This window comes from Nocardia sp. NPDC050710 (assembly GCF_040654375.1).
Lineage (GTDB): Bacteria > Actinomycetota > Actinomycetes > Mycobacteriales > Mycobacteriaceae > Nocardia.
Genome location: NZ_JBFAHV010000026.1, coordinates 57,672 through 110,395, shown reverse-complemented (window position 1 = coordinate 110,395; position 52,724 = coordinate 57,672). Strand labels below are relative to the sequence as shown.

46 protein-coding genes and 2 tRNA genes (1 of these 48 only partly in view) are annotated in these 52,724 nt (G+C 66.7%); 11 read left to right on the top strand and 37 right to left on the bottom strand.

What is annotated here, in order from left to right:
- Positions 1-258 precede the first annotated feature (258 nt).
- From murA to argS, 23 genes are all read right to left on the bottom strand, one after another.
- On the bottom strand, positions 259-1,539 hold the full coding sequence (gene murA, locus AB0H61_RS32700; RefSeq protein ID WP_357311605.1) for a UDP-N-acetylglucosamine 1-carboxyvinyltransferase: 1,281 nt from the start codon (positions 1,537-1,539) through the stop codon (positions 259-261).
- Between the two features lie 1,952 nt (positions 1,540-3,491).
- Positions 3,492-4,070: a cob(I)yrinic acid a,c-diamide adenosyltransferase gene (locus AB0H61_RS32695; protein WP_357311604.1), complete on the bottom strand. Its 579-nt coding sequence runs from the start codon at positions 4,068-4,070 to the stop codon at positions 3,492-3,494.
- Positions 4,071-4,215: 145 nt separating this feature from the next.
- A complete protein-coding gene (locus AB0H61_RS32690) occupies positions 4,216-4,638 on the bottom strand; it encodes a DUF2550 domain-containing protein (protein ID WP_357311612.1) in 423 nt (140 codons plus the stop codon).
- 260 nt (positions 4,639-4,898) lie between these two features.
- A complete protein-coding gene (locus AB0H61_RS32685; RefSeq protein ID WP_357311603.1) occupies positions 4,899-5,276 on the bottom strand; it encodes a F0F1 ATP synthase subunit epsilon in 378 nt (125 codons plus the stop codon).
- Positions 5,277-5,282: 6 nt separating this feature from the next.
- Entirely contained in the window at positions 5,283-6,725 is a 1,443-nt protein-coding gene (gene atpD / locus AB0H61_RS32680) for a F0F1 ATP synthase subunit beta (RefSeq protein ID WP_357311602.1), read from the bottom strand.
- Positions 6,726-6,743: 18 nt separating this feature from the next.
- Positions 6,744-7,715 (bottom strand): F0F1 ATP synthase subunit gamma, encoded by a 972-nt coding sequence (locus tag AB0H61_RS32675; RefSeq protein ID WP_357311601.1) that lies wholly within the window; start codon positions 7,713-7,715, stop codon positions 6,744-6,746.
- 58 nt (positions 7,716-7,773) lie between these two features.
- Entirely contained in the window at positions 7,774-9,411 is a 1,638-nt protein-coding gene (gene atpA / locus AB0H61_RS32670; RefSeq protein WP_357311600.1) for a F0F1 ATP synthase subunit alpha, read from the bottom strand.
- Positions 9,412-9,475: 64 nt separating this feature from the next.
- Positions 9,476-10,285, bottom strand: a complete 810-nt coding sequence (locus AB0H61_RS32665) for a F0F1 ATP synthase subunit delta (protein ID WP_357311599.1) — start codon at positions 10,283-10,285, stop codon at positions 9,476-9,478.
- 19 nt (positions 10,286-10,304) lie between these two features.
- Entirely contained in the window at positions 10,305-10,865 is a 561-nt protein-coding gene (locus tag AB0H61_RS32660; RefSeq protein WP_357311598.1) for a F0F1 ATP synthase subunit B, read from the bottom strand.
- Between the two features lie 5 nt (positions 10,866-10,870).
- Positions 10,871-11,119 (bottom strand): ATP synthase F0 subunit C, encoded by a 249-nt coding sequence (locus tag AB0H61_RS32655; RefSeq protein WP_040704792.1) that lies wholly within the window; start codon positions 11,117-11,119, stop codon positions 10,871-10,873.
- Between the two features lie 78 nt (positions 11,120-11,197).
- Positions 11,198-12,046 (bottom strand): F0F1 ATP synthase subunit A, encoded by an 849-nt coding sequence (gene atpB / locus AB0H61_RS32650; protein ID WP_357311597.1) that lies wholly within the window; start codon positions 12,044-12,046, stop codon positions 11,198-11,200.
- A gap of 240 nt (positions 12,047-12,286) precedes the next feature.
- Positions 12,287-12,745 (bottom strand): hypothetical protein, encoded by a 459-nt coding sequence (locus tag AB0H61_RS32645; protein WP_357311596.1) that lies wholly within the window; start codon positions 12,743-12,745, stop codon positions 12,287-12,289.
- A gap of 82 nt (positions 12,746-12,827) precedes the next feature.
- A complete protein-coding gene (locus AB0H61_RS32640) occupies positions 12,828-13,973 on the bottom strand; it encodes an MraY family glycosyltransferase (protein WP_357311595.1) in 1,146 nt (381 codons plus the stop codon).
- A gap of 66 nt (positions 13,974-14,039) precedes the next feature.
- Positions 14,040-14,705 carry an L-threonylcarbamoyladenylate synthase gene (locus AB0H61_RS32635; RefSeq protein WP_357311594.1) on the bottom strand — a complete coding sequence of 222 codons (666 nt, stop codon included), beginning with the start codon at positions 14,703-14,705 and terminating at the stop codon, positions 14,040-14,042.
- 130 nt (positions 14,706-14,835) lie between these two features.
- Positions 14,836-15,708 carry a peptide chain release factor N(5)-glutamine methyltransferase gene (prmC, locus tag AB0H61_RS32630; protein WP_357311593.1) on the bottom strand — a complete coding sequence of 291 codons (873 nt, stop codon included), beginning with the start codon at positions 15,706-15,708 and terminating at the stop codon, positions 14,836-14,838.
- A 161-nt stretch (positions 15,709-15,869) separates the two neighbouring features.
- Positions 15,870-16,940, bottom strand: a complete 1,071-nt coding sequence (prfA, locus tag AB0H61_RS32625) for a peptide chain release factor 1 (RefSeq protein ID WP_357311592.1) — start codon at positions 16,938-16,940, stop codon at positions 15,870-15,872.
- 99 nt (positions 16,941-17,039) lie between these two features.
- Positions 17,040-17,270, bottom strand: coding sequence for a 50S ribosomal protein L31 (gene rpmE / locus AB0H61_RS32620; protein WP_039796334.1), 231 nt, complete (start codon positions 17,268-17,270; stop codon positions 17,040-17,042).
- 626 nt (positions 17,271-17,896) lie between these two features.
- Positions 17,897-19,903 carry a transcription termination factor Rho gene (rho, locus tag AB0H61_RS32615; RefSeq protein WP_357311591.1) on the bottom strand — a complete coding sequence of 669 codons (2,007 nt, stop codon included), beginning with the start codon at positions 19,901-19,903 and terminating at the stop codon, positions 17,897-17,899.
- Positions 19,904-20,289: 386 nt separating this feature from the next.
- On the bottom strand, positions 20,290-21,246 hold the full coding sequence (gene thrB / locus AB0H61_RS32610; protein WP_357311590.1) for a homoserine kinase: 957 nt from the start codon (positions 21,244-21,246) through the stop codon (positions 20,290-20,292).
- A 25-nt stretch (positions 21,247-21,271) separates the two neighbouring features.
- Entirely contained in the window at positions 21,272-22,384 is a 1,113-nt protein-coding gene (gene thrC, locus AB0H61_RS32605; protein WP_357311589.1) for a threonine synthase, read from the bottom strand.
- Entirely contained in the window at positions 22,381-23,736 is a 1,356-nt protein-coding gene (locus AB0H61_RS32600) for a homoserine dehydrogenase (protein WP_357311588.1), read from the bottom strand. The genes thrC and AB0H61_RS32600 overlap by 4 nt, the downstream gene beginning before the upstream one ends.
- A gap of 40 nt (positions 23,737-23,776) precedes the next feature.
- Entirely contained in the window at positions 23,777-25,198 is a 1,422-nt protein-coding gene (lysA, locus tag AB0H61_RS32595; RefSeq protein ID WP_357311587.1) for a diaminopimelate decarboxylase, read from the bottom strand.
- A gap of 67 nt (positions 25,199-25,265) precedes the next feature.
- The gene (argS, locus tag AB0H61_RS32590) at positions 25,266-26,924 is read right to left on the bottom strand and encodes an arginine--tRNA ligase (RefSeq protein ID WP_357311586.1); all 1,659 of its coding nucleotides are present in this window, start codon (positions 26,922-26,924) and stop codon (positions 25,266-25,268) included.
- A gap of 93 nt (positions 26,925-27,017) precedes the next feature.
- On the opposite strand from argS, the gene AB0H61_RS32585 reads away from it, so the two are divergent.
- From AB0H61_RS32585 to AB0H61_RS32575, 3 genes are all read left to right on the top strand, one after another.
- On the top strand, positions 27,018-27,938 hold the full coding sequence (locus AB0H61_RS32585; RefSeq protein WP_357311585.1) for a DUF3105 domain-containing protein: 921 nt from the start codon (positions 27,018-27,020) through the stop codon (positions 27,936-27,938).
- Positions 27,939-28,163: 225 nt separating this feature from the next.
- Positions 28,164-28,838 carry a DUF305 domain-containing protein gene (locus tag AB0H61_RS32580; RefSeq protein ID WP_357311611.1) on the top strand — a complete coding sequence of 225 codons (675 nt, stop codon included), beginning with the start codon at positions 28,164-28,166 and terminating at the stop codon, positions 28,836-28,838.
- 121 nt (positions 28,839-28,959) lie between these two features.
- A tRNA-Arg gene (locus AB0H61_RS32575) sits at positions 28,960-29,032 on the top strand.
- Between the two features lie 492 nt (positions 29,033-29,524).
- On the opposite strand, the gene AB0H61_RS32570 is transcribed toward AB0H61_RS32575, so the two are convergent.
- Together AB0H61_RS32570 and AB0H61_RS32565 are read right to left on the bottom strand one after the other, a co-directional pair.
- Positions 29,525-30,274 carry a nucleotidyl transferase AbiEii/AbiGii toxin family protein gene (locus tag AB0H61_RS32570; RefSeq protein ID WP_357311584.1) on the bottom strand — a complete coding sequence of 250 codons (750 nt, stop codon included), beginning with the start codon at positions 30,272-30,274 and terminating at the stop codon, positions 29,525-29,527.
- On the bottom strand, positions 30,271-30,912 hold the full coding sequence (locus tag AB0H61_RS32565; RefSeq protein WP_357311583.1) for a type IV toxin-antitoxin system AbiEi family antitoxin: 642 nt from the start codon (positions 30,910-30,912) through the stop codon (positions 30,271-30,273). The genes AB0H61_RS32570 and AB0H61_RS32565 overlap by 4 nt, the downstream gene beginning before the upstream one ends.
- A gap of 1,096 nt (positions 30,913-32,008) precedes the next feature.
- Between AB0H61_RS32565 and AB0H61_RS32560 the strand changes: the two genes are divergently transcribed.
- Complete coding sequence (locus tag AB0H61_RS32560) at positions 32,009-32,755, top strand: hypothetical protein (protein WP_357311582.1); 747 nt, start codon at positions 32,009-32,011, stop codon at positions 32,753-32,755.
- 43 nt (positions 32,756-32,798) lie between these two features.
- Here AB0H61_RS32560 and AB0H61_RS32555 read toward each other — a convergent pair whose 3' ends face one another.
- A complete protein-coding gene (locus AB0H61_RS32555) occupies positions 32,799-33,137 on the bottom strand; it encodes a prealbumin-like fold domain-containing protein (RefSeq protein ID WP_357311581.1) in 339 nt (112 codons plus the stop codon).
- Positions 33,138-33,321: 184 nt separating this feature from the next.
- Between AB0H61_RS32555 and AB0H61_RS32550 the strand changes: the two genes are divergently transcribed.
- From AB0H61_RS32550 to AB0H61_RS32535, 4 genes are all read left to right on the top strand, one after another.
- Positions 33,322-34,737 carry a metallophosphoesterase gene (locus AB0H61_RS32550; RefSeq protein ID WP_357311580.1) on the top strand — a complete coding sequence of 472 codons (1,416 nt, stop codon included), beginning with the start codon at positions 33,322-33,324 and terminating at the stop codon, positions 34,735-34,737.
- A gap of 180 nt (positions 34,738-34,917) precedes the next feature.
- Positions 34,918-35,937, top strand: coding sequence for an iron ABC transporter substrate-binding protein (locus AB0H61_RS32545; RefSeq protein ID WP_357311579.1), 1,020 nt, complete (start codon positions 34,918-34,920; stop codon positions 35,935-35,937).
- Between the two features lie 2 nt (positions 35,938-35,939).
- Positions 35,940-37,493, top strand: coding sequence for an iron ABC transporter permease (locus AB0H61_RS32540; RefSeq protein WP_357311578.1), 1,554 nt, complete (start codon positions 35,940-35,942; stop codon positions 37,491-37,493).
- Entirely contained in the window at positions 37,490-38,566 is a 1,077-nt protein-coding gene (locus AB0H61_RS32535) for an ABC transporter ATP-binding protein (RefSeq protein WP_357311577.1), read from the top strand. Before AB0H61_RS32540 ends, AB0H61_RS32535 begins: the two co-directional genes overlap by 4 nt.
- Positions 38,567-38,637: 71 nt before the next feature.
- On the opposite strand, the gene AB0H61_RS32530 is transcribed toward AB0H61_RS32535, so the two are convergent.
- Positions 38,638-38,709: transfer RNA gene (locus tag AB0H61_RS32530), tRNA-Cys, on the bottom strand.
- A gap of 207 nt (positions 38,710-38,916) precedes the next feature.
- Between AB0H61_RS32530 and AB0H61_RS32525 the strand changes: the two genes are divergently transcribed.
- Together AB0H61_RS32525 and AB0H61_RS32520 are read left to right on the top strand one after the other, a co-directional pair.
- A complete protein-coding gene (locus AB0H61_RS32525) occupies positions 38,917-39,465 on the top strand; it encodes a MarR family transcriptional regulator (protein ID WP_357311576.1) in 549 nt (182 codons plus the stop codon).
- A gap of 120 nt (positions 39,466-39,585) precedes the next feature.
- Positions 39,586-40,653 carry a hypothetical protein gene (locus AB0H61_RS32520; protein WP_357311575.1) on the top strand — a complete coding sequence of 356 codons (1,068 nt, stop codon included), beginning with the start codon at positions 39,586-39,588 and terminating at the stop codon, positions 40,651-40,653.
- Between the two features lie 51 nt (positions 40,654-40,704).
- Here the strand turns inward: AB0H61_RS32520 and AB0H61_RS32515 are convergent, their stop codons facing one another.
- From AB0H61_RS32515 to AB0H61_RS32485, 7 genes are all read right to left on the bottom strand, one after another.
- A complete protein-coding gene (locus AB0H61_RS32515) occupies positions 40,705-41,481 on the bottom strand; it encodes an enoyl-CoA hydratase (protein WP_357311574.1) in 777 nt (258 codons plus the stop codon).
- On the bottom strand, positions 41,481-42,377 hold the full coding sequence (gene mmsB / locus AB0H61_RS32510) for a 3-hydroxyisobutyrate dehydrogenase (RefSeq protein WP_357311573.1): 897 nt from the start codon (positions 42,375-42,377) through the stop codon (positions 41,481-41,483). The genes AB0H61_RS32515 and mmsB overlap by 1 nt, the downstream gene beginning before the upstream one ends.
- Entirely contained in the window at positions 42,374-43,468 is a 1,095-nt protein-coding gene (locus AB0H61_RS32505) for an enoyl-CoA hydratase/isomerase family protein (protein WP_357311610.1), read from the bottom strand. The genes mmsB and AB0H61_RS32505 overlap by 4 nt, the downstream gene beginning before the upstream one ends.
- Positions 43,465-44,604 (bottom strand): acyl-CoA dehydrogenase family protein, encoded by a 1,140-nt coding sequence (locus tag AB0H61_RS32500; protein ID WP_357311572.1) that lies wholly within the window; start codon positions 44,602-44,604, stop codon positions 43,465-43,467. The genes AB0H61_RS32505 and AB0H61_RS32500 overlap by 4 nt, the downstream gene beginning before the upstream one ends.
- Before the next feature lie 3 nt (positions 44,605-44,607).
- Positions 44,608-46,107, bottom strand: a complete 1,500-nt coding sequence (locus tag AB0H61_RS32495; protein ID WP_357311609.1) for a CoA-acylating methylmalonate-semialdehyde dehydrogenase — start codon at positions 46,105-46,107, stop codon at positions 44,608-44,610.
- Between the two features lie 233 nt (positions 46,108-46,340).
- A complete protein-coding gene (locus AB0H61_RS32490) occupies positions 46,341-47,633 on the bottom strand; it encodes a hypothetical protein (protein ID WP_357311571.1) in 1,293 nt (430 codons plus the stop codon).
- 20 nt (positions 47,634-47,653) lie between these two features.
- Positions 47,654-48,049 carry a nuclear transport factor 2 family protein gene (locus tag AB0H61_RS32485; RefSeq protein ID WP_357311570.1) on the bottom strand — a complete coding sequence of 132 codons (396 nt, stop codon included), beginning with the start codon at positions 48,047-48,049 and terminating at the stop codon, positions 47,654-47,656.
- Between the two features lie 126 nt (positions 48,050-48,175).
- Between AB0H61_RS32485 and AB0H61_RS32480 the strand changes: the two genes are divergently transcribed.
- A complete protein-coding gene (locus tag AB0H61_RS32480) occupies positions 48,176-48,790 on the top strand; it encodes a TetR/AcrR family transcriptional regulator (RefSeq protein ID WP_357311569.1) in 615 nt (204 codons plus the stop codon).
- Between the two features lie 49 nt (positions 48,791-48,839).
- Here the strand turns inward: AB0H61_RS32480 and AB0H61_RS32475 are convergent, their stop codons facing one another.
- The 3 genes from AB0H61_RS32475 to AB0H61_RS32465 all read right to left on the bottom strand — a co-directional run.
- Positions 48,840-49,694: an alpha/beta hydrolase gene (locus tag AB0H61_RS32475; protein ID WP_357311568.1), complete on the bottom strand. Its 855-nt coding sequence runs from the start codon at positions 49,692-49,694 to the stop codon at positions 48,840-48,842.
- Between the two features lie 172 nt (positions 49,695-49,866).
- Complete coding sequence (locus AB0H61_RS32470) at positions 49,867-51,405, bottom strand: FAD-dependent monooxygenase (RefSeq protein ID WP_357311567.1); 1,539 nt, start codon at positions 51,403-51,405, stop codon at positions 49,867-49,869.
- Between the two features lie 341 nt (positions 51,406-51,746).
- Positions 51,747-52,724: the 3' portion of a hypothetical protein gene (locus AB0H61_RS32465; RefSeq protein WP_357311566.1), read on the bottom strand. It continues 69 nt past the right edge of the window; only the last 978 of its 1,047 coding nucleotides appear in the window; its start codon lies beyond the right edge, outside the window; the stop codon is at positions 51,747-51,749.

The following is a 52,724-nucleotide window of genomic DNA, read 5'->3' as shown; positions in this document are numbered from 1 at the left end:
CAGCTTAGCGCGGCCAGTCACCCGAATACAAATCAGGGTTCCAGTCGAGCTAGTGTGATCGCCAGGCGCTCCTCGTACTACCTCGTTTCCCAGGCTCAGCGTTTCCACTGTGTCGCCCAGCCTTGCGGCTGAGGGCCCCGGGTCGGTGTCCGTGTCGCTCTGACTTGAATAAAGTTACGTGTCGGCGTGCACGATGTCAAATCGCCTGGTCAGGAACGATTTTCATCGAAGCAAGATCGTCGTAACCTCCCGGCAAGATCAATCCGGGGCGCCGACCCGCTCCACCTGACCATCCAATCCCTGGAGCTGCTCCACGAAATTCGGGTAACCGCGGTCGATATGGAATACGTCGTGCACCTCGGTGACCCCGTCGGCAACCAGACCTGCGAGCACCAGCCCGGCGCCCGCGCGGATATCCGAGGACCACACCGGCGCACTCGACAACCGCGGGATACCGCGCACCACCGCGTGGTGACCATCGGTCCGCGCATCGGCGCCGAGCCGAATCATCTCCTCCACAAAGCGGAATCGCGCCTCGAAGATGTTCTCGGTGATCATCGAAGTCCCGTCGGCAATGGCCGCGAGCCCGATCGCCATGGGCTGCAGGTCGGTCGGGAACCCGGGGAAGGGCAGCGTCGAGAAGTTCACCGCGCGCGGCCGGTCCGGCTGCACCACACGGAAGCCGTCCACATCGAAGGAAATGCGCGCACCCGCGGAGCGCAGCTTGTCCAGCACCAGCGACAGGTGCTTCGGGTTGACCCCGGTCACCTTCACATCGCCCATCGTCATCGATGCGGCGATCCCCCACGTTGCCGCGACGATGCGATCGCCGATGACGCGGTGGTCGGTCGGCTCGAGGCGCTCCACGCCCTGAATGGTCAGCACCGACGTGCCCGCGCCACTGATCCGCGCACCCATCCGCACCAGCATGTTGCAGAGATCGACGATGTCGGGTTCACGTGCGGCGTTATCGATGACGGTCTCCCCCTCGGCCAGCACCGCGGCCATGAGGATGTTCTCGGTCGCTCCGACCGACGGGAAGTCCAGGCGAATGCGCGCACCTTGCAGTTCGTCGGCACGCGCGACCACACAGCCGTGCTCGATTTCGCTGGTCGCACCCAGCAGTCGCAGGCCGGCCTGATGCATATCGAGCGGACGGGAGCCGATGGCATCGCCACCGGGCAGCGCGACCACCGCGCGCTTGCACCGCGCCATCAGGGGTCCGAGCACACAGACCGAGGCCCGGAACTGGGTCACCGCCGGGAAGTCCGCGTGGTACTTCGGTTCGGCCGGGGTGGTGATGGTGACGACGGAGCGATCGCCAGGCGCATCGTCGGTGATGGTGACCTCACAGCCGAGCCCGCGCAGCACCTCCGCCATCAGGGGCACGTCGAGGATGTCGGGGCAGTTGGTGATCGTCGACGTCCCCTCCGCCAGGAGGGCAGCAGCCATCAGCTTGAGGACGCTGTTCTTGGCGCCTCCCACCGCGACTTCGCCGACGAGCCGATTGCCCCCGGTGACCAGAAACCGTTCGCTCACACCGGTTAGCTTATCCACCGTCGGCGGGACGCATGCGCGTGTACGCGATCCCGGTGCGCTATCGCGAGGTTCGATGCCGGATTCGCCCCGCACGACCTATCCTGCGAGTCCGCAACCGGTCGTAAAAGCTACCGACCGGTCAGTTAGTCCGATTTACCCGGACCCGGAGTCGCGGAACCTTCGTCGTCGCCCATGGCGAATCGACCTCCGACACCACGGGATTGGGGACGTTTGCGTTGCGCACCCGTCACCCCGGCCCGACGGACCGGCGGGCGAACACCGATCGGGCTACTGATCCTCCATCGATATCCCTCATTCCACGCTGGTCAGCGCGGTGTCGAGAAGGTCCGCAGAAAAGCGCCGCTGTACTTCTACTCACACCTGTTCATGACAAACCTCGAAGTGGATGCGGTATGCCCGGTCTCGCAGGCCGCCCGGTACCGATGCTCGGCGCACGGCGCACGGCGCTCGCTGTTCGACGCTCGATGCTCGGTGCTCGGTGCTCGATGCTCGGCGCTGAGTGCGCAGTCCTCGGTGCTCAGTCCTCGGTCTTGGTGCTCGGTGTCGGTGCTCGGTGCTCGGTGCTCGGTGCTCGGTGCTCGGGACTCGGGACTCGGGACTCGAGGCCTAATGTCTGGTGGCCGGTGCCGCGTGCTCAGTACTCGACGCTCGATGCCCCGCCTTGGCGATAGGTGGCCGGTGCCTGTGCTTGATGATCGGTAGTGATGGTCGGCACTCGATGCTCAACGTACGGTGCCCGACCCGTAGTGGTCAGTGCCGTGTGCTCGCTCGAAGCTCGGTGCCCAGTCCTCGGTGCCCAGTCCTCGGCGCCCAGTCCTCGGCGCCTAATGCTCAATGCTCAATCTCTGGTGGCCGGTGCCGCGTGCTCAGTGCCCGACACTCGGTGCCCCGCCCGTGGTGGCGGGTGGGCGGTGCCCATGCTTGATGGTCGGTGGTCGGCAGTTGATGCGCACCGTCCAGTCCCAGCACGCAGTGGTCGGTGCCGTGAGCTCCGAGCTCAGTCCTCGGGGCCCGGCGCGAAGTGCCCGGCTCTCAGCGCTCAGTCCTCGGTGCTCAGTCCTCGGCGCTCGGCGCTCGGTCCACGGCGCTCGGCGCTCGGTCCACGGCGCTCATGCTCAATGCCTGATGGCCGGTGCCGTGAGCTCAGTGCCCAGCACCCGTTGCCCCGCGTGTGGTGATAGGTGGTCGGCACTCGATGCGCAGCGTCCGGCCCCGACGCGCAGTGGTCGGTGCCGTGAGCTCGGCGCTCGAAACTCGAAACTCGAAACTCAACGCTCAACGCTCAAAGCTCAACGCTCGAAACTCGAAACTCGAAGCTCAGCGCTCAGCGGTCAGGGCTCGGGGCTCGGGGCTCGGGGCTCGGGGCTCGGGGCTCGGGGCTCGGGGCTCGGGGCTCGGGGCTCGGGGCTCGGGGCTCGGGGCTCGGGGCTCGGGGCTCGGACGCATTGTCAACAGCGTGGGCCGCATCGATGCCGATCACGGCTTCGTCCAGCAACTCGGCCGTGACCACCGCGAAGTCGAATGACCACAACCTGAGTGTGTGCCCGACGTCGTTCGGGATCTCATTGAAATCCTCGGGTCTCAGTTGGGTTGACGGTTCCCGAGGCTTATCGCAGTCTCCTGCGTCCTTCATCGGCTCCTGATGCCAAGGCATCCACGCGCTACTTTCTCGGCACGCCCTGGATTTATTTACCGGGGGGTGAATTGGGGCCGGGGACTACGGAATCGCCGCGAAGATCTCCCGCCGCCGAGGAGAACTGAGCCACCGCGGCTCCGGTGGAAAGCGGGTGGTGGATCCGGATCATCGGCTCGCTCCGGACAAGGCCGCCGGGGCCGTCGACATGATGCGCGGCGAACTTGCGGCGATATGGCGGGAACGGCCCGGCTACGCGAAGAGACCGCGCTGCCGGGCGAGATCGGGAGCGCGCGAGCTAGGACTTCGCGCCGCCACCCGGCTTCCAGAGAATGTCGCCCTCGGGGTTGGTGACCCGGCTCAGGATGAAGAGCAGGTCGGAGAGGCGGTTGAGGTATTTCGCGGGTAGGACGCTGGTGTCGTCGGGGTAGGCCGATACCGCCGCCCAGGCCGAACGCTCGGCGCGCCGCGCCACCGTGCGCGCGGTGTGCAGTAACGCGGCCAAGGGGGTGCCGCCGGGGAGAATGAACGAATTCAGCGGTGCCAGTTCGGCATTGAACTCATCGCACCAGCCTTCCAGCCGGTCGATGTAGTCCTGGGTGATGCGAAGCGGCGGGTATTTGGGCTCGGCCACCACCGGGGTCGAGAGATCGGCCCCCGCGTCGAACAGATCGTTCTGCACCTGCCGCAGCACCGCGAGCAGTTCCGGCCCGGGCTGCCCCAGCGCGATCGCGACACCGAGCGCGGCATTCGCCTCATCACAATCGGCGTAGGCGACCAGCCGGGGATCGGTCTTGGCTACCCGAGAGAAGTCGCTGAGCCCGGTGGTCCCGTCATCGCCGGTCCGCGTATAAATCCGCGTCAGATGCACACTCACACACCAACCGTAGTCCGGCTCCATGCAAGCTGTCCGACCGGTTTTGCATGAGCGTGGACTGATTTCGCCCGACCACGGGTAACTCGCCGACCACCAACACTGCTCATGCGGCAGACGAGTCAGGCTCGAATACGCGGAAAGGCGGCTACAGCCCCGGTAAGCGGCGGGTGCGGTCTGACGGGCGCGATTCCACCCAGGAGAGGAAAGCCGCCCGGGCGCCGCGATCGAGGGCCAGCTCGTAATTGCCGTCGGAATCGGCGACCGCGGTGACGATGATTTCGTCGGTCATGATGTCGTACTCATCACCGACCGGTCCGCGCCGCTCACCGACCTCGATGCCGCGCCGCTTGATCGTCGAATCGGGACCGAGTTTCAAACTGGTGAGCTTGTAGAAGACGAGCCGATCCTCGTCGTAGCGGATGAGGCCGTGCCGCCAGCCCTGGCCGCCGCTCGCGGGCAATACCCGCAGGATCGCGGCGGTGCCGCCGCGGCGCAACATGATGAGCCGGTAGGTAGAGATCAGGGCGAGTGCGACCAGCACCAACACCAGAATGATCAGAATAACCATCCCGGTCTGCAATGCTGTCCATCCTTTCGCTCGGTACCCGCGCGAACGGCGCCGGATACCCATCCGATGCGACATTCAAACACGAGTCTACAAACGGTCGAGCAAGTGGGGCTGAATACCGTTGGGGCGGTAAGCCTGCGGAGCCGGTGGGGTGGGTAAAACACCGGGTCGGCAAGCCGACGGAGTCGGCGGAAAAAACATTGTCGGCGGCGAAGATGCCTTCGCCGCCGACAATGGGGATATTCACGACCTCAGGGGTCTCAGAGCTGTGCGACCTGCTCGACCGCACGCACCTGACCCTGGGCAATCTTCTGCTGTTCCTCGGTAGCCGTCGTGTCGGCGAGCACCCGGCGGGCCGCGTCGACGTCGACCTCGCCGGCGAACTCAGCGGACTCGGCCAGGATCCGAACCGTGGTGGCGGTGACCGAGAAGAAGCCACCGTGCACCGCCGCGACGATCCGCTCGCCCTCGGTGGGCACGATGTTCACGATGCCGCCCTCGACCAGCTGGCCGAGGAGCGGTTCGTGGCCCGGCATGATGCCGACCTGGCCCTCGGTGGTCTGCGCGCTCACGAACTTCGCCTGGCCGGACCAGAGCCGACGCTCGATTGCGACGAGATCAACTGACATTTCCGCCATCGGTGGCTACTTTCCGGCGATCTTCTTCGCGGCCGCCTCGACGTCGTCGAGACCACCGCAGGAGTTGAACGCCTGCTCCGGGAAGTGGTCGAACTCGCCCTTGCAGACCCGATCGAAGTCGTCGATGGTCTGCTCCAGCGGAACCACCGAGCCCACCTGACCGGTGAACTTCTCGGCCACGATGAAGTTCTGGCCGAGGAACTTCTCCAGACGACGGGCGCGGCCGACGAGGACCTTGTCCTCTTCGGAGAGCTCGTCCATACCGAGGATCGCGATGATGTCCTGCAGTTCCTTGTACTTCTGCAGGATCCGCTTGACCTCGTTCGCCACCGCGAAGTGCCGGTCACCGACGATCGAAGCCTCGAGGATACGAGAGGTCGAGGTCAGCGGGTCGACGGCGGGGTAGATGCCCTTCTGCGAGATCGGGCGGGAAAGCTCGGTCGTCGCGTCCAGGTGGGCGAAGGTGGTCGCCGGGGCCGGGTCGGTGTAGTCGTCGGCGGGCACGTAGATGGCCTGCAGCGAGGTGATGGACCGACCACGGGTCGAGGTGATGCGCTCCTGCAGCTCACCCATCTCGTCGGCCAGCGTGGGCTGGTAACCGACGGCGGAGGGCATACGGCCGAGCAGGGTCGACACCTCGGAACCGGCCTGGGTGAACCGGAAGATGTTGTCGATGAACAGCAGCACGTCCTGGTGCTGCACGTCGCGGAAGTACTCGGCCATGGTGAGGGCCGAGAGGGCGACGCGCATACGGGTGCCCGGCGGCTCGTCCATCTGGCCGAAGACAAGGGCGGTGTCCGGGAGGACGCCCATCTCTTCCATCTCCAGGCGGAGGTCGGTGCCCTCACGGGTGCGCTCACCGACGCCCGCGAACACGGACGTACCGGAGAACTCACGCGCGATACGGGTGATCATCTCCTGGATCAGAACGGTCTTGCCGACGCCGGCACCACCGAACAGACCGATCTTGCCGCCCTTCACGTACGGGGTCAGCAGGTCGATGACCTTGATACCGGTCTCGAGGATCTCGGTCTTGCCCTCGAGCTGGTCGAATGACGGGGGCTTGCGGTGGATGCCCCACTGCTCGCCCTCGCGGCCCAGGCCGGGGGTGTCCAGGCAGTCGCCGAGGGCGTTGAAGACGTGGCCCTTGACGACGTCACCGACTGGCACCGAGATCGGCTTGCCGGTGTCGGTGACGGTGGCGCCACGGACCAGGCCGTCGGTCGGCTGCATCGAGATGGTGCGCACGATGTTGTCGCCGAGGTGCTGGGCGACCTCGAGGGTCAGGGTCTTGGCCACCGAGGTCAGGGTGATCTCGGCGTTCAGAGCGTTGAACAGCTCGGGGATGGAACCCCGCGGGAACTCGACGTCCACGACGGGGCCGATGACACGGGCGACGCGGCCGGTTGCGGCGCCAGTCCTCGTGTTGTCAGTGACAGCTGCGGTCATTTCTTCTCTTCCTGCGCTTTAGTCGCGGTCCGAGCTCGACGCCAGCGCGTTCACGCCGCCGACGATTTCGCTGATTTCCTGCGTGATCTGGGCCTGACGCACCGAGTTCGCCTCGCGCTGCAACACGCTGGCCAATTCGTTGGCGTTGTCGGTGGCCGCCTTCATTGCGGTGCGCCGAGCCGCGGACTCGGATGCCGCTGCCTCGAGCAACGATGAGTAGATACGCGTGTTGATGTACTTCGGCAGCAGGGCCGCCAGCAGCACATCGGCGTCGGGCTCGAATTCGTACTGCGCCTGGGGCTCCGCCGTGACGGAATCCACGAAGCTGTTCTCGCCCATGTCGAAGTTCTCATCGATATAGCTGACCTGGATCGGCGCCAGGCGGCGCACCTCCGGGGTCTGGGTCAGCATCGACACGAAACGTGTGTAGACGATGTGCAACTCGTCCACGCCCGCCATCGTGCCGGTGCCGTCCGGGGTGGCAACTTCACCCTGGGAGCCCGCCATGAAGCTCTCCACCAGGTGGTGGCAGGCGGCCGAGGCATCGGTGTACTTCGGCTGCTGCGAGAACCCGATCCATGAACCGAGCAGTTCCCGGTTGCGGAAGGTGTAGTACGTGCGGCCCTTCTTGCCCATCACGTACAGCACCGGGTCCTTGCCCTCACCGCGCAGGCTGGTCATCAGCTCCTCGGCGCGCCGGAGCACGTTCGCGTTGTAGCCACCAGCCATGCCGCTGTCACTGGTGATCACCAGGACGGCGGCGCGGCGGGGGTTGGCGCGTTCGGTCAGCAGCGGGTGGGTCAGGTTCTTCGACGCACCCGCCAGCTCACCGAGGACCTTGGTGATCTCCTCCGCGTACGGCTTGGCGGCCGCAACCCTGGCCTGGGCCTTGGTGATTCGCGAGGTCGCGATCAGCTCTTGGGCCTTGGTGATCTTCTTGATCGAATTCACACCACGAATGCGGGAGCGCAATTCACGCAAACTTGCCATCAGCGGTTCACACTCCCTTCATTCGCCAGAATCGGATAACGCATCGCTTCCGCCCGCGTTACTTCTCGACGTGCTTGCGGGTGACCGACAGCGACTCGACCTCTTCGTGGTCCAACTCGCCCGCCTCCGGCTCGTTCACCACGCGGCTGCCGTCGGAGGCGAGGAAGCCCTGCTTGAACTTGTCGGTGGCCGCTTTGATCGCGTCGGCCGCGTCACCGTCGAGGACCTTGCCGCCCTCGATGGTCTTGAACGCGTCGGCCGCGGTGCGGTGCAGGTCCTCGAGCAGGTCGCGGTTGAAGCGACGGATGTCGGCGACCGGAACCGAGTCGTAGTAGCCGCCGTCGACCAGGTAGATCGAGATGATCTGGTCCTCGACCGAAACCGGCGAGTACTGGTCCTGCTTGAGCAGCTCAACCCAGCGGGCGCCACGCTCCAGCTGCGCCAGCGACGCGGCGTCGAGGTCGGAGGCGAAGGCGGAGAACGCCTCCAGCTCACGGAACTGCGCCATTTCCAGACGCAGGGAACCGGCGACCTTCTTCATACCCTTGGTCTGCGCGGCGCCACCGACACGGGAAACCGAGGTACCGACGTTGATCGCCGGGCGGACACCCTTGTTGAACAGGTCGGACTCGAGGAAGACCTGGCCGTCGGTGATGGAGATGACGTTGGTCGGGATGAAGGCCGAGATGTCGTTGGCCTTGGTCTCGATGATCGGCAGACCGGTCATCGAGCCCGCGCCCATCTCGTCGGACAGCTTGGCGCAACGCTCCAGCAGACGGGAGTGCAGGTAGAAGACGTCACCCGGGTACGCCTCGCGGCCCGGCGGGCGACGCAGCAGCAGCGAGATGGCGCGGTATGCCTCGGCCTGCTTGGTCAGGTCGTCGAACACGATGAGGACATGCTTGCCCTGGTACATCCAGTGCTGGCCGATGGCCGAACCGGTGTACGGCGCAAGCCATTTGAAGCCGGCGGAGTCCGACGCGGGGGCCGCGACGATGGTGGTGTACTCCATCGCGCCGTGCGCCTCCAGCGCGGTCTTGACGCCCGCGATGGTCGAACCCTTCTGGCCGATGGCGACGTAGATGCAGCGAACCTGCTTCTTCGGGTCGCCCGACTCCCAGTTGGCCTTCTGCGCCAGGATGGCGTCGATGCAGACCGCGGTCTTGCCGGTCTTGCGGTCGCCGATGATCAGCTGGCGCTGACCACGACCGATGGCGGTCAGGGCGTCGATGGCGGTGATGCCGGTGGCCAGCGGCTCCTCGACCGGCTGGCGCTCCAGCACCGTCGCGGCCTGCAGCTCGAGCACGCGCTGCTCTTCGGCCTCGATCTCGCCGAGGCCGTCGATCGGCTGGCCGAGCGGGTTCACCACACGACCGAGGAACTTGTCGCCGACCGGAACCGAGAGCACGTCACCGGTCCGTCGGACCTCGTGGCCCTCCTCGATCTCGGCGAACTCGCCGAGGATAACCGCACCGATCTCACGGTCCTCGAGGTTCAGCGCCACGCCGAGCACGCCGCCCGGGAACTCGAGCAGCTCGTTGGCCATTGCCGAGGGCAGGCCGGAGACGTGCGCGATGCCGTCGCTGGCGTCGGTGACCACACCGACTTCTTCGATGGAGGTCTCGGGGGTGTAGCTCTGGGTGTAGCTCTCGATCGCGCTACGGATCTCGTCGGAGGAGATCGTCAGCTCCGCCATGTTCTTCCTGCTCTCGCTGTGTGGGTCTGGAATGTCGGGTGGGTGGTGCGCTGCGTAGGGCCGCTCAGGCCAGTTCGCGACGCAGCCGCTCCAGTCGGCCGGTGGCGCTGCCGTCGATCACGTCGTCACCGACGCGAACGACCAGCCCGCTCATCAGGGTCGGGTCGACCTGCACGTGCACCGTGACCGGCTTGCCGTAGATCCGCTGCAGGGAGGCGGCCAGCCGCTCCCGCTGCTGCGCGCTCAGGGCGATCGCGGCATGCACATGCGCGACGATCTGGTCGCGTCGGCCCGCCGCCAAGTCGGACAACTCGTCGAAGGCCGTGCCGATGCTGGTCCGCTGCCGGGTCACCACCTGTTCCGCCAGGGTCAGGGTGATGGACTCGGTCTTGCCTGCCAGCAACTGGGCGAGCAGTTCGCGCTTGGCCGAGGCCGGCCGCCCGCGATCCGACAGGGCCTGCTCCAGGTCCGGGTTGTCGCCGACGATCCGGCCGAGCCGGAACAGCTCGTCCTCGACCGCGTCGAGCCGGCCACTGTCGGCCGCCGACTCCAGCAGGGCCTCCTGCCCGAGCAACACCAGGGTGTCGACCAGGTCGGCGGTCCGGGACCAGTTCTGCGCCACCGCGGTGGTCAGCACCGCCTGAGTGGCGGGGCTGACCTTGCCACCGAAGACCCGTTCGCTCAGCTCGGCGCGCGCCGAACCGGGCACCGACACGTCCGCGAGCGCAACACGCAGCGAACGCTGGTCGTCCAGCACGGCGACAACGGCGAACAGTTCCGAGCCCGTGGTGGCGGCAACACTGTCGCTTCCGGTCAGAGCGGCCCGAAGCGCCTCCCGGGACCGGGCGCATGCCTCGCGGCTCGCTGCGTACATGCTTCTCACTTTCGCGTCGCTACCTTCCGACCCCGATGCCGGCGTCGGTGTCGTCGAGTTCGGCAAGGAACCGCTCGATCGACGCCGCCTGCTTGGCTTCGTCCGAAACCGACTGTCCGATAATCTTTTCGGCCAGATCGACGGCCGTACGGCCGACCTCGGAACGCAGTTCGGTCAGGATCTGCTGGCGCTGGGCTTCCAGCTGGCTGTGGCCCGCGGCCACGATACGGTCGCTCTCGGCCTGGGCTTCCGAGCGCATCTGCGCGAGGATCTGCTGGCCCTGGGTGCGCGCGTCCTCACGGATGCGAGCCGCCTCGAGCCGGGCGTCGGCCAGCTGCTGCTGGTACTGCTGCAGCGTGGCCTGGGCCTCTTCCTGCACGGTCTCGGCACGCTTGATGCCGCCCTCGATCTTGTCGGCGCGCTCGTCCAGCACCTTGGTCAGGCGCGGGATGACGTACTTGTAGAAAGCGAACGCGATGATCGCGACGCAAACCACCGACCAGACAATGTCGTACATTTCGGGGACAAGAGGATTCACATCCTCTCCGCCCTCCGCTGCGAGTACTGCGAACTCGTACATCGGAATCAGAAGATGAAGCCGGCGACGAGGCCGATCAGGGCCAGGGCCTCGGTGAACGCGATACCGAGGAACATGTTGGTACGGATGGTGCCCTGCAGCTCGGGCTGACGGGCGATACCCTCGATGGCCTTACCGACGACGATGCCCACACCGATGCCGGGGCCGATGGCCGCCAGACCGTAGCCGATGGCGCCGAAGCCCTTGAACGTCGATTCGGAGGTTGCGGCTTCCTGGGCCAGGTACGCGAGGCTCATGAGTCTTCCATTCCCTTTCTTTTGCTCACCGGCCGGTTGGCGCGGTGCAGCAGGTTTGGCGTTTGTTGTTCGGTCAGGTCAGTGTTCGTCGGCGTGCTGCGCGAGTCCGATGTAAACGGCGGTCAGCAGCGCAAACACGTAGGCCTGCAGGAAGATGACCAGGATCTCGAACAGCGTGAAGCCCAGTCCGGCGAGCAGCGAGAAGGGCGAGAACACCTTCATCCAGGCGGCTGCGTCGAACAGGAAGAACCAGGTGGCGCTGAAGAACAGCACCAGCATGATGTGTCCGGCCAGCATGTTGGCCATGAGTCGGACCGTCAGCGTGAACGGACGCAGGATGAACGTCGAGACGAACTCGATCGGAATCAGCAGTACATGCAGTGCGGGCGGGACATTCGGCACCACGATGCTGCTGCGCATGTAGTGGAAGAATCCGTACTTCTTGATACCCACGTAGTTGAACGCGATGTACGCAATGGCGGCCAGCACCAGCGGCATGCCGATTCGTGCGTTCGACGAGATGTTCAATCCCGGAACGATGCCGGAGAAGTTCAGAAAGAGAACCGTGAAGAAGATGGTCGCGATCAGCGGGAAGAACTTGCGACCGCTCTCCTTACCGAGCACCTCTTCGCAAATCTGCTCCTTGACGAAGACCAAACCGGTTTCGGCGACGTTCTGCAGGCCGCGCGGCACGATCCGGGGCGTACGGAATGCCAGCATCATGAAACCGACCAGCACGGCCGTCATCAGCAGCCGAATCAGCATCAATCGATCGAGTTCGAACGGCGTTCCCTCGAACAGCACAGCTGGAGGGAAGAAGTCGGTAAGCGACGGCGCGTGGAACTCGCCCGCCAAAGTGGTGACGCTCAGCGTTCTCTCCCGTGTTCGGGCCGCGGGTACGGTCATTCCCGCGGTTCGATCGGACATTGACGATCAATTTGGGTCGACGGAGGTCGGCTCGAAATTCGTCAGCAGCTGCGCGGCAAACCCGCCCGTGCGTCTGTACGTGTGTCGGCGACATCGTCGACATGCAGAACCGGAACCCACAGTCCCGGCACGGCAGTAAGCATAGCGGTACTCGAAGGGATCGCGTGATCCCCCCTCGCTTGGTCGCTTGCTTACCAACACTTTACCAAGTTATCTACGACGCTGTGTAGGGGGGTGAAGTTATTCCTTCGTCGGGTCGGGGTCGGGGTCGCCCGCGGTGGTGGTCACGTACGGAACCTTCTGGCGCAGAACGCCATACGTCTCCGCCCCGAGCACGATCAGCAGCGCACCGATCACGGTGAGGAAAAGGGCGGTGCGGTTGTAGAAGTCGAACTGGTTGAGTACACCGACCACGATCAGCACCACCAGCACCTTGCCGACCCAGCTGACCAGCATGACCAGGCCCGCGGTGCTCGGCGGCAGCTTCGCGCCGAACAGGATGACGGCGGCCGTGGTGAGGATGAAACCGCCGCCGATGGCCGCACCGAGCAGCGCGCCCCAGAGGCCGGGCAGACCGGCCGTGGCCGTCGCGATCGTGACGGCCAACACAACCAGCACGGCCAGTCCGATCAAGCCGTAGCGCAGCGCTGCCTTCAGCGGCGCGTCGGGACCGGGGACCGGGGTGGGAGTAAAGCTCACGACCGCGCCTCGCTGACGCTCGGCACTGTCGCGCCTTTACCTGGCGCTGTGTTGTCGGTTCGCTCGCTCACGCCATCGGACTTTACCCGGGCGGCTGTCGCTGCCCTGCCGCCTCCCCGCGCCGCAGGCCCGGGATAGCGGTCACCACCAGTGCGAAAACCAGGCCGCCCGCCATAAGCAACACAACAACTCTGCGATCCATCAGCGAGGTTCCGACGGCGCCGAACGCGAGCACGCCGACCCACAAATAGATCAGCAGCACCACGCGCCGGTGCGAATGCCCGATCTGGAGTAAGCGATGATGCAAGTGCATTTTGTCCGGGGTGGAAAAACTGACGCCAGCGCGCACCCGGCGCAGGATCGCCAGCACCAGATCCAGTACCGGAATGAACATCACCGCGCCGACCAACAGCAGCGGTGAGAGCAGACCGACAATGTCGCGCGGTCCGAAACCCTGCAGCGGAATCCGGCCGGAGGCACTGGTAGAGACCGCGGCAAGGACCAGGCCGATCAACATCGATCCGGAATCGCCCATGAATATTCGGGCAGGTTGAAAATTGTGCGGCAGGAATCCGAGACAGGCGCCCGCCAGTGCCGCGGCGAGCAGCGCGGGCGGATACGTATCCACCGAACCGCCCTGCTCATTCATCAATCCGACCGCGAACACGAATACCGCGGCGGCGCAGATCAACCCCAGTCCGGCCGCGAGCCCGTCCAATCCGTCGACGAAGTTCATCGCGTTGACCAGGGTCACGGTGACCGCGACCGTCACCAAACCGCCCTGCAGCGCGTCCAGCGAAATCGTGGAGTTGTTGAACGGGTTGTAGATGCTGTACCAGCTCAGACCCATCACCGCCATGACACCGGCGGCGGTCACCTGCCCGGCGAATTTGGTCAGCGCGTCCAGGCCCCAGCGGTCGTCCACGATGCCGACCAGCACGATGAGGGTGGCGGCGACCAGCACCGCCGGAATATCGGGGGCGTAGTCGAAACCCCGTCGCAGCGCGGGCAATTGGTGCGCGAACAGCACCGCGGCCACCAAGCCGACGTACATGCCGACACCACCCATTCGCGGCACCGGCTTGACGTGCACGTCGCGTTCGCGCGGCACGGCGACCGCGCCGAATGCGATGGCGAGCACCCGAATCCCGCCGGTGGCCAGGAAGGTCACCGTCGCCGAGATGAGGAGCACGAGCAGCAGCTCGCGCAACGGAACAATGGAACTCATCCGAGAGGCCGTCCGATCACCCGCGGCACCGCCCGGCCGGACGACCCGTCATGGGCAGGCCTGCGCTCACCGGGGAGAGGCACTGGTCAGCTCGTCCGGCGCCATCCCGAGTACCTCGGCGATCTCGGCCACCGCGACCGCGCCCGTGCGCAGAACGCGCGGCTGATCCGAGGTGAGATCCACGATGGTGGAGGCGACGGCGTGTTCGGCTCGTCCGCCGTCCAGATACACCCCGACCAGATCGCCCAGCTGATCGCGAGCCTCCGCCGCGGTCTTGGCGGGTGACTGCCCGGACACATTGGCGCTCGACACCGCGAGCGGGCCGACCTCTTGCAGCAGTTCCAGCGCGACGGGGTGCAGCGGCATCCGCAGCATCACCGTGCCCCGGGTATCACCGAGATCCCAAGCGAGCGAAGGCGCCTGCTGCACAACAAGACTCAGTGCTCCCGGCCAGAAGGCCCGGATCAGCTCACGGGCCTGCGGGCGGACCGAGAACACCAGTCCGTCGATGGTGTGCCAGGACCCGACCAGCACCGGCACCGGCATATCCCGCCCGCGGCGCTTGGCGGCCAGCAGCGAACTCACCGCCGAGGAATCGAAGGCGTCGGCGGCCAGGCCGTACAACGTGTCGGTAGGCATCACCACCAATCGCCCGGATTTCAGGGCGCTGGTCGCTGCGGTCAGTCCGGCGGCGCGCGAGTCGGGATCCGCGCAGTCGTAGACGGTACTCACGGCCCCCATCCTGTCACGCCCGCCCGCCTCCCCGAGACTTCGGGCCGGACTGAGTGCCGCGAAAGTGGTGCAGGCGAGACGGCGGCCGCGTTTTCGACGATGGCCGCAGTGATTCGATAACGGCGTCGCGTCAGGCGCGCACCGCGGCGACGAAACGGGGTTTGCCCGCGAGATCGGGATGTTCGACGATATCGGTGAAATCGCCCTGCTTGGACAGCAGTGCGGCGAGTTCCGAACCGTTCGTATCGTCGTGCTCGATGGCGGTGGCCCCGGCGGGACGCAGCAGGCGGGCGATGGTGGGAATCATGTCGCGGATGACATCGAGACCGTCCGGGCCGCCGAAAAGTGCGAGAGGCGGATCGTAATCGGCGACTTCGGGATCGAGGACCGCGTCGGCGGGAATGTAGGGCGGATTCGAAACGACCAGGTCGACGCGGCCGTTCAGATCGGTGAGCAGAGTCGGGTCTGTGGCGTCGTCGGCGTACAGCGTAATCGCGGTGTCGCCATCGGCGATGCGGTCGTCGGCATTACGGCGGGCCCATTGCAAAGCCGCCGGGTCGAGTTCGACGGCGTGCACCTGGGCGTCTGGGCGGGCATGCGCGATGGCCAGGGCCAAGGCGCCCGAGCCGGTGCACAGATCGACGACAACCGGCTCGTGATCGTGCGGCAGCGTCTCCAGATACGCCAGCGACCACGCGAAGAGCAGTTCGGTTTCCGGACGTGGAATGAATACGCCGGGGCCGACGGCGAGATCGATCTCCCCCATCGCCACGACCCCGGTGAGGTGCTGGAGCGGGATGCGCTGCGCGCGGCGCGCCACCAACGCGCGATAGTCCTCCAGCACGGCGGGCTCGACCAGCGGCACCAGCGCCAATCTGGTCCGCTCGATCCCCAGTACATGCGCCGCGAGTTGCTCGGCGTCGGTGCGTGGACTGTGCACGCCCGCCGCCTGCAATACCTCGGCGGCCTCGTTGACAGCAGGACGCAGCGCGACTCGTGTCATCAGCCGAACCCCGCCTTTCTCCCTCGCGTCGAACATCACATACCGGTGCCCGGGCCGCTCACCCGTGCGCCCCCAGCCTCACTGTGCCCGATTCCCCCCGGCACCATTACATACTTGCTGGAATTGCCACCCGACGCTGCCGTCGAGGAACTCGGAGCTGATTATTCGGCGGCCATGCGGGCTTCGCGGTCGGCCTTGCCCAGCGCGTCGAGCAAGGCGTCCATATCGCCGTCGAGTACCGCGTCCAGATTGTGGGCCTTGAAGCCGATGCGGTGGTCGGCGATGCGATTCTCCGGGAAGTTGTACGTCCGGATGCGCTCGGAGCGGTCCACGGTGCGGATCTGGCTGGCGCGACCGGCGGCGGCCTCCTGATCTGCCTGCTCCTCCGCGAGCGCCTGCAACCGGGCCGCGAGCACCTGCATGGCGCGGGCCTTGTTCTGTAGCTGCGAGCGCTCGTTCTGGCAGGTCACCACGATGCCGGAGGGCAGGTGGGTGATGCGAACGGCGGAGTCGGTGGTGTTGACGCCCTGTCCGCCCTTGCCGGAGGAACGGTAGACGTCGATGCGCAGATCGGATTCGTCGATCTGCACCTCCTCCACCTCGTCGGGCTGGGGGTAGATCAGCACGCCCGCCGCGGACGTGTGGATGCGGCCCTGCGATTCGGTGACCGGCACCCGCTGCACCCGGTGCACGCCACCCTCGAACTTCAGGCGCGACCAGACGCCGTCGCGGGCCGCGTCGCGACTCTTGATGGAGAGCGTCGCATCCTTGTATCCGCCCAGGTCGGACACGGTGACACCGAGGATCTCGACCTTCCAACCGTGCCGCTCGGCATACCGCACATACATGCGGGCCAGGTCGGAGGCGAACAGCGCGGACTCCTCGCCACCCTCGCCGGACTTCACCTCGAGCACGACATCGTCGCCGTCGTGCGGGTCGCGCGGGGCCAGCAGGTCGGCCAGGGTCTGCTCCAGCTCGTCGACCTGGCTTTCCAGATCGGGGATCTCGGCGGCGAACGCCGGATCGTCATCCGCCAGTTCCTGGGCGGCGGCGAGATCGTCGTGTGCGACCTTGAGCTTGTTGTAGGTGGCCATGATCGGGGCGAGTTCGGCGAAACGCTTACCTACCCGGCGGGCCGCACCCGGATCGTTGTGCAGCGCCGGATCGGCCAGCTGCGTCTCCAGACCCGCATGCTCGGCCAGAATGTCGTCGATCGCGGACGGCTGCGTCATGGTGGTGCTTCCTTCTCTCATTTCGTCGTCCCGGCGCGGGACCCGTACAAATGCACCGACGCCCGGTCTGCGGAGCAGAACCGGGCGTCGGCGAGGAAGCTACTTGGCGTCGGCCTTCTTACCGGCACGCTTGCCGTAGCGGGCCTCGAAGCGGGCCACACGGCCACCAGTGTCGAGGATCTTCTGCTTGCCGGTGTAGAACGGGTGGCACTGCGAGCAGACCTCGACGGTGATGTGTCCGGACTCCTTGGTGCTGCGAGTCTGGAAGGTATTGCCACAACCACAGACGACGGTGGTGTCGACGTAGGTCGGGTGGATTCCTGCCTTCATGGGTGTCCTCTCGATATTGGTCGCCGGGTCGCCCACGAGGGAGCGTGAACCGGAACCGACTAGGCGGGATTGTCTGCGCATCAGGCACAGACGCACAGCGGTTCAGTATGCCAGAACCGCCCGTACGCACCCAAAACGCCCCCGACTCCAGGTTTGTTCCCCACCTAGGTAGTCCCCGGTTTCGTTGCCCATTGAACTTCCCGCACGCGTCAAACGTGGTCTTACAGGACTCTTAATTCGGGTAGTCCGCTACTCAGGAACACGAACACCCTTGTTCATAGAGTTTGAAGCCTGGATGCACATCGGCGTGCCGAGACAGAAAGGAGAACCCTATGAGCAGCCGAGTCGCCTTGGCGGTCTTGGTTCTATTGTTTCTCACTGTCGCGGTGGGCTGGTTGGCCGCGCCGGATACTGCCGAGCGCGCGGCGCCCTACGGAACGGCCGAAACGGTCGCCTACTCCGAAGGCACATCAACCGACTCGGCCGACGGCGTGACCGCCACCGCGGTCATCCTCGGGTTCATGGTCGCGGGCGCGGCCGCGATCGGCCTATTCTTCTTCGCCCCGAACACGCCGAAGGGGCCACGCGTGCGCGTAGCCCCTTCGACGGCAAAACGGTCTGTACTGCTATTCGTCCAGCGCACCCGGCGCGGTCTTGCTGACCTGCATCAGGAACTCGAGGTTGTTCTTGGACTTCTTCAGGCGGTCGATCAACAGGTCGATCGCCTGGTGCGAATCCAGCCCGGACAGCACACGACGCAGCTTGTGCAGCACCGCGGCCTCGTCGGGGCTCAGCAGTAGCTCGTCCTTGCGGGTACCGGACGGGTTGACGTCCACCGCCGGGAACACACGCCGCTCCGCGATCTTGCGGTCCAGCTTGAGCTCGGCGTTACCGGTGCCCTTGAACTCCTCGAAGATCACCGTGTCACCGGTCGAACCGGTTTCCACCATCGCGGTGGCGATGATCGTCAGCGAGCCGCCGTTCTCGATATTGCGCGCCGCGCCGAGGAACCGCTTGGGCGGGTACAGCGCGGTCGAGTCGACACCACCGGAGAGGATGCGACCCGAGGCGGGCGAGGAGTTGTTGTACGCGCGGCCCAATCGGGTGATCGAGTCGAGCAGCACCACAACGTCCTTACCCATTTCCACCAGGCGCTTGGCGCGCTCGATGGCGAGTTCGGCGACCGAGGTGTGATCCGACGGCGGGCGGTCGAAGGTCGAGGCGATGACCTCGCCCTTCACCGAACGCTGCATGTCGGTGACCTCTTCCGGACGTTCGTCGACCAGCACCACCATGAGGTAGACCTCGGGGTTGTTGGTCGCGATCGCGTTGGCGATGTCCTGCATGATCGTCGTCTTACCGGCCTTCGGCGGCGACACGATCAGCGCGCGCTGACCCTTACCGATCGGCATGATCAGATCGATGACCCGGGTGGTCAGCTTGTTCTGCTGGGTCTCCAGGCGCAGCCGCTGGTTCGGGTAGAGCGGGGTCAGCTTGCTGAACTCGGGGCGCCGCTTGGCCGCCTCGACGTCACCGCCGTTGACGGTGTCCAGGCGCACCAGCGGATCGAACTTCTGCCGCTGGTTGCTCTGCTCGCCGTCACGCGGGGCACGCACCGCACCGGTGATCGCGTCACCGCGGCGCAGGCCGTTCTTGCGGACCAAGTTCATCGACACGTACACGTCGTTCGGTCCGGCCAGGTAACCCGAGGTGCGGACGAAGGCGTAGTTGTCCAGCACGTCGAGGATGCCCGCGACCGGCTGCAATACGTCGTCCTCGCGGATCTCGAGCTCGCGGGCCTCGCCGCCCGCGCCGCCCTCGCGGTCGCGACCGCGACGGCGTTCCCGGAACCGGCGTCCCCGCCGACCGCGACCGCCCTCTTCGTCGTCGCCACCGCGGCTGTCGCCGCCACGCGTATCACCACCGCGGCTGCCCGCACCATTGCCGTTCTGGTTGCGTTCACCGCCCTGGCCACGCTCACCCTGGCCACGCTCGCGGCGACGCTCGCCCTGCTCGGCATCCTGCTTCGGCTCGTCACCACGCGGCTCGGCCGCGGCGGATTCGCCGCCGCCGGATCGCGCCTGGTCACGGCCGCGACGCTGCCGACCACGGCCCCGCTGACCCGACTCACGGCCGGATTCCTCGGAGGTCTCCGCGGACGCGGTGGACTCGGCCTGCGCCGACTCGACCGGAGCGGACTTCGACGGCGCGGCGTCGGCGGTCTTGGCCGCCTCCGCTTTCGCCGGAGCGGCTTCCTTGACCGGAGCGGCTTCCTTCGCCGGGGCAGCTTCCTTCGCCGGAGCGGCTTCCTTGGCGGGCGGCGTCACATCGAGGGTCGCCTGCTCGCCCTTCGCCTCGCCGCGCGCGGGCTTTTCCGCCTTCGCCGGCTTTCCGGCCTGATTCTCCTTGATGGCGGCGATCAAATCGCCTTTGCGCATTCCGGAGGTGCCTCGGATACCGAGTTCCCCCGCGAGCGCGCGCAACTGCGGCAACAACATTCCAGTCAGCCCCGATCGTGCGACGTCGGTTTGTTCGCTCATCTTCGAAATCTGTCCGGAGTCACTTTCGCGGCCACCCGAGTTACTCGGGTTGGATTCCACCCCGGGGGTCGCGAGCAGGTCCGTATCTGTCACGGAAATCCTTTCCTTCCCTCGATTGCCGTGTGCTGTTTCGAGGGTTCGTTCCGCAGTCCGGACACTGTGCCGGACTCGGATGCCGTATATCACCTGCCCCGCCGGACCGGCGGCTTCGCCACCGGCTGTGAAAGGTGCGAGAGATCATTCCAGTTGCGCAGCTACGCAGCACCCCCATGGCCTGGAGGCTCGAGCCTGGAGCCTGCTGGAGCGATTGCCCTGATGAAGCACCGGCGTCTGATGCGCACGATGTACGGACTTGCTCAGGATAGCTGGCAACTGTGAACCTCGGCAAGGCAGACTCGCCGTCGCGCTGCGAGCGACGGGCCCGGAGGCGGTAGCGGGAGCGTAACCACACAGGACACCGAGAGCGCCGCCCATCAAAATCAGACGACCTGGACGCCCTCGGCGAGTCCCGGCTCGACCACTCGGAGCCCGTCGGCCGCCGCGAGTTCGCGGAGTTCCGCGGGGAATTCGCTGGTACCGAGGGCCAGAATGGTCGGCCCCGCGCCCGATACGGTGGCCGCGATGCCCGCGGCCCGCAGCCGGGCGATCCACGCCGTGGTCAGCGGCAACGCGGGGGCACGCTGGGTCTGGTGCAGCTTGTCGCAGGTCGCGGGCAGCAACAGATCGGGGCGCTGGGTCAGCGCGACGACCGCAAGAGCGGCGCGGCTGACGTTGAACGCCGCATCGCCGTGTGGCACGGTCTCGGGCAGTAGACCGCGGGTATGCGCGGTGGACGAGCGCACCTCGGGAATCAGCACCACGGGCCGCAGTGTCGGATGCGGATCCAGCCGCACGGCGCGGTAGATGCGACCGTGGTCGGGCACCTCGGCGCGATCGGCGCCCGCGTCAGCGGCGGTTTCGGTCCACGACACGACGATTCCACCGAGCACGCTGGCGGCGGCATTGTCCGGGTGGCCCTCGAATTCCGAGGCCAGCTGCACCAATTGGTCGGTGCCGACGGCCAGCGCGGGGTCCAGTTCGGCCGCCAGAGCACAGCCCGCGGCGAGCCCGCCCACCACCGCGGAGGCCGAAGAGCCGAGCCCGCGCGAGTGCGGAATCACGTTGCGGCACACCACATCGAGGCCGTCGGCCCAGACACCTGCGGCCTCCAGGCCGCGTTCGATCGCACGCACGACGAGATGCGAAGGGCCCCAGGGCACGTCGTCGGCGCCCTCACCCTCCACCCGGATCGTCAGACCGGATTCGGTGGTGCGCACCTCGATCTCGTCGTAGATGCCCAGTGCCATTCCGAGCGAATCGAATCCGGGGCCCAGATTGGCGGTGGACGCGGGCACCCGCGCGGTCACGGAAAGACCGGCGGGCAGCGTCTTCGACATCAACTGACTGTCGCGCGAATTCAACTCAGGCCAGCTCGAGTTCAGCGGCGACCGCGACCGGGTCGACCGGAATCGCTTGCACCTGCGGCATTCCCATCAGGGCGGTATCCGGATCCTTGAGGCCGTTGCCGGTGACGGTGCATACGACGGTCAGGCCGGAGTCCAGCCAGCCCTCCTTGCGCGCCGCGAGCACACCGGCGACGCTGGCCGCCGAAGCGGGCTCGACGAAAACACCCTCGGTGGCGGCGACCAGGCGGTACGCCTCCAGGATCTCCGCGTCGGTGGCCGCGCGGAAGGCGCCGCCGGACTGCTCCTTGGCCTCCATCGCACCATTCCAGGACGCCGGAGCGCCGATTCGGATGGCGGTCGCGATGGTCTCCGGATTCGGCACCGGTGCACCGTGGACCAGTGGCGCCGCTCCCGCGGCCTGCACGCCGAGCATGCGCGGCAGACCGCCGGTGATGCCGTCGGCGTAGTACTCGCGGTAGCCACGCCAGTACGCGGTGATGTTGCCCGCATTGCCCACCGGTAGCGCGTGCACATCGGGCGCCTTGCCGAGCACATCGCAGATTTCGAACGAGGCGGTCTTCTGGCCCTCGATGCGGGCCGGATTCACCGAATTAACCAGGCCGACGCTGGGGAAATCCGAGGTGACCTTGCGGGCGAGCTCGAGACAGTCGTCGAAGTTGCCGTCCACCTGGATGATCTTGGCACCGAGGATGACCGCCTGGGCCAGTTTGCCCATCGCGATCTTGCCCTGCGGGATCAGCACCGCGCAGTGCATACCCGCGCGGGTCGCGTAGGCGGCGGCCGAGGCCGAGGTGTTGCCGGTGGAGGCGCAGAGCACCGCCTTCTGGCCGCGGTACTTGGCGTCGGTCATCGCCATGGTCATGCCGCGGTCCTTGAAGGAACCGGTCGGATTCGCGCCTTCGACCTTGAGGTACACCTCACATCCGGTCAGCTCCGACAGGTGAGGCGCGGGCACCAGCGGGGTGCCGCCCTCGAACAGGGTGACCGGTTCCCAGTCGGCCGCGCCCTCCAGACGATCACGGTAGGCCGCGATCAAACCGGGCCAGCGCGAGTGCACCCCGCCCTGCGGCGCGACGCCCGCCGTCTGTCGTCCCCTGGTCGTACTCATTCTTCGGTGCCTTCCAATCTCAAAACGCTGGTCACGGAGGTTACAGACGCCATCTCCGCCAGGGCGGCGACGGTGTCCGCGAGCGCCGACTCCACCGCGTGGTGGGTGACAACGACCAGGCGCGCACCTTCCCCGTGCCCTTCCTGACGGACGGTGGAGATGCTGACCCCGTGCTTGGCGAATTCGCCCGCCACCTTTGCCAGGACCCCGGGGACATCTTCGACCTGCAGGTTCACGTGGTAGCGGGTGGGCGTATCGCCGATCGGCGCGATCGGTAGCTCAGCATAAACCGATTCGCCCGGAGCGCGGCCACCGAAGAACTTGTTGCGGGCCGCCATCACCAGATCGCCGAGCACCGCGGACGCGGTCGGGGCGCCGCCCGCGCCCTGCCCGTAGAACATCAGGCGACCGGCGTTGTCCGCCTCGACGACCACCGCGTTGAAGGCGCCGCTGACCGCCGCCAGCGGATGCTTGCGCGGGATGAGCGCCGGATAGACGCGCACCGAGACGCGCTCCTTACCGCCTTCTTCGGGCGTCGGTTCGCCCGGACCGGCCGGAACCCGCTCGCAGATGGCGAGCAGTTTGACGGTGCAGTCCACCGCGGAGGCGGTCTCCAGATCCTCGGCGCTGATCTTCGAGATGCCCTCGCGGTACACATCGGCGGCGGTGACCCGGGTGTGGAAGGCCAGCGAGGCCAGGATCGCGGCCTTGGCCGCGGCGTCGTAGCCCTCGACGTCGGCGGTCGGGTCGGCCTCCGCGTAACCGAGGCGGGTGGCCTCGGCCAACGTGTCCGAGTAGTCGGCGCCGGTCTCGTCCATCGCGGACAGGATGAAGTTGGTGGTGCCGTTGACGATGCCGACCACACGGTTCACCCGATCGCCGGACAACGACTGGATCAGCGGGCGCACGACGGGGATCGCACCGGCGACGGCGGCCTCGAAGTACAGATCGGCGCGGTTGCGTTCGGCCGCCGCGGCCAGCTCGCCGGTGTAGTCGGCGAGCAGGGCCTTATTCGCGGTCACCACGGATTTGCCCGCATTCAGCGCGGCGAGGATGAGGCGGCGGGCCGGATCGATTCCGCCGATGACCTCGACCACCAGGTCGACATCGTCGCGGTCCACCAGCGCGTCGGCGTCGGTGGTCAGCAGTTCGGCGGGCAGTCCGCGGTCCTTGTCCAGGCTGCGCACGGCGACACCGCGCAGCACCACCGGCGCACCGACCCGCGAGCGCAGGTCGTCGGCGTGATCCCGCAGAATTCGCACGACCTCCGTGCCGACATTGCCCATACCCAGGACGGCGACACCGATCGGGCGATCCGTTCCCCAAGTACCGTTCTTGGCCACTTCGGTCATGATTGTTTTACCTCCGTGTTCACGTGGGGATTCCGCACGCTCATCCCTCGACCTCCAGGCTGAGCAGATCCGCCACCGTTTCCCGGCGCAGGATCAGCCGCGGCACTCCGTCGCGGACGGCGACGACCGCCGGACGGGTCAGCTGGTTGTAGCGGCTGGACATCGAGTAGCAGTACGCGCCGGTGGCAGCGACCGCGACCAGATCGCCCGGGCCGACATCGGCGGGCATCCAGGTGTCGCGAATAACGATATCGCCACTCTCGCAATGCTTTCCAACGACGCGCGCGACGACCGCCTGCGCCTCGGAGGAACGCGAGACCAGACGGCAGTCGTAGTCGGCCTGGTACAGCGCCGGACGAATGTTGTCGCTCATGCCGCCGTCCACGCTGATGTAGCGGCGGCGCAGGCCACCGTCGAGCGAGACGTCCTTTGTGGTGCCGACCTCGTACAGGGTCACGGTGCCCGGGCCCGCGATGGCGCGTCCCGGCTCCACCGCGATTTTCGGCGTCGGCAGCCCCGCATGCCCGGCCTCGATCTCGACCAGACCACGCAGCTTGGCGGCGAACTCGTCCAGCGGCGGCGGATCGTCATTCGGAAGGTACGAAATACCAAGTCCGCCACCGAGATCCAGCGTCGCGATCTGGGCGGTCCGCTCGGCTCCGAATTTGTCTACGGCATCGCGCAGCAGGCCGAGCATGCGCCGCGCCGCGATCTCGAAACCGTCGATCTCGAAGATCTGCGAACCGATGTGGCTGTGCAGACCGACCAGGCGCAGGTTGTTCGCCTCGAAGACCCGGGCCAGCGCCTCCATGGCGTCGCCGCCGGCGATCGAGAAGCCGAACTTCTGATCCTCGTGCGCGGTCGAAATGTATTCGTGGGTATGGGCTTCCACGCCGACAGTGACCCGGACCAGCACATCCTGCACCACGCCCGCGCGGCCCGCGACGGCCTCCAGCCGCTCGATCTCGATCAGCGAGTCGACCACCACGTGCCCGACGCCCGCGGCCACCGCGGCCTCCAGCTCGGTCACCGATTTGTTGTTGCCGTGCAACGCGATTCGCTCCGCGGGGAAGTCCGCGTGCAGTGCGACGGCCAGCTCGCCGCCGGAGCAGACGTCCAGCGAAAGACCTTCGTCCCGGATCCAGCGGGCGATCTCACCGCACAGGAAGGCCTTGGAGGCGTAGTGCACCCGGGCGCTCGAACCGAAGGCCCGCACCATATCGCGGCAGCGCGAACGGAAGTCGTCCTCGTCGACTACGAACAGCGGGGTGCCGAACTGCGCGGCGAGGTCGTGCACCGGCACGCCCGCCAGCTGAACCACGCCGTCGGCGTCGCGGGAAGCATTGCGCGGCCACACGTTCGCGGGCAGATCGATCATCTGCGCGGGATCGGTGGGCCGCTCCGGGAGATTCGGGGCGTGCGGGATTTCGGCGTGCCGGGGACCGGCCGGATGCGCGCTCACAGTTCTTCCTTCCATACCGCCGCGAGACCGGCGTTCTCCGTGGTCACCGGTCCCCCGGCTAGGTCGTTCACATCCGCTCCGGCGCGCTCACACCGAGCAGGCCGAGGCCGTTGGCCAATACCTGCCGGGTCGCCTTGACCAGCTCGAGCCGGGCGGAGTTGAGGGGTGTGACGGGCTCGTCGCCCCTGGGCAGCACCCGCATGTCGTCGTCGGACTGGAAGGGGTGGTACGCCCCGGCCAACTCCTCCAGGTAGCGGACGACACGGTGCGGTTCGCGCATTTCGGCCGCGGTCGCGACGACCCGGGGGTACTCGCCGAGGGTGCGGATCAGATCACCCTCGCGATCGGAGCTCATCAGACCGAAATCCGGTGCGACCGAAGCGAAATCGAACGCGGCGGCATTGTCGATGATACGGCAGGTGCGGGCGTGCGCGTACTGCACGTAGTAGATGGGGTTCTCGTTGTTCTGCTTGGTCCACAGATCCAGGTCGATATCGATGCTGGAGTTCACCGAGGACCGCACCAACGAGTAACGGGCCGCGTCGACGCCGATGGCCTCGACCAGATCGTCCAGGGTCACCACCGTGCCCGCGCGCTTGCTCATGCGCACGGCCGCACCGTCTTTCACCAGATTCACCATCTGGCCGATGAGCACCTCGACGGTGTCGGGGTTGTCACCGAATGCGGCCGCGGCGGCCTTCAATCGGCCGATGTAGCCGTGGTGGTCGGCCCCGAGCATGTAGATGCACAGGTCGAAGCCGCGCGAGCGCTTGTTCTGGAAGTAGGCGATATCACCCGCGATGTAGGCGGAGGTGCCGTCACTCTTGATGACGACGCGATCCTTGTCATCGCCGTATTCGGTGCTGGCGATCCACCAGGCGCCGTCCTTCTCGTACAGATTGCCCGACGCCTTCAGTTCTTCGACGGCCTTCTCGACCGCGCCGGAGGCGAACAGCGAGCTCTCGTTGAAGTAGACGTCGAAATCGGTGCCGAAGTCGTGCAGGGTCTGCTTGATGTGGGCGAACATCAGCTCGACGCCCTCGCGGCGGAACAGCTCGTGCCGCTGCCGCTCGGGCAGGCCCACCGCATCCGGATGCTGCGCGACGATGGTGTCCGCGATCTCGTTGATGTAGGAGCCGGCGTACCCGTCCTCCGGGGTCGGCGCACCGGACGCGGCGGCCACCAAGGAATTGGCGAAACGATCGATCTGCGCACCGTTGTCGTTGAAGTAGTACTCGCGGGTGACGGCGGCGCCCTGCGCGGCCAGAATCCGGCCCAGTGCGTCACCCACCGAGGCCCAGCGGGTGCCGCCGAGGTGGATCGGGCCGGTCGGATTCGCGGAGACGAACTCGAGGTTGATCTTCGTACCGGAAAGAGTCTCGGCGGTGCCGTAGGCGGTGCCCGCCACCAGCACGTTCTGCAGGATCACGCCCTGCGCGGCGGCGGCCAGCCGGATATTCAGGAAGCCGGGACCGGCGACCTCGGCGGAGGCCACACCGTCGACCGCGCCGAGCGCCTCGGCCAGCCAGCCGGCCAACTCACGTGGATTCGCTCCGGCCTTCTTACCGACCTGAAGGGCCACATTCGTGGCATAGTCACCGTGGTCCGGATTGCGGGGACGCTCTACATTGACCTCGTCGGGCAGGACCTCCGGGTCCAGTCCACGTTCGACAAGCACCTTCGCGGCGGTTGCGCGGAGGAGATCTGCAAGGTCAGCTGGAGTCACGAGTCTCTATCCTATGGTCTGGGCAGGTGAACACCTTCGGGCGGGCACCACGCAGCACATCGGAATCATCACGTCGAGAGAGCACAACGAGCGATGCCGAGTAATAAAAGCGCCTCGAAGTCGGCCAAGGCCGTCCGAGCCGCAGGGAAGGCCTCGCCTTCCCTCAGAAAAGGCGGCGGCGGCAAGAGCCAACTTCCGGGGAAGCGCCAGATCCCGTGGCTGGCCATCGGCGCGGCCGTGGTAATCATCGCATTGATCGGTGCACTGGCCTACAGCCTGGTCCCGAAGTACCGCGAACAGGCCGAACTCGACAAGTACACGCCGAGCGCGCAGAAGAAGGACCCGTCCGATGAAATCGCGGGCGTGGTGAAGATGGACTACGCCAAGGGCGCGGGTAAGCACGTCGACCCGACCCAGCGGGTGGCCTATGACCAGACCCCGGCCTTCGGCGGCCCGCACGATCAGGCGTGGGCGGCGTGCACCGGGGTGGTCTACAGCAAGCCGATCCGCACCGAGAATGCCGTGCACTCGCTGGAGCACGGCGCGGTCTGGATCACCTACAACCCCGACAAGGTGGACGCTGCGGGCATCGACACGCTGAAGAAGAAGGTCGAGGGCAAGCAGTACACGCTGATGTCGCCCTACCCCGGCCTCGACAAGCCGATCTCGCTGCAATCCTGGGGTCACCAGCTGAAGCTGGACAGCCCGGACGACAAGCGGATCAACCAGTTCCTCACCGCGCTGCGGCAGAACCCGTACGCCTACCCCGAGGTCGGCGCGGACTGCTCGAACCCGTACTTCGACCGGGAAAACCCGTCGCCGTTCGACCCGACCCCGCCCGGACCCGGTGCGGTGCCGATGGACGGCACCGGCATCGCGACCGACCAGGCCGAGCTGAACGGTGGCGGGCTCGGCGGCATCCCGGGTGTGCCGAGCATTCCGGGCGTGCCCGGACTGCCGACCGGATCGATGCCCCAGCCGCAGCAGCCCGCGCAGCCGACGGGCAGTCAGTAGATGGGGTCTGCGACTCCGTCGTCGGGTCCGGATTCGCGTGAGTCCGGACCCGATGCGCCCGCGGCTGTCGGCGAGCCCGGTGCCGCGGGGGGTGCCGCAGAGCCCGCCGCCGCGGAAACCGACACCGCCGGAGCCAGTGCCGCAACGGACGTCGATGCCGCAGAATCCGCTGCTTCGGGCGCGCACGCCGATGAGGAAGGCGACGACGCCGATACCGGATTCGGCGTGCAGGTGCGTCGCCAGGGCACCGCACTGCTCATCCTCGGCGCGATCGGGGCCATCCTGATCGGTTTCGCCATCGGCACCCTGGCCCGCATCCCGCTCGATGGCGCTACCGAGCCCGATCCGGGGACCGTCGACATCGGGTTCACCCAGGACATGTCCGCGCATCACGCCCAGGCCGTCGAAATGGCGGGGATCGCGCTGCTGCGCTCCACCGACACCGACGTCCGCAGGCTCGCCTACGACATCATGACCACCCAGCAGGCCCAGGTCGGCCGCATGCAGGGCTGGTTGCAGCTGTGGAGCAAGCCCGCGCAGAGCGTCGACGGCTATATGGGCTGGATGGCCGAACAGCCCACCGGCGGCCACAACCACGGCGGGCCGAGCCCGGATCACACCATGCCCGGCCCGATGGCGACCATGCCCGGTATGGCCACCGCCGCCGAACTCGCCGCCCTGCGCCAGGCCGCCCCCACCGAACTCGACCCGATGTTCCTGCAGCTCATGCTGCGCCATCACCAAGGCGGCCTCTCGATGATCGAATATGCCGCCCAGCACGCCGAAACCACCGCGGTGCGCACCCTCGCCGAAACCATGGCCGCGACCCAGCAGAACGAATCCGAACTCATCACCAGCCTCCTCGCGGCCCGCGGTCGCACCCCTCTGCCCCTCAACTGACGGACCGGGCCGGAACCAAATCCCCCGGCCCGACCCACTTTTTGGCGGACAGCATCCGATGCGATACGCTTTCCCCGCCCGATCGGACGGCCGCACCCGGCCCCCGACCGAGAACTATCCCGCCCTCGTAGCTCAGGGGATAGAGCGTCTGCCTCCGGAGCAGAAGGCCGCAGGTTCGAATCCTGCCGAGGGCACCGAAGACAAAGGCTCCGACCGACGGTTTCACGGTCGGAGCCTTTGTCGTTTTCCCGGCTCAGCTCACAACCTCACCGCCACAGTCAACTCATCGCGACGCAGAAGACTTCTTCACCGGCAAGTTGTCGCCAAATACCGGTGCTGTTCCAAGCCGACTGCTCGGCCCCCAAACGACGTTAGAGCACCAACCACGCCGATGACAGCGACGGGACTGTTGGACGCTGATCGATTGCGGGCAGTTGCGTAGGGCGATGTGACTCGGAGCTCAGCGAACGATCGGCCGCAGCTCGTCGGCCGTGGCCATTGATCGGGCCATTGCACCGTCAATCCATGAGGGAGGCCTCTCCTCCGTCGGCCAATGCCGCCACGGCGATCGGGAGCGCGACAGACCGTAGGGCGTTCAAATCCGCCTTGTCCCCATGACTACAGGCTATGGATTGCTCTCCCCTCGACGCACGAGTCTTGTTCCAGATGCTTGTCGAATGCACCGGTCATTCCACAACTCGCGCCCAGGCATCTCGAACCGCGGCCAGCGCAGTCTCAGCCGTAATCACCAGCCGGGTCTGCCCGGCCAGCTGTGTATTCCAGTCGTCTTGGCTCGGTGCACGATCGAATAATTGCGGGCTGGGGAACCGGTTTGTCGGACCGTATCTCCTGTACAACACTCCCGCAGCACCGTCGATCGCACCGATGTCGTTCAGCGCCCAAAGGTCCCAGAGGTCGCGTGATGCGCGCCGGTTGTGCCATGTCGCGGTCTTCCCTGCAACGAAGGCCGGCAAAGTGGGCACGAACAGCTCGGCTGGCGGCACGTCGCTGTATCGCTGCTCGAGACCGCGGAGTTCGGTCGGCCACACCGTTCGGCCGCGTCCCGACAGCAACTGGATCTTGACGGACACACCGGACGCGGAGCGGAGGTTGGCGACTTCCGTGTCCGAGACATTGCTCAGCGACGGCGCCCATTCCAGCCGACCGTACCTCCGCGCGACGGATCGCGGCAAAGCTGCGTCGAGTTCGGCTGCCAGTACCGTTCGGTTGTCCAACGCAACCAGATCGATGTCTTCACTGAGCCTGCCGCTTACCAGATGCGTACGGGCAAGAGCAGTTCCGCCGATGAAGTGCAACCGGTCACCGAACCCTCGGCTAATTACCGCCAGCAGATGGGAGATCAGATGGTCGCGCTCGACCTGCTCCGGGGAAACTCCGAATTGAATTGCGACACTGTCACGTTCGTCGATGCTCATGCTCCGGCCCAACTTTCCACACGTCGAAGCGCCACACCCAGACGCTGATCATTAGCGAGCTGTATGAGTCTCGCCGAATCACTCCGGCGGTAGAGCGTCTCGATCGCTGAACGAACCTCCGTCTCGGCATTGCCCAGCTCCGGGCGCCGGGCAAGATCGAGCACGGTCTGTTCCGGAGTAGTGACCAGCGTTGGCCCCAGTGAAGTTTCGATACGCTCGGCGTCGAGAGCGTCGGTATCTCGGCGGACGAACCGAACCCGTGCCGAACGGTCGGTCAGTGCGATCGGCCGATGCTGACTCGGAACCGCGACAACCGCAGTCGCCAACGCACGAGGTACGGCTCCCAGCATGCGGGCCGCGCTAATGCCCATGACGACGATCTGATCCGCCCCGTAAATCGATGACGCGATACCTGCGGCCGCGGCCTCGAGACCGGGCAGCCAGGTCCGGCCGATGTAGTCCGGTGGGACGATGATGTAGTAGCCGTGAGCGACTCGGTGCAGCACTCCCCGATCAACGAGCCGCGCGATCTCGGGCCGCGGTTGGGCGTAGATGTCGGCCAAGTCCTGCGGCCGCACGGTTCGAAGCGGCGCCCGCCAGAGCTCACTGGGCAGCAGTGTGGTGCGACGCTCGGCCACCAGCACCACCTCCCGGCACTATGCATATAGTTGGCCATTACCCAACGAAATGCATACTACCGTATAACTGGCCACCGCCTCGTCTGCCATTCGGATTTGTCGCCGGCCTGCGGTTGCCAACGGACACTGTGCGATCGGCAGCGCTCAGACCGGGTATACCTCCGCGATGACCAGGCGTTTCCGGTTGCCCATGTTTTGTGTGCCCTGCCGAGGGCACGTGCCGACGCCGAGCCCGATCCATCGGCAGCCGCTCGGCCAATGTTCACCGTGAAATCCACACCGGACCAACGCAATCCGCCGCTCTCGATACGCCGGAGCCGCGGCAGCGCGAGGAACTACAGGTGTGCAGTTGGTGTGGATTGCCGCTCGGATGATCGACCTAGATCTGCGGTAGTTCGAAGTGCGCGAAGTCGTACGAAATGAACTTCGGTCGCCCCCGACGGAGGTATTGCGGTCACATGCCAACAAAAGGCCTCTACTGGAAGAACCGGTCAGGTCGTCGCGATCCAGTCGCGTGCGGCACTCCGAAGAGGTGCGAGGTTGACAGTGTGCAGTTGTGAACTGTCAACTATCATCGAGTGCGTCACGTGAGTGACACCGAGCGGGTGGGACGCCGCGCCTACGACGCCCCACCCTGGTGGGTTTAGCTAGCCCCCCAGACTCGGAGGATCACCATGAGCGCCCCGGCGATCACGGCAGCAATCGCAATGCTGATGCCGTAATCGACCGGGGCCTTGCTCTTTGTCCGGCGATGTTTCGCCATCTCCCACCACCTCCTCCCTCGGTGCGGCGCGGACCGGATCAGCTTCCACACCGCCCCTGAGCTGGAGGTGCGCCCAGCCTACTCGAGAGGGGCGACCGGAACGGCAAGAACCGCAAGCCCTTCCAGATTCCAGCGCCGTGTGCGTGGACCTCCCGCCGACGCGCGACCGATCTGGACATCAAGGGTCTTGCACCTGCGACACCTCCGCTGGCGTGTAGGGCTTCGGCTCAGTGATCTTGCCTCTGTCGACGAGGCCCGCGCCGTGGTCACCCTGGCAGCACGAGATCTGTGGTTCGACACCCGAGTGGGAGGTAGCGCCTCTACGATCGCGGAGTGAGCGCGCCCGAGATGGTTCTCGAGTACGTCGATACCTTGAAGTGGCCGGCGATCATCGCGGTGGTTGTCGTTATGTTCCGAGCGAATATCGCAAAGCTGATCGACCGGACTCGGTCGGTCAAGGGGAAGGTCGGGCCCACCGAACTGGAGATCGGGATCACCGAACTGGTCGATGGTCTTCAGGTCCTTCCAGGAAAACCCCTCACCGGGTCGGTCCTTCGTGCGGAATATATGTCCGAGCACGAACACACTGTTCCCGTCAGCGGGGAGACCACAGCGCCAGAACGAGTCCCTCGCCCGGAGCCAGGGGTGCGATGGGCGGCTTCGCTGGCACCCCTACCACGCAATCACGTCCGCCACGCGGTGAGATACCTGCATATGTTTGCCGATGGTTCAGTTGTCACCCCGCTGACGATGATCAAGGATCCGGCCGCGGCGTTGTATCAGAGCAGTCAGACCTTGCACAAGTTCGTGAAGGACCTCATGCCGCCGAATGCCGGGGATTTATGGCCGGAAACACCGCAGCGGCTCGTGCGAAGCTACCAGCGATTGGGTGATCTGGAGAAGCAAGCCCGGGAGAGCGCGGAGAGCGTAACACCAATGGCCGCACACGAATTCAACAAAGCCGCGAAGCTGTGGGCGCGAGAGTACGCCGAGTTCGTCGAGAACGCGCTGCGGCGTGCGGAGGAGTTGGCGCAACCAGCACCCGAGGGGCCGGACACTGTGCCGACATTCGAGAAGTAGACCTTGCGGGAGGCGGATAAGCCGCCAAGTATTGGAAAAACGTTCAGGCGCAACGGAATTGATAGCGCGGCGTCACGGTGATGCCGGGGAGGACCGTAACCTGGGTGTAGGCCTCACCGTCGAGCATGCAGCCGGACGGCACCGAGGTGACCTGGAGCTGATAGCAGCCGGGGGCGAGGTTGGTGGTAGCGGTGCCGTCCACGCCGGTGGTCAGGGTCGCGAGCACCGGTCCCGCCACGCAGGTGGTGACGCCCACCTCGACCCCGGTGACCGGGAGTTGGTCCGAGCCGGTGACCGCGGACACGGTGATGGATTCGGGCGCCTGGGCGCTCGCGGCACCTCCGGCCAGACCAGCGGCGCACGCGGCGCCGACTATCGACATCGAAAGCACTATCCCGCGCATCCGCGCATCCCTCGTTCGATCGCAGAGAATGCCGTCCATCCCTCGCCGCCAATGTAGTCGCACGTAGACGGCGCACGGGGAAGGCGCGGGCTCCGTGGGAGGCGAGCTCGCAACCGGAGGCGGCGTGAACCGGTCCGCGCCGTGCTGCCGGTACGCTCGCCGCATGACGTGCTGCGGACCGTCCCGCCGGACCCTGCTGGGCGCCCTCGGGCTGGCCGCGCTGACGCCGGTTGCCGGTCTGCCGCGGACGGGTTCCGCGCGCGCCCAAGGGAATCCGCTCATCGCCACCGATCTCGAAGTGGTGACGGTCACCGATCGATCGGTCATCCTGACGTGGACGACGGTGACACCCAACCCCGCCGGACGCCTGGTGCCGGTGCCCGCGGGCGGCGAGGTCCGGCTCGGACCAGCCGACTCCTCGCTCGCCCCGCCGCCGCGTTACGCCGATGCCGGACCCACCCCGTTCCACTATGCGGAGATCGATAGCCTGGAACCGGGCCGCCGCTATCGGTTCGAGGCGTGGTCCGACGGCGTGCGCGCGACCCCGGCGCTGAACCTCACCACGCTGACCCCCGGATCTCCGGAAACCACCGGCGAATTCACCACGCTGGTCCCGCCGCCCGGCCGTCGGCTGCGCACCCTCGCCCTCGCCAATGACGTGCACTACGGCGAAACGGTGAGCGGTTTGGTGCTCGGCGAATTCCCGCCGGGATTCCGTCAGCTTCCCGAGCTGCCGCCATATCCGGAGGTGATGCTCGCCGCGCTCCTTGACGACCTGCGCACACCCGACCGCGATGCGGAGCGGCTGCTGCTCGCGGGCGATCTCACCAACGAGGCGGCACCGCAGGAGTCGCGCGCGGTGCGCACCCGGCTCGACGCCTGGGGCACACTCGGCCGCGACTACCTGGTGGTGCGCGGCAACCACGACCGCCCGCACACCGGGGCCGACTATCGCGCGTGCCTGCCCGCCCCCGCCGACCACTACGATTGCTGGGGTGAGGTTTTCACCCCGCGCCAGCAGCTGATCGAGCACGGGGTCGGCGGTCTGCGGGTAATCGGCCTGGACACCAGCGAACTCGATACCGCAGGGGGGCGCATCGAACGCCCGCAATTCGACCATCTCACCGAGTTGCTGCGCGCCGATCCGGACCGTCCGACGCTGATATTCAGCCATCACCCGGTGACCAGCGAATCCGGTCTCACCAATACCGCGGGACCCGGTTTCGTGCTGAACGGCCCCGACAGCGCCGCACTACAGGCCCTCTACGCCCGCTCCCCGGGCGTCTTCCTGCACCACGCGGGGCACACCCACCGCACACGGCGCACCCGACCGGACGTGGATTGCGCCGTGGAGTTCCTGGAAGTGGCCTCGGTCAAGGAATATCCGGGCGGCTACTGCCTGCTGCGACTGTACGAGGGCGGGTACATGGTGAATTTCTACAAGACTCGCAGCGCGGCCGCGCGCCAATGGAGTGCGACCACCCGGGGCGAATACTTCGGGCTGCTGCCCGATTACACACTCGGCGTGCATGCCGATCGCAATCATGTTGTGCTACGGGATTTCTCCGGCCTTTCCTGATCCGCGCCGGAGACCTTCCGGTGTCCCGGGCGCTGGCGCTCGCGCCGGTGCCGGACCGATATCATCCGCGCACGTCGTACGGGGTATCTTCCTTAGGTAAGCCTCAACATAGGCGCGCCGGAGGATCCCCGATCCACCCGTGTCGAGGGATAGCTTCACAGGCGGTGGAAGGACCATGAGATGGCAGTCAGGTGGAAGGCGATATCCGGTGCGCTGGCGGTCACGATCGCGGCTCTCGGCGTTACGGCATGCTCGAATTCCAGCGACGACGCCAACGAGATCACCGTCTATAACGCCCAGCACGAATCGCTGACCAAGGAATGGGCGGAGGCGTTCACCAAGGAGACCGGCATCAAGGTGACGCTGCGCCAGGGCGGTGATACGGCGCTGGGCAATCAGCTCGTCGCCGAGGGGGCCGCCTCCCCCGCGGATGTCTTCCTGACCGAGAACTCCCCCGCCATGGCGCTGGTGGAGAATGCCGGACTATTCGCCGACGTCGATCCTCAGACCCTCGCGCAGGTGCCCGCGCAGTACCGGCCGTCCACCGGCAAGTGGACCGGGGTCGCCGCCCGCTCAACGGTTTTCGTCTACAACAAGGACCGGATCGCGGCGGATCAGCTGCCCGCCTCGCTGCTGGATCTGGCGCAGCCGCAGTGGAAGGGCCGCTGGGGCGCTGGTGTCTCCGGCGCCGACTTCCAGGCCATCGTGGCCGGTCTGCTGGCGCTGAAAGGTGAGGATGTCACCCGCGCCTGGCTGAAGGGTATGAAGGACAACGCGACCGCGTTCCCGAACAACGTGGCCACCATGAAGGCGGTCAATTCGGGCAGCCCCGACGGCGGCGTCATCTACCACTACTACTGGTATCGCGACCAGGCCAATACCAAGGAGAGCAGCGGCAATACCGCGCTGCACTACTTCAAGAACCAGGACCCGGGCGCCTTCGTCAGCATTTCCGGTGGCGGCGTGCTGAAGTCGAGCAAGAAGCAGGAGTCCGCGCAGAAGTTCCTGGCCTTCATCGTCGGTAAGGCCGGGCAGCAGGTGCTGCGCGACGGCACCTCGATGGAGTATCCGGTTGCCAGTGACGTCGCGGCCAATAAGGCGCTGCCGCCCCTGGCCGACCTACAGGCCCCGGCCATCGACCCGAGCAAGCTGGATTCCAAGAAGGTCACCCAGTTGATGACCGACGCGGGCCTGCTCTGACGATGGCCGTCCGGACACTGATTGCCGCACCCCGGGTCGGTCGACCCGGGCCGCTCGTCACGATCGTCGCCCTGCTTCTGGTGGCGGCGACCTGCGTGCCGCTGGGCTACATCGTGTCCACACTCTTCTCGACCGGACTGCACGAGGCCGCCGACTTGGTTTTCCGGCCGCGGGTCGGTGATCTGCTGAAGAACACCGCCGGACTGGTGATGCTCACCGTGCCGATCTGTGTGGTGCTCGGCGTCGGGCTGGCCTGGGTGGTCGAGCGCACGAACGTTCCCGGCGCGGCCTGGTGGGGTCCGGTCTTCGTGGCCCCATTGGCGGTGCCCGCCTTCGTGAACAGCTACGGCTGGGTCAGTGTCTTTCCCACCATGCACGGGCTGTGGGCGGGCGTACTCATTTCGACAATGTCGTATTTCCCGCTGGTCTATCTGCCCGCGGCGGCCACCCTGCGCCGACTCGACCCGGCGGTGGAGGAGTCGGCACGCGCGCTCGGCTCGGGGCCGCTGGCGGTGTTCGGGCGCATTGTGCTGCCGCAGCTGCGGCTGGCGATTCTCGGTGGCGGACTGCTCATTTCGCTGCATCTGCTGGCCGAATACGGCGCATTCGTCATGATCCGCTTCGATACCTTCACCACCGCCATCTTCGAGCAGTACCAGTCGAGTTTCGCCGGGCCCGCGGGCAGCATGCTGGCCGGGGTGCTGGTGCTGTGCTGTCTGGCGCTGCTCGGCCTGGAGGCGGCCGCTCGGGGTAGGTCGCGCTACGCGAGGATCGGCAGTGGGGCACCGCGCGCCGCCACTCGGGCGCACCTGGGGCCGAGCGCTGTCGCGGTGCTGGCCGCTCTGGTCGCGGTGAGCGTCGGCGCGCTGGGTGTGCCGCTGTGGACCATCGTGCGCTGGCTGCGCATCGGCGGCGCGGGGGTGTGGGATTTCACCGAGATCGGCGAGGCGCTCGGGCAGACCGTCGTCCTGGCCGCGCTGGCGGCGCTGATCACCACGCTCTGCGCCTTCCCGGTCGCCTGGATCGCGGTCCGCTCGACCTCGGCCTTCGCCCGAATCGTGGAGGGCGCCAACTACATCACCAGTTCGCTGCCCGGAATTGTGATCGCGCTGGCGATGGTGACGGTGACCATCCGCTGGGCCCCGCCGCTCTACCAGACGGTCACCATGGTGCTGGCCGCGTACGTGCTGATGTTCCTGCCGCGGGCGTTGGTGAGCGTGCGATCCGGGTTGGCACAGGTACCGATCGGATTGGAGGAGGTCTCGCGCTCCCTCGGAAGATCCGGGCCCGCCACCTTCTTCCGGGTGACGCTACGGCTCACCGCGCCCGCCGCCGCGGCCGCGGGTGCGCTGGTCTTCGTCGCCGTCGCGACCGAGCTGACCGCGACACTGCTGTTGGCGCCCACCGGAACTCGCACGCTGGCCATGCGATTCTGGTCGCTGTCGGGCGAATTGGATTACGCCGCGGCGGCGCCGTACGCCCTGATCATGATCGTCGCCGCCGTTCCGGTGACCTATCTGCTGTTCACGCAATCCAGGAAGGCGGCCGGAGTATGAGCAGACTTGTCGTCTCCGATGTTTCGAAGACATTCGGACACACCCTGGTGCTCAGCGGGATCACCCTCGAGGTGCCGAACGGCACCTCGACCGCGGTGGTCGGCTCGTCCGGCTGCGGGAAGACCACCTTGCTTCGGGTGATCGCCGGATTCGAGTCCCCGGACGCGGGTTCGGTGTCGATCGGCGCGGAAACGGTGACCCGGGAGCGTTTCTCGGTGCCGCCGCAGCGCCGCAATATCGGGTACGTCGCCCAGGACGGCGCACTCTTCCCGCATCTCACGGTCGGCCAGAACATCGCCTACGGACTGGGCCGCGGCATCTGCGGCGCAGTCCGTCGTTCCGGCCCGGGGCGGCACCGGGTGGGCGAATTGCTGGAGATGGTCTCGCTCGACCCGTCCTGTGCCGACCGCCGCCCGCACGAGCTGTCCGGCGGGCAGCAGCAGCGAGTCGCGCTGGCCCGCGCCCTCGCCCGCAAACCCGATGTGATGCTGCTGGACGAACCGTTCAGCGCGCTCGACGCCGGACTGCGGGTGACGACCCGGCAGGCGGTCGCCGACACCCTGCGCGAGGCGGGTATGACGAGCATTCTGGTCACCCACGATCAAGAGGAGGCGCTCTGCTTCGCCGAGCAGGTCGCGGTGATGCGGCAGGGCAGGTTCACTCAGGTCGGCGCGCCGGAACAGGTATACGCGGCGCCCACCGATCTGTTCACCGCCCGCTTCCTCGGCGACTGCGTGCTGCTGGACGCGGTGGTCGACGCCGACGTGGCCAAGTCCGCGCTGGGCCGGGTACCGGTCCAGCGGTCCGCGCCGACCGGCCCGGTGACCATCATGATGCGCCCGGAACAGCTTGTCGCCCACGTGGTCTCGGAGAGCGATCCGGGCAGCGGGGTGGTCCGCGAGGTGGAGTTCCGCGGCGCCGACGTCATGCTCACCATCGCCCTCGACGGTGAGGCCGAGCCGGTGCGGGTGCGCCGCGCCAGCGTCGCCGCACCGAGCCGCGGCGATCGGGTCCGGCTCGATGTGCTCGGCGCCGCTGTGGCCTTCGACGCGGATTCGCGTCGCGAGAAGTAAAAGCGGGCCCGGCTCGACGGTGGCGTTTCGTCGAGCCGGGCGCCGCGGCAGCGCACCCTTTGCCTGCCTCGAGCGAGCGGCGGGAATTGAACCCGCGTAAACGGCTTTGCAGACCGTTGCCTCAACCACTCAGCCACACCCGCCTCACCATCGAGAATGCCGTGCCGGTAGGCGCGAGCCAATACTTGCGCTCACGATGATCCGAAAGGCGACACCTGATTTCGCAAGCGCATCGGTCACGTACCGGGTACGGGCTGACCGGCCCACCACCTCGCCGACGGTCGCCGACGCGACAATCGCCGCACCCTTGCCTGGCCTGAATACGCGGAGAGGCGGATAAGCTCGAGCTCATGTCTCGGCCACGCCCACTCCCGCTCGACCCGATCGAGGAGGCCCACCGTCAGTGGGTCGGCCACGGCTGGGGCGAGGTCGCCGACGGCATGGCGGCGGTTACCTCGCTGGTGCGGGCTCAGCAAATCGTGATGGCGCGGGTCGACGAGGCGCTGAAACCGACCGGGCTGACGTTCTCCCGGTACGAACTGCTCATGTTGCTGAGCTTCAGCAAGACCGGCGCGCTACCCATGGCCAAGGCCAGCGCTCGATTGCAGGTGCATCCGACCAGCGTCACCAATACCGTCGATCGGCTGGAGGCGGCGCAGTTGGTCGAGCGGGTGCCGCATCCCAGTGATCGTCGCGCGACCTTGATCGAAATCACCGATGCTGGAAGGGAATTGGTCACCCGGGCAACCCAGGAGCTGAACGCCAAGGTCTTCGCGAGGCCCGGTCTGCCGCCGGACCGATTGCAGACGTTGCTGCAGCTGCTCTCGGAGTTCCGCCATGCCGCAGGCGACTTCGACACCGGGGCGGGCGCGGCCGTGTGGTCGGCTCGGGAAGGCTAGTCCAGAAACCGGACCGGTCAGTTCATTACGTTGCCGAATCGGACACCCGGTAACGTTCCGGCATCCAACTAGCGAATTACCCGCGCCGTTATCTTGGCAGCGGCCGGGAAAAGGTCCACCATGGAGTCCATGGTGCTGGTCCTCGGGGTGTCGGCGGGCGCTGGTGGCGCGCGCGCAGTGCTGACGCATTCCGATCAGCCGCATCTACCCCCGATCGATCACTGCGAGATTCCACGCCGCGCGGGCGGCGGAGTCGAGGAGCCGGTCTTCGAGGCGATTCGCCAGATGCGCCGCTCAGCGGACCGCCGCGGCGAACTCGTCACCGGTGCCGCTGTCACCTGCCGCTGCCCATTGCACGCCGATTCGATCCGGGCGAGCGCGGGCGACAAACCACTCACCCTCGTCGACGAACCGCTGGCCCAGCTTCGGTACCTGCGTTTCACCGGACAGCTGCCCGACAGCGGCTCGGTCATCCTCTACGACCTCGGCGCCTCCGGCCTGACCATCACCCACGCCGACTGTCGGACCAACGCCGTACTGTCCAGCAAACGCAGCACCGTCCTCAGCGGCGACGGCTACGACGCACTGCTGCGCTGGCAATTGGCCCGCGGCGGCGTGCTCACCGACAACCGCACCAGCCGCAGGCACCGCGAAGCACTGAGCAGCGCCCGGGTGATCACCGCGATGGACGACACTTCCGGTGGCCGCGCCGTGATCACCCGCAGTGACCTCGCCGAGTTGTGTTCCGCGGGTATCCATCACTCGGCCTCGTTCGTCCGCCAGCTCATCGTGGAATCCGGTATCCGGCCGCAGGGCCTGGTCCTGCTCGGCGGCTGCACCCGCAACCCGAGCGTCCGTGCGGAACTCGCGGAGCTGATAGATCTGCCCGTCATCTACGACCCGGAACCGGAGTATGTCTCGGCGCGCGGCGCGGTACTGCTGGCCGCGCAACGCCGTACCGGCGATGTCCGGATGGCGCGCCTGCGCGCCGGCGCCACACTGCCCGGCGCCATGACGCCCGCGACGGTGGGCCGCCGAAAAGTCATCGCCGCGGTGGCGGTCACGGTGGCACTCGGCGCGACGATCGCCGGACTGCTCGCCATGGAAAGGAATTCGGCGCGTACCCCGGAAGGGGGCATCGCGCCGACTCAGATCGAGGTCGGAACACCACCGCTGTCCAGCAATTGATTCCGCACTCCCCGCCCCGCGGCCGGGAAAGTCCCGGCCGGGCACCGATGCTCAGCGGTTGGTGAACTTCGCGGGACGCTTTTCGACGAAGGCGGTCATGCCTTCCTTCTGATCTTCGATGGCGAACAGCGAGTGGAAGACACGACGTTCGAAGCGCAGACCCTCGGCGAGGGTGGTCTCGAAGGAGCGGTTGACCGATTCCTTCGCGATCATGGCGACCGGCAGCGACATCGAGGCAATGGTGTTGGCCACCTCGACTGCGGTGTCGAGCAGCTCCGCGGCGGGGACGATGCGCGAAACCAGGCCCGCGCGCTCGGCCTCGTCGACATCCATATTGCGGCCGGTGAGCACCAGATCCATGGCCTTGGCCTTGCCGATGGCGCGGGTCAGGCGCTGCGAGCCGCCGATGCCGGGGATGACGCCCAGCTTGATCTCCGGCTGCCCGAATTTGGCAGTATCCGCGGCGATCAGGATGTCACAGATCATCGCCAGCTCACAGCCGCCGCCCAGCGCGTATCCGGCGACCGCGGCGATGGTGGGCTTGCGGAAGTTGGCCAGCCGGTCCCAGCGGGCGAAGAAATCGTCCATGAACATGTCCATGTACGACTTGGGCTGCATCTCCTTGATGTCGGCGCCGGCCGCGAAGGCCCGGTCCGAACCGGTGATGACGACCGCGCCGATTTCGTCGTCGCGCTCGAGTTCGTCCAACGCGGCGATGACGTCGTCGAGGACCTGCGCATTCAGCGCGTTGAGCGCCTTCGGGCGGTTCAGCGTGATCCAGCCGACCCGGCCCTTGCGCTCCAGCAGAATCGTCTCGAATTCACTCACTAGGCACCCTCTTGGTCGGAACGGTTACGGATGTCGGTCACGATAGCCGAGAAGTCCCGGCCGGAATCCGTCTGGTTGAACCGGGTGTAGATCTCGGCCGCGAGCGCGCCGAGCTGACCGTCGATACCGTTGGCACGCAGTGCGTTCGCGGCCAAACCCAGATCCTTGGTCATGAGCGCGGTGGCGAAGCCGGGCTGATAGTCGTTGTTGGCCGGGCTGGTAGGCACCGGGCCGGGGACCGGGCAGTAGTTGGTCAGCGCCCAGCTCTGGCCCGAGGCGGTCGAGACCACGTCGAAGAAGGACTGGTGGCTCAGGCCCAGCTTCTCACCCAGCACCAGCGCCTCCGACAGGCCGACCATCGAAATGCCGAGCAGCATGTTGTTGCAGATCTTGGCGGCTTGGCCGACGCCCGCACCGCCGCAATGCACGACCTTGCTCCCCATCACCCGGAGTACCTCGAGCGCGTCGGCGAAATCGTCCGCGCCGCCGCCGACCATGAAGGTGAGGGTGCCCGCGGCCGCACCGGCAACACCACCGGAGACCGGGGCGTCCAGCGCCCGGTGGCCCGCGCCGACGGCCAGCTCCGCGGCGGCCTTCGCGTCGGCGACATCGATGGTGGAACAGTCGATGAACAGGGTGCCGGGATTCGCGGCGGGCAGCAGATCGGCGTACACGTCGAGCACCAGCTTGCCGTTGGGCAGCATGGTGATCACGACATCACGGTCGGCGGCGGCCTCGGCCGCCGACTCCACCACGGTGGCGCCGTCCTCGCGCGCCTGCTCCTGCGCGGCGGGCACCGGGTCGAAGGCGAGCACGTCATAGCCCGCGCGCACCAGGTTGGCGGCCATCGGGCCACCCATATGGCCGAGTCCGAGGAAGCCGATTCGCTGTGTCACTGTTGTCCCTCCGTGGTGCTCGCACCCAGTTCTCGGTCGCCCAATTCGGCGAAATACGCGTCGACCTCCGCGGCGGTCACCTCGGCCAGTGTGGCCGGATTCCACCGCGGATTGCGATCCTTATCGATCACCTGTGCGCGGATACCTTCGACAAGGTCGTGCGAGGACAGCGATGCGATGGAGACCCGGTATTCCTCGTTCAACACCGCTTCCAGACTCGCCAGCTCACGCGCGGCGCGCAGCGAGCGCAATGTGACCTTCAGTGCGACAGGTGATTTGGCGAGAATGTCCTGCGCCGCCTTGGCCGCCTCGGGGACCTCGGTGGCTTGCAACCGGGCCACGATCTGCTCGACCGTCTCGGCGCGGTAGCAGTCGTCGATCCATTCCTGCTGGGCGACCAGCTCGGATTCCGGTGCGTCGGTGGCGAATTTGGCGATCGCGATATCCGCGGTTTCGGTCCGCAACGTTTCCAGCAGGGCCGGAATATTCTCCGAGGTCACGTAGTAGTCCGCGAATCCGGCGGCGATGGCGTCGCCCGCGCTCATTCGGGCCGTGGTCAGCGCGACGTGCGTGCCGATCTCGCCGGGGGTACGCGAAAGCAGATAGGTGCCACCAACATCCGGGATGAAACCGATACCGACCTCGGGCATGCCGATCTTGGAGCGCTCGGTGACGATGCGATGGCTGCCGTGACCAGACAGGCCGACGCCGCCGCCCATGACGATGCCGTCCATCACCACGACATACGGTTTGGGGTAGCGGCCGATCAGCGCATTGAGGATGTACTCGTCGCGCCAGAAGACGCCGGTCGGCGAATCAGCGACCGCGGTACCGCGCGTCGCGGAGCGACCATTCAGCACGAGCGCGTCATTGTGGATGGCGACGATATCGCCACCCGCGCACAGGCCACGCTCCCCCGCGCCGGTGACGACGACGGTGCGGACCTCGTCCTCGGTGGCCCAGGACCGCAGCGCATCGGTAATGGCAAGGGCCATCGGATGATTCAGCGCATTGATGGCCTTGGGCCGGTTCAGCGTGATCAGGCCGAGGCCGTCACGCTTATCGATGAGAACTTCGGGCTCACTCACTATGCCGCTCCTACCACCGCGCGGGCGACGACCACCCGCATGATTTCGTTGGTGCCCTCGAGGATCTGGTGCACCCGCAGATCCCGGACGATCTTCTCCAGTCCGTACTCGGCCAAGTAGCCGTAGCCGCCATGCAGTTGCAGCGCTTTATTGGCGACCTCGAATCCGGCATCGGTCGCGAATCGCTTCGCCATGGCGCACAACTCGACCTTGTCCGGCGCGTCGGCGTCGAGCGCGGCCGCGGCCCGCCACAGCAAGGTTCTGGCCGCTTCGAGCTCGGTGCGCATATCGGCGAGTTCGAATTGCAGTGCCTGGTTCTTCAGCAGCGGCTTACCGAAGGCGTTGCGTTCGGCCAGATACGGGACGGTCCTGTCGAGCGCCGCCTGGGCCCCGCCGACCGAACAGGCGGCAATATTCAACCGGCCGCCGTTGAGCCCGTTCATGGCGATCCGGAATCCGTCGCCCTCGTCCCCGAGCCGGTTCGCCGCGGGCACCCGGGCATCCTGCAGGATCACCTGGCGGGTGGGCTGGGCGTTCCAGCCCATCTTCCTCTCGTTCGGGCCTACGGATAGGCCCGGTGTGTCGGCCGGGACGATGAACGCCGAAATGCCGCGTGCCCCGTCCTCTCCGGTGCGCACCATCATCACATAGACATCGTTGGACCCGGCGCCGGAGATGAATTGCTTGGCGCCGTTGAGGATGTAGTCCTCGCCGTCGCGGACCGCCTTGGTGCTCAACGCCGCCGCATCCGAGCCCACCCCCGGTTCGGTCAGCGCGTAACTGGCCAGCTGCTCCATCGAGGTCAACCGTGGCAGCCAACGATTGCGCTGTTCGTCGTCGCCGTAGCTATCGATCATCCAGGTGGCCATGTTGTGGATGGAGATATAGGCGGCGATGGCCGGGCAGCCGGTGGCCAACTGCTCGAAGATGCGCACGGCGTCCAGCCTGCGCAGACCCGAACCGCCCGCATCCTCGCGGACGTAGATGCCGCCGAGGCCGAGCGGGCCGGCCTTGCGCAGCACGTCTACCGGAAAGTGCTTCTGTTCGTCCCATTCCAGCGCGTTCGGCGCCAGAAACTCGTCGGCGAATCCGCGCGCGGTGTGGCGGATCGCCTTCTCGTCTTCGTCCAGGTCGAACATCCGTCAGTCCATGGTGGGGATGACGAACGCGTTGCTCTCCTTCGAACCGGAGGGCCAGCGCTGCGTGACGGTCTTGGTCTTGGTGTAGAAGCGGATCGAGTCCGGGCCGTGCTGGTTCAGATCGCCGAAACCGGAACGCTTCCAACCACCGAAGGTGTAGTACGCGATCGGCACCGGGATCGGGACATTGATCCCGACCATGCCGACCTGTACGCGGGCGGCGAAGTCGCGGGCGGTGTCGCCGTCCCGAGTGAAGATGGCGACGCCGTTGCCGTACTCGTGCTCGTTGGCCAGGCGCAGACCTTCTTCATAGTTCTCGGCGCGGACGACGGCCAGCACCGGGCCGAAGATCTCTTCCTTGTAGATCCGCATATCCGGGGTGACATTGTCGAAAAGCGTTGCGCCGACGAAGTATCCGTCCTCACTGCCCTCGACGGTCAGACCGCGGCCGTCCACCACCAGCTCGGCCCCCTCATCGATGCCGACCTGGACGTAGTTGTTCACCCGGTTCACCCCGTCCAGTCCGACCAGCGGGCCGTAATCGGCGCCCGGGTCGTCGGATCGGCCGACATTGAGCTTGTGCACGCGCTCGGTCAGCTTGGCCACCAGGCGATCCGCGGTCTCCTCGCCGACCGGAACCGCCACCGAGATGGCCATGCAGCGCTCGCCCGCGGAACCGTAGCCCGCGCCGATCAACTGGTCCGCGACATCGTCGAGGTCGGCGTCCGGCATGACGATGGCGTGGTTCTTGGCGCCGCCGAAGCACTGGGCGCGCTTGCCGTTCGCAGTGGCGGTCTCATAGATGTACTGCGCGATCGGGGTCGAGCCGACGAAGCCGACCGCCTTGATGCGCGGATCGTGCAGCAGCGTGTCGACGGCCTCCTTATCGCCGTTGACCACGTTGAACACGCCGGCGGGCAGGCCCGCCGCCAGGAACAGCTCGGCCAGCCGCAGCGGAACCGAGGGGTCGCGCTCGGAAGGCTTGAGCACGAAGGCATTACCGGTCGCCAGCGCCGGACCGGCCTTCCACAGCGGGATCATGGCGGGGAAGTTGAACGGGGTGATGCCCGCGACGACGCCGAGCGGTTGACGCATCGAGTAGACGTCGATGCCGGTGCCCGCACTCTCGGTGTATTCACCCTTGAGCAGGTGCGGGATGCCGACGGCGAATTCGATCACCTCGAGGCCGCGCTGGATATCGCCCTTGGCGTCGGCGATGGTCTTGCCGTGCTCCGAGGACAGCAGCGCCGCGAGGGAATCCATCTCGTCCTGCACCAGGGTGAGGAACTTCATCAGCACCCTGGCCCGCTTCTGCGGGTTGAACGCCGCCCACTCCGGCTGCGCCGCCGCGGCATTGGCGATGACCGCCTCCACCTCCGACTTGCTCGCCAGCGGCACCCTGGCCTGCACCTGGCCGATGTTCGGGTCGAACACGTCACCGAAGTTGCCGGAGGTGCCCGGGACGTGCTGCCCACCGATGAAATGCGTGAGTTCGCGAACCATGCCAGTCCTGTTCCTGTAGACGACGCCGCGCACCGCGCGATCTGCGGTCATCCTATAGTTGGATGTCCAAGTAAATATACCGCCGTCGCCCCGATGTGATCCATCCCACGCATTCCGCCCGCCACCCGAGCGGGCCGCACCGAGCGATCAATGCCGCCGTGAGCTGGATGTTTGCCATCGACCCGCCACCTCGGCCCTATCCAGCACCAGGGGTTCCGGAAGGAGTCTCAGCGTCACCGCATGATTCGAAGCGCGGCGGCTCGGCGGTTGCCATCCTCCTCGGTCGGATCGTCGGCGATCCGGCGGATGCGCTCACCGACCTCGGGGACCGACATGTTCGCGTGGGTGATGCCGATTCTCCGCGTTCCGGGCTCGCAGTCGTCGAGGCATTCGGCTGCCCGTTCTGCGGCGAAATCCGGGGCCAGGCGGCTCAATGTCGTCGCGCACTGCGTGCGGAGATACGAGTAGACGGTGGTGTCGAAGATGTCCGCGACCGTTGCGATGCCTGCGACATGGTCCAAGCGACCGAGGGCGGCGACGAGGTCGAATTGGTCGTAGATGTGGATGTTGCCACCCGCTACGGCCTCGACCAAGAGCGAGAGCAGCCGAGGAGCGTCGGATGTTTCGGCAAGGTCGGCGAACAGGGGCAGAGCGGTCCACCCGACAGCACCGTCGAGGGCGGCATTCGCCCGGGCCCACGCCAGTGCGTCGGGTGAACGTAGTCTGCGCAGGCATCTACGCACGGCCATCCGTGTGACATGCGGAGATTCCTTGTCCTGGAGCAGATCCGGTGCGATACCCAGAAGTGTTGTCTCCCAGCGTTCCTCGGTCAGCCGCCGCACCGATGTCGCGGCGATGAGGTTCGACTCGACGGCGGCTCGCAGCACCCGTTCGCGTTCTGCCGCTTCCCGGGTGGCGCGGTCGAATACCGGGTGTTCGCGTGCCGACCGAGTCCGCTCGACCGCTGCGACGATCCGCTCGATGCGCGCGCTCGCACGCCGCCATTCCGGCCACGGCGGTGCGGACACATCGCCGAACCGACCGAACCGAGCCAGGGCGGACCCCAGCTGTTCGTCATCGGCCACCTCGAGTACTTCGTCGAGCAATCCTTGGGCCTCGGGGTGGTCGATGAACGGAATCAGTGCGTCCAGAGCCTGGTCGAGATCTCTCCTCGAACGCAGGTAGTGCCGCAGCTCGGTGACAGCGCCGTCGACACCGCGACGGGCGAGCAGCACGGCAACCCCGGTGGCGAGCCAGGCGTCGGAGTCTCCGCTCGGGTCCGCCGGTCCGGCGTACGCCGCGCGCAACCGCGACAGATCGACCCCCAGGTCGGCGACGAGAGCCGCGTACAGCCAACTGCGTTGCTCGACCTGGTGGTCCCATCGAGGATCGCGAACGACGCAGGCGACCACGAAATCGCCCGCCGACGCGGGCCGTGCCCGGGCGTCGCGGTAACAGGCTCCGCGCCCGCGCTGAATCATCCCGAGCAATGTGCCCGGCTCCGCCCACAATGATTCAGCGGACACGCGCTTTTGTCCCGCTCGGCTCAGGCGATGTCAGCGGGGGCGGCCAGCGCGGCTTGCATCGCTACCCCGTCGACATAGGAGTGCTTTTCCCGCACCGCGCCGCCCTCGATCAGAACCACATCCGCGAGGTCCACGTCGACGGCGCCGCCCGTGGCCGAGGTGCCTGTCAGCCTCCACTGGACCACCCAGAAGTCGTCGCCGACGCGCAGGTTGACCAGGTGGAAGGTGAGGTCCGGGACCAGGGCGAAGGTCTCCGCGGCGGCGGCGCGGATCTCGGCGCGCCCGCGAGCGGGTTGGCCACCGGAGTGCAGGTGGAATATCGAGTCGGGGGTGTGCAATTCGACGATGCGGTCGGGATCGCGGTCTACCCAGCAGGCGTGGTAGCGCTCGAACAGATCCATGGTGCTAGTGGACATAGTCGCAAATCCTTCTAATTTACAAACAGGATGACTGTATGTTCCAGGATGGTCGTATCACCGGTCAAGGGTCGAAGTGCCACGGATCGAAGAGAATTCGGCGCTGCCCTAGAATTCGACGTCGCCATGAACGCTGATCGCCGAACCCAAGCCGAACGCTCGGCCTCGACGCGCGGTGCGGTGATCCGCGCCGCGCGAGAACTGTTCGGGCAGTATGGATATGGCGCAGTGAGCACGATCGCGGTCGCCGAGGCCGCCGGTGTCAGTCGCGGAGCGCTCTATCACCAGTTCAGCGAGAAGCGGGATCTGTTCGAGGCGGTGTTCGAGGACCTCGAACGCAGCCTGGTCGAGGTGATCGGCGCCGCGGTCGCCGAGTCGCAGTCCGATGATCCGATCGCCAACCTGATCGTGGGCTGCCTGGCGTGGCTACAGGCCTCGACCGCTCCGGAAGTACAACGGATCGCGCTCCTGGACGCGCCCGCGGTACTCGGCTGGAGCCGGTGGCGGGAGATCGAACTCCGGCACACGATCGGTCGGGTGGAGAACGCCTTGGCCGGGGCCATCGCCGCCGGACGCATCAGAACCCAACCCGTGCGGCCGCTGGCGCTGGTCGTCGTGGGTGCGCTGGACGAGGCCGCGCAATACCTCGCACACTCCGCGGACCCCGCCGAGGACACCGCTGCCATCCGCTCGGTGATCGAGCAGCTCATTTCCGGTCTCGCGGTCGACTCGAAACCTTAGTCGTGCGACTGGTGCGGGTCCGCACGCCGCTGCGGCGCACATCGTGGGTTCAAGCTCGAACCTGTCCGCGTAGGAAGGCGGCCAGCGGTGTGAGGACCGCCTGCGGGTCGTCGATGAACGGCCAATGTCCTAGGCCCTCGAGGATGTGAATCTCGGCCTCGGGGAAGTGGATTCGCTGCTGCTCGGCGAACCGCACAGGAATGTACGGGTCGCCGTCACCCCAGATCACGCAGGTTGGTAGGGCGTTCGCCGCGACGCCGAGGTTCCTTTCCGGGAATGAGGCGGCAGGGTCACGCGAATTACGGTAGAGCCGAAGCACGGCCCGCTTGTGTCCCCAGTCCGCGTAGCCGTCGACACGGTCGATGTAGGCCCGTGGCAGCGGCTTGGGGTTGTCGTGGTTGAGCGCGGCGTGCATGGCGCGCGGTGTGCTCACCAACTGGAACAGTTCACCGAGTATCGGTGTCTGCCAGATCTTCGCGTACCGGTGCCAGCGGTAGCCGTCGAGTACACCGCAGTTGATCAGTGTGAGGCTGGCCAACCGCTCGAGGTGGTCCAGCCCCCACCGCAGTCCCCACGCCCCACCGAAGTCGTGCAGGACCAGATGTGCCCGCTCGACACCGAGTTGGTCGAGCAGCAGGCCCAGGAAGCGTGCGTGCCCGACAACACTGTGATCGAACGTTCGCGGCCGCTGCGCTCGCCCGAAACCCGGCATATCCATGGCGATTACGCGCGCGAACCCGGCGATCGTCGGCGCCAACTCCGCCCAGTCGTCCATGGGACCGGGATTGCCGTGCACGAACACCACGGCCTCCCGGCGATCGACGGGCCCGCTGTCGTGTACGGCGCAACGCACACCATCGACCCAATGTTCGGTGACCTCGAGCACCGACGCGGTTCCAGCCATCAGCAGCGTCCCCCTTGTCCGCGAATCCCCAACCGGCTGAACGACGCAACCGGCCCTGTGCCACCGACCGTACCGTTCGCGGACGTACCTGCCCAGGCTGAAACATGAACGCCCATCGGCGGACCGTCGGCGGCCGAGCAGACCGCTCGCTGGAGACCCGTGGGTCGATGCCCTACATTGCCGCTTCCAGGGGTGCGCCGAACCAGGTGGACAGCGCTTCCCGCAGTGCGAGGGCGGCGGTGTCGGCGGGTTCGTCGATGGTTGCGGCCCAGGCGATGTGGGCGTCGGGGCGGATCAGGAAGGCGTCGGCCGGGCGGTCATCGGCTTTGGCGGTGACGATGTCGATGCGGTGCTGCCAGTCCTGGGCGACCTCGCGCAGATCCGGGCGGTCGGCGAGGTCGAGGAAGATGGGTCGTGCGGTATGCATGAGTTCCGCGACGCTGGTGATGCCCCGGTCGGTATGCAGGGTGAGGTCGGGTGCGAAGGCGCCGGTCAAGGCGTGCTGGTCGGGGCCGGGTGCCGGGTAGCGGATGTCGGCGCCGCCGACGAGGGCTCCCATGCGACGCGATGCCGGTTCGTCGGCGAGCAGTTCCCGGAAGACTTCCCGAAGTGCTTCGGCGGCGGGGTCGTCTCCGCGCCGCAGTGCCACTTGGGCTCGGGTCTGTAGCCGTGCGCGGGCGCCGGCGAAGTGGCGCTCGTGGTGGTAAGTGTCCAGCAAGCCTTCGGGTGCCCAGCCGTCGATGTCGGCCGCCAACTTCCAGGCCAGGTTGACCGTATCGGTCATACCGGCGTTGAGCGCCGTGCCGGTGGCCGGGAACAGGTGAGCCGCATCGCCGGCCAGCAGGATCCGCCCGTCGCGGTACCGTTCGGCCTGCCGATCCTGAAAGACATAGCGCGACAGCCGCATCGGTTCGCCCAGGGGGAGATCCGCGCCGAGCACGCGGCGGATGCTGTCCTGGAGCTCGGTCAGGGTCATCGGCTCGTCATTGTCGTATTCGGTGGTCTCGTCCTCGGTGGTTTGGAGGAACAGCATCTCGGGGGTGGCGTGGAGTGCGAACATGCCGCGGTCTGTCCGGGTGAAACCCGCGGCGATCCTGCCTATCCCGGGGACGTCGAGGTGGCCGTCGCCGAGCACGGTCACCGAATCGGGCGTGGTGACCTGGCCGAGCCGGTTGACCTCCGGAAGTGTGGTGCCGGGGAACGCGATACCCGCCATATCGCGGATCCGGCTGCGCCCACCGTCGCAGCCCACCAGGTATCGGGCGGTCACCCGGTACGGCCCGTCCGGCCCGTGCACGTCCACGGTCACCACGGCGACGTCCTGGCTCACCCCGACCACCTCGTGTCCGCGGCGGATATCGGCGCCGAGTTCACGAGCGTGCTCATCGAGCACGCGCTCGATTCCCGCCTGCGCGATCGGCAGCGCCCGCATCGGGGGATCCGCCAGCTGGGTGAGGTCCAAATACACACCGCCGAACGGGAATCGGGGTGGCGGGTAGGGGCCGCTGCCGGCCGCTTCGAAGCGTTCCAGCAGGCCTCGATAGCGCAGCACATCCAGGATCCGCCCGCCGATACCGCTGGCCTTCGGGATTTCCCGGGGCTGCGGCTGCCGCTCCAGCACCAGCGGTCGCACTCCGGCCAGGCGCAGCTCACCGGCCAGCATCAGGCCGGTCGGACCGGCGCCCACGATGATCACATCGGTGTCCGTCACTCGCCCGCGCTCCTCGGAGTCTTTCGTCGCGTCCCCGCTCGTCCCGGTGGTCGACAACACACGCATGCTCGCTACTCCAATTTCCGCAGGTACTGGCTCCGGCCGACGATTCTGCGGCACAACCCGGGCCTTGCCGCAAGCCCCCCTGTGCGCTATAAGTTGAGGAGGGAAAGGAGCGGGTACGCACCTTTCCCTTCTTCGCCCGATGTGGATGGGCAACCTCCTCGCGAATCGGCTGCGCGCCGCACGAGCGCTGGGCCGCTGTCGCTGAACATTCGCCCATGGCCGCATACCACAAAGACCGGGCCCACCAAGGGTGAACCCGGCCAGTGCATCCGCTCCTACATCTCATCCGAATGACGCATGCGAACCGTGATCGGCTGGACGCCGGAGACGTCGACGGTGTAGCGGAACACCTTCTCGACATTCCGGGTGTAGGTCGGGTCATAGAACCTGAACTCGACCTCCCGAGTGTCACCGTCCCCTCGCTCGAAGGCGCTCTTCTCGATATCGATCGACTCCATCGATATGTCGTCGGCGAAGATCGTCGCGAAGTCACTCCTGGCCCACAGATCCGCGTTATTGATCGAGAAACCCTGGAAGACAGCGAAATTCAATGCACGATCACGAGACGTGACGCCGAGGTTGCGGCTGTCGAAGTGGATCCGGTTCAGGAAGCCGCGCAGCCTCGAGCGTTCCCGCTCATCGATCTCATTGTCGGTCAGGCTCGTCCGGTCTTGTGTACGATCGGCTTTCGTCTCCGCCGCCCCGGCGGTGGTCATATCCACGAGCTCACGGATATCCAACCCGTTGAGCCGGTCCGCCCGCTCGACCTCCAGGACGGGAACGATCTGGCCGGAACGCAACTCGATGGTCCTGCCACCCAGTCGACCGGCCACACCGATCAGCCAGATACACGCTTCGCTGTCTCCGGCCTTCATGCCGTCAGGCCCGCTGTCCGCGCCGTCCATCGCCGCATCGCCGCGCGCCTGGCCGTCCAATAGCTCGATGAGCCGCGCGTAGATCTCGCCCTCGTCGGTACCCGCGGGGGAAATGGCGTAGATCGGGGCCTGGTCGACGATCAGCGTCCAGATCAAACCCTTGGCTTCGGACGGGTTCTTTCGCAGATATTCGACCATCTGGCGTGGGTCGTCGGGATCGGATTCAAGCCCGGTGGGCTCAGCGGGCTTCTTGCCCCCGAGATCCGACAACCAGGACACGACCTCTTCGGCCGCGCTTTTCATCATGTACGTGATCTTCGCAATGAACGACTTACGATGATCGTCGCTGCTGAACTCGTAGCCCAGCGTCCCCAGTCC

Bases quoted from the DNA above. Each gene is read 5' to 3' on its own strand.
- AB0H61_RS32690 (WP_357311612.1), bottom strand. From the start codon at position 4,638: ATGGTTATTCTGATCATTCTGGTGTTGGTGCTGGTCGCACTCGCCCTG.
- AB0H61_RS32685 (WP_357311603.1), bottom strand. From the start codon at position 5,276: ATGGCGGAAATGTCAGTTGATCTCGTCGCAATCGAGCGTCGGCTCTGG.
- atpD (WP_357311602.1), bottom strand. From the start codon at position 6,725: ATGACCGCAGCTGTCACTGACAACACGAGGACTGGCGCCGCAACCGGC.
- AB0H61_RS32675 (WP_357311601.1), bottom strand. From the start codon at position 7,715: ATGGCAAGTTTGCGTGAATTGCGCTCCCGCATTCGTGGTGTGAATTCG.
- atpA (WP_357311600.1), bottom strand. From the start codon at position 9,411: ATGGCGGAGCTGACGATCTCCTCCGACGAGATCCGTAGCGCGATCGAG.
- AB0H61_RS32665 (WP_357311599.1), bottom strand. From the start codon at position 10,285: ATGTACGCAGCGAGCCGCGAGGCATGCGCCCGGTCCCGGGAGGCGCTT.
- AB0H61_RS32660 (WP_357311598.1), bottom strand. From the start codon at position 10,865: ATGTACGAGTTCGCAGTACTCGCAGCGGAGGGCGGAGAGGATGTGAAT.
- AB0H61_RS32655 (WP_040704792.1), bottom strand. From the start codon at position 11,119: ATGAGCCTCGCGTACCTGGCCCAGGAAGCCGCAACCTCCGAATCGACG.
- atpB (WP_357311597.1), bottom strand. From the start codon at position 12,046: ATGTCCGATCGAACCGCGGGAATGACCGTACCCGCGGCCCGAACACGG.
- AB0H61_RS32640 (WP_357311595.1), bottom strand. From the start codon at position 13,973: ATGAGTTCCATTGTTCCGTTGCGCGAGCTGCTGCTCGTGCTCCTCATC.
- prmC (WP_357311593.1), bottom strand. From the start codon at position 15,708: ATGACACGAGTCGCGCTGCGTCCTGCTGTCAACGAGGCCGCCGAGGTA.
- prfA (WP_357311592.1), bottom strand. From the start codon at position 16,940: ATGACGCAGCCGTCCGCGATCGACGACATTCTGGCCGAGCATGCGGGT.
- rpmE (WP_039796334.1), bottom strand. From the start codon at position 17,270: ATGAAGGCAGGAATCCACCCGACCTACGTCGACACCACCGTCGTCTGT.
- thrB (WP_357311590.1), bottom strand. From the start codon at position 21,246: ATGTCGAAGACGCTGCCCGCCGGTCTTTCCGTGACCGCGCGGGTGCCC.
- thrC (WP_357311589.1), bottom strand. From the start codon at position 22,384: ATGAGTACGACCAGGGGACGACAGACGGCGGGCGTCGCGCCGCAGGGC.
- AB0H61_RS32600 (WP_357311588.1), bottom strand. From the start codon at position 23,736: ATGACCGAAGTGGCCAAGAACGGTACTTGGGGAACGGATCGCCCGATC.
- AB0H61_RS32585 (WP_357311585.1), top strand. From the start codon at position 27,018: ATGCCGAGTAATAAAAGCGCCTCGAAGTCGGCCAAGGCCGTCCGAGCC.
- AB0H61_RS32570 (WP_357311584.1), bottom strand. From the start codon at position 30,274: ATGAGCATCGACGAACGTGACAGTGTCGCAATTCAATTCGGAGTTTCC.
- AB0H61_RS32555 (WP_357311581.1), bottom strand. From the start codon at position 33,137: ATGTCGATAGTCGGCGCCGCGTGCGCCGCTGGTCTGGCCGGAGGTGCC.
- AB0H61_RS32550 (WP_357311580.1), top strand. From the start codon at position 33,322: ATGACGTGCTGCGGACCGTCCCGCCGGACCCTGCTGGGCGCCCTCGGG.
- AB0H61_RS32545 (WP_357311579.1), top strand. From the start codon at position 34,918: ATGGCAGTCAGGTGGAAGGCGATATCCGGTGCGCTGGCGGTCACGATC.
- AB0H61_RS32540 (WP_357311578.1), top strand. From the start codon at position 35,940: ATGGCCGTCCGGACACTGATTGCCGCACCCCGGGTCGGTCGACCCGGG.
- AB0H61_RS32535 (WP_357311577.1), top strand. From the start codon at position 37,490: ATGAGCAGACTTGTCGTCTCCGATGTTTCGAAGACATTCGGACACACC.
- AB0H61_RS32525 (WP_357311576.1), top strand. From the start codon at position 38,917: ATGTCTCGGCCACGCCCACTCCCGCTCGACCCGATCGAGGAGGCCCAC.
- AB0H61_RS32520 (WP_357311575.1), top strand. From the start codon at position 39,586: ATGGAGTCCATGGTGCTGGTCCTCGGGGTGTCGGCGGGCGCTGGTGGC.
- AB0H61_RS32500 (WP_357311572.1), bottom strand. From the start codon at position 44,604: ATGTTCGACCTGGACGAAGACGAGAAGGCGATCCGCCACACCGCGCGC.
- AB0H61_RS32495 (WP_357311609.1), bottom strand. From the start codon at position 46,107: ATGGTTCGCGAACTCACGCATTTCATCGGTGGGCAGCACGTCCCGGGC.
- AB0H61_RS32485 (WP_357311570.1), bottom strand. From the start codon at position 48,049: ATGTCCACTAGCACCATGGATCTGTTCGAGCGCTACCACGCCTGCTGG.
- AB0H61_RS32480 (WP_357311569.1), top strand. From the start codon at position 48,176: ATGAACGCTGATCGCCGAACCCAAGCCGAACGCTCGGCCTCGACGCGC.
- AB0H61_RS32475 (WP_357311568.1), bottom strand. From the start codon at position 49,694: ATGGCTGGAACCGCGTCGGTGCTCGAGGTCACCGAACATTGGGTCGAT.